The organism is Burkholderia sp. MS455, assembly GCF_016899445.1.
GTDB classification, from domain to species: Bacteria; Pseudomonadota; Gammaproteobacteria; order Burkholderiales; family Burkholderiaceae; genus Burkholderia; species Burkholderia pyrrocinia_C.
The window spans coordinates 1925178-1981040 of record NZ_CP041779.1; the positions used below are offsets into that span (position 1 = coordinate 1925178).

Consider the following 55863-nt stretch of genomic DNA (forward strand, 5'->3'; position numbering starts at 1 on the left):
GCGATTCGCCCAGTTTCGGATTGCTGCCGGAGATGGAGCCAGGTCGGCATCGCCACCGCATCAACCCGAACATTTCATTTCAAATTCAATTTGCAATCCGAATTGAAAGGATCACATTCGAATTCCAATTCATTCTTTTTCAAGGAATCGTTCCGGCCGGCGCGGCCCGGTGTCACGCCGGAAATCCACGCGCCTGCACGGTCAGGCAATTGTCAGCTGTGCTGGCGCGACTTCGTGTTTCGTATGACGATTCACCGTTCGTTACGCGATGATGTCAATGGCGCCGTTCACTTGGGAGCAGAAGATAGCAAGGAAAAAATTTTGCCGTCAAACTTTATTTGATGCCCGAATACAAAGTTTGGAGGATTTATTCAAGTAATATTTTGGTAAGCATAAATCCATCTTTTATTATTGAAACGGTAATTGATTTGTATGGGTATATTCGAAATCGAATGTTGAATCATTTCGACATAAATATCCGCATATTTCTCACGCCGCACCAAAATGGTTCACCCCTGAAGCGACTGCAAGGCTTATCCCTTCATGTCGCCAATGCCGACATCGGTCGTCCAGTGCCGGCGCTCCCCCGCCTCTAGTCGCCGACACCGCTCCCGGGACACATCGAGAGCACGAATGGCCCGCGTCACAATTGATCTGCAATCCGATACAAAAATAAGAAGTACCTTCACCACGTGAAAGCCCTCCAAACCATTTCGGATATCGAATTAACTGTTAAGGATGACACGCGAAGTCCCGGCGCACGAACACGTCGCCCACACTTCGGCACGCACACGTGCGCACCAGCCCCGCGCGTCACCGCACGCGCCGCGCAATCACGACTGCATACCTTGCATCTTGTGCGAAAAATGCGCGCGCTCGGCCGTCTCCATCAGCGCCAGGAACTCGTCCTGGGTCATGTGGATCAGCGCTTCGTGGTCGCCGGCCTCGAAATAAACATCCGGCTGCTGCGCGAGGCGTTCCTCGAGGAACGTTTTCATCCCGTACGCCATGCAGACCGGCGGCAGCGCGCCCATGTCGCAATCCTTGAACAGTTCGCGCAACTCGACCTCCCGGGCGAGCACGAGATGGCGGCCCGTCTTCACCCAGAGATCCGACAGGCGCACGGCGTGCGTCGTCGGCAACACGGCGGCGACGTAGCCCTCGTCGTCCTCGAGGAGCACGGTTTTCGCGAGGCGATCGCCGGGAATATGCGCGGCGGCGGCCGTCTCCATGCTCGTATGGCTATAGGGGTGGTACACGACTTCGTACCGCGATGACTTCTGGCGCAGGCAATCCTGCAGGGTGGCAGATACAGGCATGGCACACCTCGTCTGGGCGAATCGGGCGAACGGAGTTCGCTCCGGATTTGTTCAGCATAGGTCGCATTTAGGCCGATGGAAATCGCCGCTTCGCCCCTTCTTCATTCAGGCTCCCCCTCCGGTTCCAACCCCTTTTCGCGCAGCCATTCGCGGTTGAAAAGCCGCGCGCGATAGATGTCGCCGCGATCGCACAGCAAGGTCACGATCGTGTGTCCCGGGCCCATCCGGCGCGCTAGCCAGACCGCCGCCGCGACGTTGATGCCGCTCGATCCGCCAACGTACAGCCCTTCCTCGCGCAGCAGCCGGTAGACCATCTTCACGCACTGCGTATCGTCGATCCGCACCGCGTCATCGATCGGCGCGCCGGCGAGATTCGCGGTGACGCGCGTCGAGCCGATGCCTTCGGTGATCGAGTTGCCTTCGGCGCCGAGATCGCCCGTTTTTACGTAACCATAGAGCCCGCTGCCGTGGGGATCGGCCAGCACGATCCGGACCTCCGGATTCTGCTCCTTCAGGTAGCGGCTCACGCCCGCCAGCGTGCCGCCCGTGCCGGTCGCGCAGACGAATGCATCGACCGTGCCAGCCGTGTCGCGCCAGATTTCCGGCCCGGTCGTCTCGTAGTGCGCCTGCCGGTTGACCACGTTGTCGAACTGGTTGGCCCATACCGCGTTGTCGAGTTCGTCCGCGAGCCGCCCGGCAATCTTCTGATAGTTGTTCGGGTCGCGGTACGGCGCCGCCGGCACCGGGCGCACGTCGGCGCCGAGCGTGCGCAGGATCGCCATCTTGTCCGGCGATTGCGTGTCGGGAATCACGATCACGCAGCGATAGCCGCGCGCCGCGCAGATATGCGCAAGACCGATGCCCGTGTTGCCCGCCGTGCCCTCGACGACGGTGCCGCCCGGCTTCAGCGCGCCACGCTGCTCGGCGTCGCGGATGATGTAGAGCGCCGCGCGATCCTTCACCGAGCCGCCCGGATTCATGAATTCCGCCTTGCCGAGGATCTCGCAGCCCGTTTCCGCGCTGAGCTTCGCCAGCCGGATCAACGGTGTGCGACCCACACAGTCGACGAAGCCCTGTCGCACGTCCATGTCCCCCTCCTTTGCATTCGCGCTCGCGGCACCATACACAACGAAGGATAGGACGCGCCCGCCGCTTTCGGCGCCGGCCGCCGCGTACTAAGCTTGGAGAGCCCATTGCGGCGCGCGCCGCATCGCCAGACGAGGTCCGCCATGCTGCAATTGCAAACCGTCGCCGTCGACAAGCCCGAGGCCATGAATTTCATCCTCGGCCAGTCGCATTTCATCAAGTCCGTCGAGGACATCCACGAGACGCTGGTCGGCACCGTGCCCGGCATCCGTTTCGGGCTCGCGTTCTGCGAGGCATCGGGCAAGCGGCTCGTGCGCCGTTCCGGCACCGATGCGGAGCTCGTCGAACTCGCGTGCCGCAACGCCAGCGCAATCGGCGCCGGGCACGCTTTCATCGTGTTCCTCGGCGACGGTTTCTATCCGGTCAACGTGCTCAATGCGATCAAGGCCGTGCCGGAGGTCTGCCGGATCTACTGCGCGACCGCGAACCCGACCGACGTGATCGTCGCGGAAACCGCGCAAGGACGCGGGATCGTCGGCGTCGTCGACGGCTTTCCGCCGCTCGGCATCGAGAACGACGACGACGTACGCTGGCGCAAGGATCTGCTGCGCACGATCGGATACAAGGCGTAGACGCGGGCCACCGACGCGGACAGTTCATGATCGCGTCGCCTCTGCCGGGGCCTTTCCTGCAGACTTTGCTGCATCAACGGCGCGTTCCCGCGCGGGATTTCAGGACGCAGGAAAACGGGACCGTTAGTTGCGTTCTAGGGGACGTGGATACGCTTCCGCTTGCGTCGCGCCGCCGCCGCCCGGCTGTCCTATACTGGCCGCAGCAGACCGACCGACGGCCGCGCCGACATACCGGCCACAGCCGCCGCCCCTTCCCGGAGCAACGCATGCATTACCAGCTGATCTACGAACTCGTCGACGATTACCTGTCCCGGCGCGAACCGTTCCGCGCCGAGCATCTCGCGCTCGCGCAGGCCGCGACCGAGCGCGGCGAACTCGTGCTCGCCGGCGCACTGTCGGACCCGGCCGACCAGGCCGTGCTCGTGTTCGAAGGCGATTCGCCGGAAGCGGCCGAGTCGTTCGCGCGCGCCGATCCGTACGTGCAGAATGGCCTCGTGAAATCCTGGCGCGTGCGCCCGTGGCGCGTCGTGGTCGGCAAGCACGCGCCGCGCTAGACGCGCGGGGCTACAGCCACCCTGCCCGCTTGAAGCGCCACCACAGCGCGAGATCGGCCACGACCATCACCGCAATGCAGCCGTAGAAGCCGTATTTCAAGTGCAGCTCCGGCATGTTCGCGAAGTTCATCCCGTAGATGCCGGCGATCATCGTCGGAATCGCGAACAGCGCGGCGAACGAGCCGAGCCGCTTGGTCACCTCGTTCTCGGCGAGCGAGATCATTCCGAGGTTGACCTGGATCGCCGTCACGACCATCTCGCGCCGCCCTTCGATCGTCTTCACGATCCGCTGCAGATGGTCGTACACGTCGCGGAAGTAGTGCTCCATCCCGCTGCATATCTGCGGAATGCGTCCGCCCGTGAGCTTCGCGAGCGGCTCGATCAGCGGTGCCGTGTGCTGGTGCAGCATCACGAGGCGACGCTTCAGCGAATAGAGATCCTCGATGATCGCGCGCGACGACGCGGGCGTGGCCTTCGTGAAGATGCGGTCTTCGAGTTCCTCGAGCTCGGCACCGAGCGTTTCGAGGATCGGAAAATAGCGGTCGACGACCTGGTCCATCAGCGCGTAGAACACGAACGCCGAGCCTTCCTGCAGCAGATGCGGCTCGCGCTCGCAGCGCTTGCGCACGTCGCGGAAGTCCTGCTCGGTGTGGTTGCGGATCGACAGCACATAGTTCGGGCCGACGAACACGTTCAGCTCGCCGACCTTGAGTTCGCCGTCGCCGTCGAGCTCGACCATATGCAGCACCGCGAACAGCGAATCGCCGTACTCCTCGATCTTCGGCCGCTGATGTCCCTTGCGGGCATCCTCGAGCGCGAGCTCGTGCAGCCCGAACTCCTCGCCCATCAGGTCGATTTCGTCGGGCGTCGGATCCTTCAGCGCGACCCACACGAAGCATTCGGGCTTCGACACGTAGTCGCTGATGGCGTCGATATCGATGTCGGCCAGCTTGCGGCCGTCCTGGTATGCAGCACAGTTGATCAGCATGTTGTCCGTGATGTTGCGGTTTGCACATCAGTTTACCGGTTTGCTGCACGGTCGGCCCGGCTTGCGCGGCACACCGATATTGGTCATGATCGTGCTGCGTGCACCGCAGCACGCGCACCAACGCACTTCGGCACGTACGCCGCACGGCCGTGCGGCCTAACCGTCAAGGAGACAGACCCATGTGGTATTTCTCGTGGATACTCGGCATCGGCGTGGCACTCGGCTTCGGCATCATCAACGCGATGTGGCTGGAAGCGGAAGTGTTCTCGCGCGGCGACAAGCGCAGCGACACGTCGAGCCAGGGGGCGGGGAGCAAATATTCGTGACGCACCTGGTGTTCTTCTGCGGTCACGCCGGCACCGGCAAGACCACGCTCGCGAAGCGGCTCATCGGGCCGCTGATGCGCGCGACCGGCGAAGCTTTCTGCCTGCTCGACAAGGACACGCTGTACGGCCGCTACAGCTCGGCCGCGATGGGCGCGCTCACCGACGATCCGAACGACCGCGACAGCCCGCTCTACCTGAAACATCTGCGCGATCCCGAATACCACGGCCTGCTCGACACGGCCCGTGAAAATCTTGCGCTCGGCATCAGCGCGATCGTCGTCGGCCCGCTGTCGCGCGAAGTGCGCGACCGGCGCATCCTCGACCGCGCATGGCTCGGCATCGCGCCCGACGTCACGCTGACGGTCGTCTGGGTCCACACGTCGGAAGACGTCGCGCACGCGCGGATCGTTGCGCGCGGCAACCCGAACGACGCGTACAAGCTCGCGCACTGGGACGAATACCGGCAGCGCCGCTTCGTACCGACCGGCCACGAATGCGACGGCATCGTGATGTTCGACAACACCGCACCGTCCGACGCAGACGTCGACGCATTGCTGTACCGCATCGTGCCGCCCGCGCCCGCCGCGACGATCGTCCCGCCGCTGCCGGCCTGACCGGCACCTACGCCCTTCTCTCCCCCCCAAAAAACAACGCCGGAAGCGCTGCTGCGCTCCCGGCGTCGTACGGCCCTCGTGCCTGAGACTGGCGGGTGGTCAGGCCACCGCGTGCACGCGCTCCATCGTGCCGCCTTCGTACAGCTTGCCGAAGCGGTTCGACAGGAACGCCTTCAGCGACACCTTTTCCTGCGGGATGAAACCGCTCTGCGGCAGCTTCTTCTCGCGGAACAGATCCAGCACCGCGCACATCGCGCCGGCCGTCGTGATCTGGATCGCGCTCATGTGCATCCCGCACACGTCCTTTGCGAAGATCTTGCGCGTGAACACGTCCTGCACGAGCTGGCCGTCCTTCACGCCCGTCACCGTGACGAACACGAGCACGACGTCCTGCTTCGTCGACGGCACCGCGCGGCGCATGATCGACTTCAGCGTGTCGCGGTCGGTCGACAGGCGCAGGTCCTCGAGCAGGAACTGGACGAGCTCGCGGTGGCCCGGGTAGCGCACCGACTTGTAGTCGAGCGTCTCGACCTTGCCCGACAGCGTCTCGCACAGCGTGCCCAGGCCGCCCGACGTGTTGAACGCTTCGTATTCGGTGCCGTCGAGCGAGAAGTGCTCGAGGCCTTCGAGCGGCTGCACCCACTGCTTGCGGCCGTCGCGGATCGCTTCGCACGGCTGGCAGTACTCGTTGATCAGGCCGTCGACGCTCCACGTCAGGTTGTACTTCAACGCGTTGGTCGGATACTCGGGCAGCGCGCCGACGCGCATCTTCACGTCGCGCACTTCGCTGAAGCCGTTCACGAGTTCATGCGCGGCGATGCCGATGAAGCCCGGTGCGAGGCCGCATTGCGGCATGAACGCACGGTCCGAACCGTCGGCCAGTTCGCGGATCGCGTGGGTCGCGCGCACGTCTTCGGTCAGGTCGAAATAATGGACACCGGCAGCCTTCGCGGCGGCGGCGACGTTGACAGCGAGGTAATAAGGCAGCGCGTTGACGAGCGCATCGAAGCCCTTCACTGCTTCGCGAATCGCGTTCGCGTCGGCTGAATCGACCCGTTGCGTCGCGATGCCTTCGCGCGACAGCTTTGCGAGCGCATCCGCATCGCGGTCGAACGCGACGACTTCGTAGTCGCCCGTTTCACGCAGCATGTGAGCAATGGTGTGGCCGATCAGACCTGCGCCGACGATGGCGATTTTCATGCGCTTATCTCCTGATGATGGGTTGGTGTTGTGGACGGCGTTGAGCCATGAACACAGTTTAGGGACGCGCAAAATCAGTTCCAAGACGAAGAATGATGCGAAACGACCGATAATTTAGACGAAATGACGATTCATTTCGTCTAAACGACCAAATCATCTAAAAATCGCGTATAGCTCGTGCCGCAAGCGGACCGTTACGGCCTGCGTTCTCGAAGGCGGAAAAGAAGGAGGAACGACGCGCGCGCTCGTCATGTGCGGAAATGCGCAAGAGAATGCGGCATGGATGCGTCGAACGACGCGTGGAAACGGCCGTCCGCGCCCCTGCGGAACATCGGGCACGGCGGTGTCAACTATGTGGAGGCTCGTGCACTCGGCGCGCACGAATGTGCTCGCGGATCAGGCAGATATCCGTGCGGAATACTCGACTGCGACATCAAATGCGATGTCGCGAGGTGTGCATCAGCCGCCGATCGTCCCGCGATCGATCTTGCGCGAAAGGATGATCGACGTCGTCGTGCGTTCGACGCCTTCGAGCGTGCCGATCTGGTCGAGCAGATCGTTGAGGCGTTCGGGCGAATCGGCGCGCAGCCACGCGACGTAGTCGTACTCGCCGCTCACCGCGCACAGCAACTGCACTTCGGGCATCCGGTCGAGCTTGCGCAACACATCCTTGCCGAACTTCGGCGTGAGGATGATGCCGACATACGCGTAAATGCTCGCGTCGAGCACGTCCTGCCCGAGCCGGACGCTGTAGCCGGCGATCACGTTGGTGCGTTCGAGCCGTGCGATGCGTGCGACGACCGTCGTGCGCGCGACGTCGAGCTGGCGCGCGAGATCCGCGACACTTGCGCGCGCATCGGCTTGCAGCAGCGCGACGAGCTGCCGGTCGAGATCGTCGAGTTGGTCGAGACGGGGTGGACGCATGAGGCCGGGCCGGCGTGCGACGCGCCGGCTAAGTGGAAGGTGACGCGATGATAGCGCCGAACGCCGGTGCGCCCAAACGGCATCGCGCGCCGTCATGCGGTCTCGCTGCCTTGTTCGTGCACAACGACCGCATCCTGATCGCGCTTGCCGCTCACTTGCCGAGCTCGTCGCCGGTACGTACCGGACCATCGCCAGCCCCGCACCGACCCGCTATGTCCCTTTCAATTTCGATTCGTATCGGATGTAAGCAAGTGTCGCTTTCGCTGCCGCGCTGCACGCAACGTGCTACTAATAATGTGCGACGCGAGATGCGTGCTTGCGGCAATTGCCGCCGCGCCCGCTCGCAAGACACCACCCCGGAGAGCCAACCATGAAGAAGATCTCGCTCACCCTCGCTACGCTCGCCGTTGCAGCCAGCGCGTTCGCGCAAACCCCGGCGCAGCCTCAAGCGCCCGCTCCGGCCACGACGGCTGCGGCCGCAGCATCGGCCCCGAGCGCCGAGCAGCGCGCGGCACGCCACGAAGCGCGCGTCGAGCAGCGCATCAAGTATCTGCACGACCAGTTGAAGATCACGTCGGCGCAGGAACCGCAATGGAAGACGTTCGCCGACACGATGCGTGACAACGGCGAAACGATGGGCCGCCTCTATCGCGACCGGATGGCCAAGCACGACGTCTCCGCGCTCGACGACATGAAGCAGTATGCGGAATTGTCGCAGGCGAACGCCGACGGCGCGAAGAAGCTCTCCGACGCATTCGCGCCGCTCTACGCGAGCTTCCCGGCCGAGCAGAAGGCGCTGGCCGACACGACGTTCCGCAGTTGGCTGAACCACGGCGGCGAGCACCGCGGCAAGGGCAAGACGAAGGGCAAGGAAGGCAAGGCGGCAGCCGCGCCGGCCGCAAGCGCACCCGCGCAACCCTGACGTCCTCCCTGCCGGCGCCGCGCTGCCCGTTACGGGCCGAACGGCGCCGCGCGTCCTGCCGGTGATCGGCGCGCGCCACACGGCGCGCCGAATTCGGGATAAGCTCCCGGCTTTTCCCGCACTTCCTCGCCATGCTCGAACTCAAGCACATCGATCTGCGTACCGACCCGCAGGCCCGTCGCGTCGTCAAGGACGAAACCGTCGCCGTTTCATTCGCACACGCCGACGGCGAACTGATGAGCCTCGAAGGCCCGAACCGCTATGTCGCGGGCGACGCGCTGATCACGGGCTCGACCGGCGACCGCTGGGTCGTATCGCGCGCGCGCTTCGAAGCCAAATACCTGCCCGCCGATCCGGCACTCGCGCACGGCGCGCCGGGCGCCTACCGAAACCGGCCGGCCGTCGTGCTCGCACGCAGGATGGACGAGCCGTTTACGATCGCCCGCTCGGAAAACGGCGACACGCTGCGCGGCGTCGCCGGCGACTGGGTCATGCAGTATGCACCCGGCGATTACGGCGTCGTGCAGGCGCAGCGCTTCGCGCAGGTCTACCGCGACGCGTAATCCGCCGCGCCGGCATGAAGCCGGCGTGCATGCTCACGCAAAATCTTCGTCGAGTTCGAGTTCCGCGCTGCGCTCGACGGCCTCGCCGGCCGCGTGGCGCTCCTCGAGCGACCCGAGCATCGCTTCCGTATAGGCATGCAGCACCGCATGGCTACGCGCGCGCTGCATCGGCTTGAGCGCGAGATAACGCGCGAGCGCGGCCGGCACGATGCGGATATCGAGCGTCATCCGCTTCGGCCTCGCGCCGAAACGCATCGCGAGCCAGTGCACGGACAGGAACCGCCCGCGCTCGTCGCTGCTTTCGGCGAAGCGCGTCTGCTCCGGAAAGAGATCGCAGATCACGCGCGCGAGCGCGTCGAATTCGGCGCTCCGGCATTCGATCAGATAGTCGTCCATCCCGTCTCTCCCGTCAGGCAGCCGTACGCGGCGGCCGGCACGTCTTCACCATCACGACGACCAGGATCGCAGCCAGCACGAAATACGCGGCCTCGACCCATGCGGCCGGCAGCACGCGCACCTGGTACAGCAGCGCCGGCGCCGCGGCGAGCGCATGCAGCACGATCGCGAGCGGCAACACGCCCGCACGGCCGGCGCGCACGCCGCGCCAGACCAGCACCGACAGCGCAAGCTGCAGCACGAACGCCGCGCAGCGTTCGAGCAGCAACAGCAGGATCGACTGCACCGACAGCGTCGCGAGCATCACGTGCAGCCGCACGACGGTATCGCCCGGCAGGTCGGAAAGCTGCGTCTCGAGCTGGCCGCGGCTTGCCAGCCACGCGAGATACGACCACTGGCCCCATACGAGCACGCCGACGAACCACGCTTCGGCGCCGCCGTGGCCGATCCCGTAGCCGATCGCGCGACCGTCGCCGGCCGACGTGCCGTAGCGCCGGTTCAGGAAACGCATCCCGAGATAACGGCCGACTTCCTCGAATACGGCGGTCGCGAGCGCGCTGTACGCGACGAACGCGAGCGGCTGCGTCAGCCAGCCATCCGCCGGCGTCCGGCTCAGCACGAGCCCGTGGAACGCGCGTTCGACGATCATCGCGAACAGCGTGAAGACGGCGACGCCGACGATCGTGTCGCGGCGGTTGAGCGCAAGCGGCTTGCGCAGGATACGGAAGAGGACGAGCGGCAGCAGCGCGATGATCAGCGTGGCGGCGATCAGCACCGCCAGCGTGACGGGAGCGACAGTCATGTATTTCCTTGTTCGGGGCAGCGCACCTGACGCGCTGCGTGCCCCGCATGATACTCAGCTTGCGGTCGACGCGCGCGCAATCAGCTCGCCCGGCAGCATCGCGACGCGCACGTCGCCCGCTGCGCCGTCGATCCGCTCATGCACGAATTCGACGGCCTTGTAGCCGATTTCGTAGGTCGGCTGACGGATCGTCGTGATGCCGATCAGCTCGGCCCATTCCGGATCGTCGATCGACAGCAGCGCGGCCTTCTGCTGCCACGCGGCGCCGAAACGCGCGCGCAGGTGGCGCGCGATCGCGAGCGCGACCGGCGCGTTCGCGGCGAACAGCGCCGCGCGCACGCCGCGCCGCGTTGCGTCGTCGATGCGTGTATCGAGGTCGGCGAGTGCCGCCGCGGCCGCGTCGGGCTCGTTCAGGTCGAGCACGACCGTCGACGGCACCGGCAGCCCGCGCGCGCCCAGCGCCGCGCGGAACGCTGCCTCGCGCAGGCGCCGCGAGCTGACGTGCTCGAACGGCTGCACGACGAAATGGATCGCGTCGAAGCCGTGCTCGATCAGGTGCGCGACCGCCGTCTCGATCGCATCGGCGTTGTCGAGGCCGATCAGGTCGGCCTCGAAACCCTCGACGGTCCGGTCGACGAGCACGGCCGGGATGCCGGCGCCGCGCAGCGGGCGCAGCACGTCCTCTTCGGCGCCGAGTGCGTTGACGATCAGCCCTTCGACACGGTAGGTCGTGAGCAGCTGCAGGAAGCGGCGCTCCATCTCGACCTCGTTCGCCGCGTGACAGATGAGCGGCATGTAGCCGAGCGCATGGCACGCAGCCTCGACGCCCTGCAGCACTTCGACGGTATAAGGATTGGTCAGGTCGGCCGCGAGCATGCCGAGCAGCCGGTTGCGGCCGCGCTTGAGCCCGCGCGCCATCTGGTTCGGCCGGTAGTTGAGGCGCGCGATCGCGGCCTCGATGCGCTGACGCAGATCGACGGACAGCACGTGCGTCTCGCCGTTCAGGTAGCGCGAAACGCTGGTCTTGCCCGTGCCGGCCTCGCGCGCGACGTCGCTGATCGTCGCCGGACGCGTCGTGGAAGGTTGCGAATCGGTCACTGTCGTGCCTCACGACGTACGATCCGTGCCGCTTCGTGGGCAGACGGACCTTTGTTGTTGGAAACGTAAGCCACCCGGCAGACTCCTCTGTCGACCAGCGTTAGCGCTTTAGCGCTTACGCTGATCCCATGCTTCGCGGTCGACCAGCGTCAGCCCTTCAGCGCTTACGCTCGTCCCATGCTTCGCGGTCGATCGGCGCCGGCGCATCGGCGCCCGCTCCAGTCACGTGCAAAAGCAGTCGGCCGCACCGGACCTGGCGCGGATGCCCGTCGCCGAACGCCGCCGGCAGCGTTGCCGGGCCGTCGATGCGACAAGCGGGCGATCATAACGCAGCCAGCGCTCCGGCACCAAGACCGTCGACTCTAACGGCGCCGGCGCCCCGCCGGCCGGCTGTCTTCCCGTTACCCGGCGCGGCTCAGGCTCGCGCGAGCGCGTCCGGATTGACGAGATTCGCGCGCAGCGTGCCGGCCAGCGCGCCGACCAGGTTTTCCGCGGCGCAGCGCGCCATCGCGTGGCGCGTCTCGTGCGTCGCCGAGCCGATATGCGGCAGCGCGACGACATTCTTCATCTGCAACAGCGGCGAATCCGCCGGCAGCGGCTCCTTTTCGAACACGTCGAGCCCTGCGCCATGGATCGTGCCCGCGCGCAGCGCGTCGACCAGCGCGGCTTCGTCGACGACGGGCCCGCGTGACGCATTGATCAGGATCGCGCTGCGTTTCATCTTCGCGAATTCGGCCGCGCCGATCAGGTGGTGCGTTTCCGGCGACAGCGGCACCTGCACGCACACGAAATCCGACTGCGCGAGCAGTTCGTCGAGCGTCACGCGCCGCGCGCCGTACTGCGTCTCGGCTTCGGCATGCGCGGACCGGTTCGCGTACAGCACCTGCATCCGGAAGCCGAGCGCAGCGCGGCGTGCAACCGCGCCGCCGATCCGCCCGAGCCCCACAATGCCGAGCGTCTTGCCCTGCACGTCGGTGCCGTACAGGTCCGGGCCGATGCTGCGATGCCAGTGCCCGGCCTTCACCCACTCGGCCAGCTCAACCACGCGCCGTGCGGACGCCAGGATCAGCGAAAACACCGTATCGGCGGTCGACTCGGTCAGCACGTCCGGCGTATGCGCGAGCACGATCCCGCGCCGCGTGAGATCCGCGACGTCGAAGTTGTCGTAGCCGACCGAGATCGTCGACCAGGCCTTCAGCCGCGGCGCGCGGTCGAGCATCTGCGGCGTGACCTTCAGGCTCGCGCCGATCGCGCCGTCCGCGCTGCCGAGCGCATCGGCGAGCGCGTCGGCGCCGTCGGCCTGCACGACGTCCGCATGCTCGCGCAGGTACGCGAGAACGTCATCGGGCAGCGGCTTGTAGGCGACGATACGAGGCTTCATCGGTTTCATTTTCCTTGCAGCGGCGCGGCGAGCGGATGCGCATCGCGCGCCTGGGGTTTGACGGACAGCGTGAGGATCACCGCGGCGACGAGCGCGGCGCTCATGAACGCGTACGACGCGACGGGCGAGCCGGTCGCGCCGTTCAGGTAGCCGACGAAGTACGAGCCGACGAACGAACCGAGCGCGCCCATGCTGTTGATCAGCGCCATCGCGCCGCCGGCCACGTTCTTCGGCAGCAGCTCCGGCACGATCGCGAAGAACGGGCCGTACGGCGCGTACATTGCGGCGCCCGCGACGACCAGCAGCGCATACGAGATCCAGAAATGCGACGAGCCGAGCGCGTACGACGCGGCGAACGCGGCCGCGCCGATCAGCAGGAACGGCCACACGAAGCCGCGGCGCGAGCCGACCTTGTCGGACGCCCACGATGCGGCAAGCATCGCGATCGTCGCCGCGAGATACGGCAGCGCGGACAGCCAGCCGGTCGCGACCATCCCGAGGTCGGAGCCGTTCTTGACGATCGACGGCAGCCACAGCACGAAGCCGTACACGCCGATGCTCCAGCAGAAATACTGCGCGCACAGCTTGATCACGGCCGGCGAGCGGAACGCCTCGCCATAGTTGCGCACGGGTTTGATCGCCGCCTGCTCGGCCACGAGCGCGGCGTCGAGGTCGCGTTTTTCCTGCGCGGTGAGCCACGGCGAATCGGCCGGCTTGTCCTGCACGAGGAACCACCAGCACACGGCCCAGAGGACGGCCGGCACGCCTTCGGCGATGAACATGTGGCGCCAGCCGAATTCGTGCACGAGATAGCCCGACACGATCGACATCCACAGCACGGTGACCGGATTGCCGAGGATCAGGAACGTGTTCGCGCGCGAGCGTTCGTTCTTCGTGAACCAGTTGCTGATGTAGATCAGCATCGCCGGCATCACGGCCGCCTCGACGACGCCGAGCACGAAGCGGATCGCCATCAGCGACGGGATGTTGCTGACCACGCCGGTGAGCGCCGCGCAGCCGCCCCACAGCACGAGGCTGACGAACACGAGCTTCTTCACGCTGCGGCGCTCCGCATAGATCGCACCGGGGATCTGGAAGAAGAAGTAGCCGAGGAAGAACAGCGCGCCGATCAGCGACGACAGGCCCTTGCTGATGCCGAGGTCCTGGTTGATGCCGGCCGCCGCCGCGAACCCGTAGTTCGCGCGGTCGAGGTAGGCGAGGCTGTACGTGATGAACACGATCGGCATGATCGTCCACCAGCGTCGGGCTGCGAGATTGGTTGCCATCAGATTGTCTCCTTTGTTGACCGGGCTGACGCTTCAGCGCTTCGCGGCCGGAACCGGTGCGTCAGCACCGCTCCGGTCGCCTGCTTTGCCGTCCGGTCTCACGCAAAGCGGTGCTTGACGCACGAAATGGATCCGCGGATTGTGCCGTGTTCGGCCTCTCATTGCGCGGTGACGGTTTCCTCTAAGCGATCGGCGCGATTGCTGACATTTTCGAGCCGGTCGAGTGCTTCGCGCGTCGGCAAGCCTTCCGAATCGCCGATCATCTGGATCGCGAGCGCGCCGATCCGGTTGCCGCGCGCGACGGCCTGTTCGACGCTGCGGCCTTCCAGCAGCGCGCTGACCACACCGACCGCGAAGCCGTCGCCGGCGCCTACCGTGTCAACGACGCGTTCGACGGGCTCGCCCGCGACCGTGCCTTCGCGGCCGTCGGCCGTCCGGAAGTACGCGCCTTGCTCGCCGAGCTTGATCACGACACCGCGCGCGCCCTGCGCGAGATAGAAGCCCGCAATGTCGGCCGGCGTGTCGTGCCCGGTGAGCTGCCGCCCTTCGGCGAGGCCCGGCAGCACCCAGTCGGCGAGCGTCGCGAGCGCGTTCAGCGTCTTCGCCATCACGTCCGCGGACGGCCACAGCGTCGGGCGCAGGTTCGGGTCGAACGAGATCGTCTTGCCAGCCGCGCGCATCTCGCGCGCGAGCCGGAACGCGAGCTCGCACGACGTCGCGGAGATCGCCGGCGCGACACCCGTCAGATGCAGGTGGCGCGCACCGAGCACATAGTCGGCCACGTAGTCGTCGCACGACAGGTGGCTTGCGGCCGAGCCCTTGCGGAAATATTCGACGGTCGGGTCGCTGCCGTCGTCGTTGCGCGACTTCAGCTGGAAACCGGTCGGGTAACGCGGATCGACGGTCACGCATGATGCGTCGATGCCTTCGCGTGCGAGTGTGTCGAGCACGTAGCCGCCGAACGAATCGCGGCCGATGCGGCTCATCCAGCCGACCCGGAAGCCGAGCCGCGACAGGCCGATCGCGACGTTCAGGTCGGCGCCCGCGATCCGCTTCGTGAATTGCGTCGCATGCGCGAGATGGCCGGGCTCGGTCGCGACGAACATCGCCATCGCCTCACCGTAGGTCACGACATCGAGTGCTGCTTTCATGAGTGAACTCCTCAGGATTCTTCTGCCGTCACGCCGTTGCAAGCCACGCGACGCGCCGGCGTGCATCGCCCGCCAGGTCGGCCGCGTCGAACGGAAACTCGATGCCGCGCGGCGCATGTTGCGGCAGCGCCGCGAGCACGCCGGTCACGAGCGGGTCGTTCGGCGCCGGCGCGGCCGCGAAACGGCGCGCGCCCTCGCCGGCGACCGCCTTGCAATGAATGTATTCCACATGCGGCGCGAGCATCTGCGCGCAGTCGAGCGGCGCTTCGCCCGGCCACTGCCAGTTGCCGATGTCGAACGTCATCCCGAGCGCATCGGGCATGCCCGCCGCGGCCAGCGCATCGAACAGCCCGCGGAACTGCACGAGCGCGCCGCCGACCGGAAGCTGGCCGTTCTCGACCACCACACGGGCACGCGCGCCGCGCGACAGCGCGACGATGTCGGCCGCATGCGCATCGCCGGCGAAGCCGCCGAGCTGGAATTTCACGAAACGCGCGCCGAGCGCGTCGGCTTCCGCGAGCGCGTCGCGCAATGCGTCGGCGTCGAGCGCGCCCGTTTCCGTGTACAGCGTGGCCGGCGTCGAATAGACCGACCACAGCCCGTGGCCGGCCAGTTGCGCGCCGAGCGCGGCCAGCGCGCCGGGCGTCGCGTCGTCGTCCGACGCGAACAGCTCGCGCCTCACCTCGAAGCCGGTCGCACCGGATGCCGCCGCGGTCGCGACGAATGCGCCGTGGCCCTCCTGGCGCACACGGTCCATCCCGAATGCGCTCGCCACGATCACGATGTCTGCCATTTTGCCCTTTTTACCGGAATGGAACCGGTTCCATTTGCTTGAGACGGATGGTGCGCTTCGCTTCGGACGCACGCCATAGAGGAAATCCCTAAGGCCGGATGCCACGCTAATGCGCGCCCGACGGCGTGCATCGTGTGTCCCCGGATCGGCTTCGGCCGCCTATGCGAGATCCTGCGCGAGACTCATTTCGAGGAACTGCGCGGCGACCCGCGACGGCGCGCCGCCATGCGGCACGAGGATGGAGAAATGACGCGTGAGCGGCGCGGGTGCGAGCGAGCGCAACACGAGCGCCGCATCCTGGTGACGCAGCGACATCGCGGACACGAACCCGACGCCCATCCCGGCACGCACGGCCTCCTTCACCGCCTCGACGCCCGCGATCTCGAACGCCACGCGCATCGGCGCGCCGCCATGCGCGAACGCACGCTCGACGAGCTGCCGCACGCCGGAGCCCTCCTCGCGCAGCACGAGCGGATGCGCGGCGAGCGCGTCAAGCGTCACGCCCGCATCGTAGCCGGGCTCGGCCAGCGGATGGCCGGCCGGCACGATCGCGACGATCTCGTCCTCGTGCCACGCATGCACGGCCGTGCCGGGCGGCAGCGCCTCGCCGGGCGGCCCTTCGATCATCGCGATGTCGAGCGACGGCAGCGCCGCGACCACGTCGGCCGTATTGCCGCTCATCGTCTGGATCGTCACGCGCGGCGCACGCGGCTGGAACGCCGCGATCAGGTACGGCAGCAGATAGCTCGCCGGCGTCGTGCTCGCGCCGATCCGCAGCGTGCCGGCCTCGAGGCCGCGCACCGCGTCGCGAAACGCGCGCGCCTGCGCGAACGTGTCGCGCTGCGCCTTCGCGTATTGCGCGAGCTGTTCGCCGACCGGCGTCAGCCGGATGCCGCGGCCGTCGCGCTGATACAGCGGCTCGCCGAATTCGTCCTGCAGCAGCCGCAACTGGCCCGACACGGCCGGCTGCGACAGATGCAGCGCCACGGCGGCACGGCTGATGTTCAGGTGCTCGGCGACGGCCGCGAACGTTATCAGTTGATCCGGGGTCATGGGGATGAATTATCGGCTTTCCGGATAGTTTACGTCACAAATCACAATTTTTCATATCGATATAACAAAATTAGGATTACAGCATCGCAACACGCTCAATTACGGTGCTCCATGTCCACTGCCCCGACTCCCCATCTCAGCCACGCCGCGCCGTCGATGCGCGGCCAGTTGAACGGCGTGCTGTTCGTCGCGCTGTTCGCCGCCGCCGTCACGAGCCTGTCCGAGCTCCCCGCGATCGCGGGGCTCGGCCTGTCACCGCTGATCGTCGGCATCGTCGCCGGCGCGCTGTACGGCAATGCGCTGCGCGACGGCATGCCGGCCAGCTGGGCAGCCGGCGTCAATTTCTCCGCGCGCAAGCTGCTGCGCATCGCGGTCGCGTTCTTCGGGTTGCGCGTGAGCCTGCAGGAAATCGCGCAGGTCGGCCTGCCGGGCCTGACGGTCTCGGTGCTGGTCGTCGTCAGCACGCTCGTGATCGGCACCTGGGCCGGCATGAAGCTGATGAAGCTCGACCGCGACGCGGCGCTGCTGACCGCCGCCGGCAGTGCGATCTGCGGCGCGGCCGCCGTGCTCGCGTTCGAGTCGACGCTGCAGTCGAAGCCGCACCAGAGCGCGATGGCCGTGGGCAGCGTCGTGCTGTTCGGCACGCTGTCGATGTTCCTGTACCCGATCGCGTATCACGCCGGGCTGCTGAACCTCGATCCGGCCGGCCTCGGCCTGTTCTTCGGCGGCACGATCCATGAGGTCGCGCAGGTGGTTGGCGCAGCCAGCGACATCAGCCCGCAGGTCGCGCACGTCGCCACGATCGTCAAGATGACGCGCGTGATGCTGCTGGTCCCGGTGCTGCTCGTGCTCGGCTGGTGGCTCGCCCGCTCGGCCCGCGCGACGGCCGGCGGTGCGCAAGGCAAGCGCAAGGTGGCCGTGCCCTGGTTCGCGCTCGGCTTCCTCGGCTTCGTGATCGTCAATTCGCTGAACGTGCTGCCCACCGACGTCACGCATACGCTGAACGTGCTCGACACCTTCGCGCTGACGATGGCGATGACCGCGCTCGGCATCGAGACGCGCGTGTCGCAGATCCGCGCAGCCGGTCCCCGTGCACTGATAACCGGCCTGATCCTGTACGTGTGGCTGATCGCCGGCGGCTACGGGATCACCTGGGCCGTGCAGCACTGGCTTGGCTGAGCCGCCCGTCCGCAACACTTCGCGCGCCGCGCCCGACGGGATGGTCCCGCGGGCGCGGCGCGGTGCTATGCTTCGCGTCGTTTTCCATCGCCCCCTTTCAGCCGTGCTCTCGTTCCTGCTGAAGCTGCGCACTCGCGCCGAAACGCTGTTCCGCCTGTCGGACGCCCATACGATGCTGATCTGGTCGGCCATCGTCGGCGTCGGCGGCGCCTTCGCCACCATGGCGTTCCGCGAAGGCATCGACCTGATGCAGCGCCTGATCTCCGGGCACAGCGGCAGCTTCGTCCAGATGGCGAAGAGCCTGCCGTGGTACGTGCGGTTCTGGATGCCGGCCGCGGGCGGCTTCCTGGCCGGCTGCGTGCTGCTGCTCGCGACGCGCGGCGACAAGCCGTCCGGCAAGACCGACTATATGGAATCCGTCGCGCTCGGCAACGGCATCGTGCCCGTGCGGCAGAGCCTGTGGCGCAGCGTGTCGTCGCTGTTGACGATCGGCAGCGGCGGCTCGATCGGCCGCGAAGGCCCGATGGTGCAGCTCGCGGCGCTTGCCGCGTCGCTCGTCGGCCGCTTCGTGCACTTCGACCCGCCGCGCCTGCGCCTGCTGGTCGCGTGCGGGGCAGCGGCCGGCATCACGTCCGCGTACAACGCGCCGATCGCAGGCGCGTTCTTCGTGTCGGAGATCGTGCTCGGCACGATCGCGATGGAGAGCTTCGGGCCGATGGTCGTCGCGTCGGTCGTCGCGAACATCGTGATGCGCGAATTCGCCGGCTATCGGCCGCCGTACGAAATGCCGGTGTTTCCGGCCGTCACGGGCGCCGAGGTGCTGCTGTTCGTCGTGCTCGGCGCGCTGTGCGGCGTGCTCGCGCCGCAGTTCCTGCACCTGCTCGACGCGTCGAAGAACCAGTTCAAGCGGCTGCCCGTGCCGCTGCCCCTGCGGCTCGCGCTCGGCGGCCTCGTCGTCGGCGTGATCTCGGTGTGGATTCCGGACGTATGGGGCAACGGCTACAGCGTCGTGAACCACATCCTTCATTCGCCGTGGACCTGGCAGGCGCTCGTCGCGGTACTCGTGTTCAAGGTGATCGCGACCGCCGCGACCGCCGGCTCGGGCGCGATCGGCGGCGTCTTCACGCCGACGCTGTTCGTCGGCGCGGTGTTCGGCTCGCTGTTCGGGCTCGCGATGCAAGCGCTGTGGCCCGGCCATACGTCGGCGTATTTCGCGTATGCGATCGTCGGGATGGGCGCGTTCATGGCGGGCGCCACGCAGGCGCCGCTGATGGCGATCCTGATGATCTTCGAGATGACGCTGAGCTATCAGGTCGTGCTGCCGCTGCTGGTGTCGTGCGTGTTCGCGTATTTCGTCGCACGCGCGACGGGCACGACGTCGATGTATGAGATCACGCTGCACCACTACCAGGACGCGCAGGAACGGCTGCGGCTGCGCACCACGCAGATGCGCGAGCTGATCCAGCCCGCGCAGACGGTCGTGCCGCTCACCGCGAGCGTCGCCGACATGACGCGCGTGTTTCTCGAATATCCGGTGAAGTATCTGTACGTGACCGACGACGCCGGGCGCTTCCGCGGCGCGGTCGCGCTGAAGGACATCACGTCCGACCTGCTCGACAAGCGCGACACGTCCGACAAGACGGCCGCGCATTACGCGCATACGCCGTTTCCGCTCCTCACGCCCGACATGCCGCTCGCGACGGCGCTCGAACGCTTCATGGCGTTCCAGGGCGAACGGCTGCCGGTGATCGAGAGCGAAGCCGAGCCGACGCTCGCGGGCGTCGTCTACAAGACGTCGCTGCTCGACGCGTACCGGCGGATGACCGGCGAGCGCTGACGCGCACGATGCGGCTCGGGCCTCACCGCGCAGCACCGCTTCATCACATCCGGCCTGCCGCGGACGAACACGGCGCCCGCGAACCCGCTTCCTCGGTCAGTCCGGCGCGCGCCCCAGCACGACCCGCGCGAAGAACCCCGCGAGCACCGATTCGGCCACGTCGGTCGGCACGTGCTGCGGATCGGCCGTGTAGTACGACTGCACGCCGTCGCACAGGCACATCAGCCCGAACGCGAGCGTCTCGGCCGGCAGCAGCAGCGGCGTGCCCGAGCGCTCGGCGAAGCGCTGGATGAATTCGGCCATCTGCAGCCGCTTGCCATGCAGGAACTGGTTGAAGCGCACGCGGAATTTCGCGTCGCGCGCGGCCTGCAGCTTCGCCTCGCCCCACAGCAGCGAGAATTCGTCGTCGCGGAACAGCGTCCGGTAATGCGCGAGCGTCATCGACTCCATCTGTTCGCGCGTCCCGCCCTCGTCGAAGATCGCCTCGAAATCGGCCCGCACCGCCTCATGGTTGCGCTCCAGCAACTCCAGCAGCAGGTCCGACTTGCTGCGGAAATTCGAGTAGAACGCGCCGCGCGTATAGCCGGCCGCGGCCGCGATGTCCTCGACGCTCGCAGCCACATAGCCTTTCTTCAGAAAAATGCGATGCGCGGCTTTCAGCAGACGTTCGCGCGTCTGGTCCCTGCTCTGCTCGCGAGTTAAGCGCTGTGGTTTCATGGCGCGCAGTCTAGCACCATTCCCCTTTCGGATTCATCTTTGCACTCAGATACAGGTGTGTATTAGAATCCGCCACAGTTTCTGAAATTGTTGTCCGCGCGCCGCTGCCGGCGCCGCTTGGGGCAAGCGCCCGTCGCGCTTGCCGGCTTCGTTCCGCTCCATCTCCCCTGGGGGTTTCGTGAATCGCTCCGGTTCCCGCGCCGCGCTGCTGATCGGCGTCGCGCTCTTCGTCGCCGCCTGTCATCCGAAAGAATCCGCGCCGCCCGCGCCGCGCCCCGTCGTCGCGCTGCCCGCGCATGCCGATGCCGCCGCGGTCGCGCGCACGCTGCCCGGCGAAATCCAGCCGCGCTACGCGACGCCGCTGTCGTTCCGCATCGCCGGCAAGATCGTCGAGCGCAAGGTGCGGCTCGGCGATACGGTCAAGGTCGGCCAGGTCGTCGCGCTGCTCGATCCGTCCGACGTCGAGAAAAACGCCGCAAGCGCGCAGGCGCAGCTCGATGCCGCGACGCACACCCTCGCGTTCGCGAAGCAGCAGCTCGACCGCGACCGCGCGCAGGCGCACGAAAACCTGATCGCGACCGCGCAGCTCGAGCAGACCCAGAACAGCTACACGTCGGCGCTCGCGCAGCGCGACCAGGCACAGCAGCAGCTCGCGCTCGCGAAGAACCAGCTCCGCTACGCGACGCTCGTCGCCGATCATGCCGGCTACATCACCGCCGAACAGGCCGACACCGGCCAGAACGTGTCGGCCGGCCAGGCCGTCTACCAGCTCGCGTGGTCCGGCGACGTGGACGTCGTCAGCGACGTGCCCGAAGCCGCGCTCGCGTCGCTCGCACCCGGCCATGCGGCGACCGTCATGCTGCCGTCGCTGCCGGGCCGCCAGTTCGCGGCGAAGGTGCGCGAAGTCGCGCCGGCCGCCGATCCGCAAAGCCGCACGTATCGCGTGAAGCTCACGCTCGCCGCGCCCGATCCGGCGATCCGTCTCGGGATGACCGCGAACGTCGCATTCGCCGGCACGCCGGCCGCCGGCGACGCGCAGCCGATCACGCTGCCCGCAACCGCGCTGTTCCACGACGGCGCGCAGCCGGCCGTGTGGGTCGTGCGCACGAAGGACGACACGCTCGAATTGCGCCGCGTCGACGTCGCGCGCTTCAACGAGCGCACCGTCACCGTGTCGCATGGGCTGCAGCCGGGCGAGCGCGTCGTGCTGCAGGGCGTGCATACGGTCAGCGCGGGCGAGAAGGTGCGCCCGATCGCGCCGCTGCATCCGGAGGACTTCGCATCGTGAGCGCCCCCCGCGAAGAAGGCCGGTTCAACCTGTCGGCGTGGGCACTGCGCCACCAGGCGCTCGTCGTCTACCTGATCGCGCTCGCGACGCTCGCGGGCATCCTCGCGTACACGCGGCTCGCGCAGTCCGAAGACCCGCCGTTCACGTTCCGCGTGATGGTGATCCGCACGTTCTGGCCCGGCGCGAGCGCGCGGCAGGTGCAGGAACAGGTGACCGACCGGATCGGCCGCAAGCTGCAGGAAACGCCGGCCATCGATTTCCTGCGCAGCTATTCGCGCCCCGGCGAATCGCTGATCTTCTTCACGATGAAGGATTCGGCGCCCGTGAAGGACGTGCCCGAGACCTGGTACCAGATCCGCAAGAAGGTCGGCGACATCGGCTATACGCTGCCGCCCGGCGTGCAGGGCCCGTTCTTCAACGACGAATTCGGCGACGTCTACACCAACATCTGGACGCTCGAAGGCGACGGCTTCTCGCCCGCGCAGCTGCACGACTACGCGGACCAGCTGCGCACCGTGCTGCTGCGCGTGCCGGGTGTCGGCAAGGTCGACTATTTCGGCGACCCCGACCAGCGGATCTTCATCGAGGTGAACAACGCGCAGCTCACGCGCCTCGGCATCTCGCCGCAGCAGCTCGGGCAGGCGATCAACGCGCAGAACGACATCTCGTCGGCCGGCGTGCTGACGACCGCCGACGATCGCGTGTTCGTGCGGCCGAGCGGCCAGTTCGACAATGTCGACGCGATCGCCGATACGCTGATCCGCATCAACGGCCGCACGTTCCGGCTCGGCGATCTCGCGACGGTCAAGCGCGGCTACGACGATCCGGTCGTCACCCAGATGCGCGCGGGCGGAAAAGCCGTGCTCGGCATCGGCGTGACGATGCAGCCGGGCGGCGACGTGATCCGGCTAGGCAAGGCGCTCGACGTCGAATCGAAGGACCTGCAGGCGCGCTTGCCGGCCGGCCTCAAGCTGGTCGAGGTGTCGAGCATGCCGCACGCGGTCGCGCATTCGGTCGACGACTTCCTCGAGGCGGTCGCCGAAGCCGTCGCGATCGTGCTGGTCGTGAGCCTCGTGTCGCTCGGCCTGCGCACCGGGATGGTCGTCGTGATCTCGATTCCGGTCGTGCTCGCGGTCACGGCCCTGTTCATGTACCTGTTCGACATCGGGCTGCACAAGGTGTCGCTCGGCACGCTCGTGCTCGCGCTCGGGCTGCTCGTCGACGACGCGATCATCGCGGTCGAGATGATGGCCGTGAAGCTCGAACAGGGCTACAGCCGCGCGCGCGCCGCCGCGTTCGCGTACACCAGCACCGCGTTCCCGATGCTGACGGGCACGCTCGTCACGGTGTCGGGCTTCCTGCCGATCGCGCTCGCGAAATCGAGCACCGGCGAATACACGCGCTCGATCTTCGAGGTGTCGGCGATCGCGCTGATCGCGTCGTGGTTCGCGGCCGTCGTGCTGATCCCGCTGCTCGGCTACCACATGCTGCCCGAGCGCAAGCGGCAGGCGCACGAGGCGCACCTGCCCGACGACCACGAGCACGACATCTACGACACGCGCTTCTATCGGCGGCTGCGCGGCTGGGTCGACTGGTGCATCGAGCGGCGCTTCGTCGTGCTGCTGATCACGGGCGCCCTGTTCGTCGTGTCGCTGATGGGTTTCTCGCTGGTGCCGCAGCAGTTCTTCCCGAGTTCCGACCGGCCCGAGCTGCTGGTCGACCTGCGGCTGCCCGAGGGCGCGTCGTTCGCGGCGACGCTGCGCGAAACCGAACGCCTCGAGAAGGCGATCGACAAGCGCCCCGAGATCGATCATTCGGTGAACTTCGTCGGCAGCGGCGCGCCGCGCTTCTACCTGCCGCTCGACCAGCAGTTGCAACTGCCGAACTTCGCGCAGTTCGTGATCACCGCGAAATCGGTCGAGGATCGCGAGAAGCTCGCGACCTGGCTCGAAACCACGCTGCGCGACCGGTTCCCGGCCGTGCGCTGGCGGCTGTCGCGGCTCGAGAACGGGCCGCCGGTCGGCTATCCGGTGCAGTTCCGCGTGAGCGGCGACAGCATCGCGACGGTCCGCTCGATCGCCGAGAAGGTCGCGGCGACGATGCGCGGCGATGCGCGCACGGTCAACGTGCAGTTCGACTGGGACGAGCCGGCCGAGCGCTCGGTGCGCTTCGAGATCGACCAGAAGAAGGCGCGCGAGCTGAACGTGACGTCGCAGGACGTGTCGAGCTTCCTCGCGATGACGCTGTCCGGCACGACCGTCACGCAGTACCGCGAGCGCGACAAGCTGATCGCGGTCGACCTGCGCGCACCGCAGGCCGACCGCGTCGATCCGGCCAAGCTCGCGGGCCTGGCGCTGCCGACGCCGAACGGCCCGGTGCCGCTCGGCTCGCTCGGCCGCTTCGAGCCGACGCTCGAATACAGCGTCGTGTGGGAACGCGACCGCCAGCCGACCATCACCGTGCAGTCGGACGTGCGCGCCGGCGCACAGGGCATCGACGTCACACACGCGGTCGACGCGAAGCTGAACGCGCTGCGCGCGCAGTTGCCGGTCGGCTATCAGATCAACATCGGCGGCTCGGTCGAGGAAAGCGCGAAGGCGCAGAACTCGATCAACGCGCAGATGCCGCTGATGGCGATCGCCGTGTTCACGCTGCTGATGATCCAGTTGCAGAGCTTCTCGCGCGTGCTGATGGTCGTGCTGACCGCGCCGCTCGGGCTGATCGGCGTGGTCGCCACGCTGCTGCTGTTCGGCAAGCCGTTCGGCTTCGTCGCGATGCTCGGCGTGATCGCGATGTTCGGGATCATCATGCGCAACTCGGTGATCCTGGTCGACCAGATCGAGCAGGACATCGCGGTCGGCCACGGCCGCGTCGACGCGATCATCGGCGCGACGGTGCGGCGCTTCCGCCCGATCACGCTGACGGCCGCGGCCGCCGTGCTCGCGCTGATCCCGCTGCTGCGCTCGAACTTCTTCGGGCCGATGGCGACCGCGCTGATGGGCGGCATCACGAGCGCAACCGTGCTGACGCTGTTCTACCTGCCTGCGCTGTACGCGACGTGGTTCCGCGTGAAGCGCGACGAACGCGACCCGCAGGACGGCCCGCCGCATGACGGCAGCACGCCGTCCGCGCCGTCGGGAGCCTGACCATGGATGTGTCGATGAACCTGAAAACCCAAGCCGTGCGCGCACTCGCGGCCGCGAGCCTCGTCGGGCCCCTGGCCGGCTGCGCGTGGTTCGCGCCGAGCGGCGAGCCGCCCGCGATGCCGTCGCCCGCGCATTACGGCGCCGCGCCGCAAGTCGAGCAGACCGTGTCCGCGCAAGGCGTCGCGCAGCAGTTCGAAGTCGGCGCACAGCCGGTGCCCGACTGGTGGAAGCAGTACCGTTCCGATGCGCTGAACGCGCTCGTCGACGAAGGGCTGCGCAACAGCCCGACGCTCAGTGCGGCGTCGCACTCGCTGGATGCCGCGCGCGAGCAGTTGCGCGGGCAGATCGGCAGCTCGATGCTGCCGTCGATCGACGCGGTCGGCCAGGCCACGCGCCAGCGTGCGCTCGGCGTGCCGATTCCGGCGCTCGGCGCACCGACGCTGCTGTACGACACATTCGTCGGGCAACTTCAGGCGAGCTACACGGTCGACCTGTTCGGTGTCTCGCGCTTCGCGAACCGCGCGCTCGCGAAACGCGTCGACGTCAGTGCGTTCCAGCTCGAATCCGCGCGGCGCGCGCTGGCCGCGAACATCGTCACCGCGTCGATCACGGTATCGGTGCTCAACGCGCAGATCGACACGACCGAGCGGCTCGTCGCGCTCGCGAACGACCAGGCGCACGACGCCGAACGCCGCTACGCGCTCGGCTCGGCGTCGCGCAGCGACGCGCTGAACGCGCGGCAAAGCGCCGATACGTTCGCGGCAAGCCTTCCCGCGCTGCGCCAGCAGCGCGACTCGGCGCGCCATGCGCTCGCGGTGCTGGTCGGCCGCACGCCCGACCGGCCGCCGGCCGATCTCACGCTCGCCGATCTGCACCTGCCCGAACAGGTGCCCGTCGTCGTCCCGTCGGACCTGCTGCAAAGCCGCCCGGACATCCAGGCGGCCGACGCGGGGCTGAAGGCGGCCGCTGCCGAAGTGGGCGTCGCGACCGCACAGTTGTTCCCGCAACTTTCGCTGTCGGCGGCGATGGGCAAAGGCGGCTTCAGCTGGCCGGCCATGCTGTCGGGCGCCGGCGCAATCTGGAACGTCGGCGCGTCGCTGAGCCAGCCGATCTTCCACGGCGGCGCGCTGCTCGCGCAGCGCCGCGCGGCGAAGGCCACCTACGAAGCCGCGGTCGACCAGTACAAGCAGGCCGTGCTCGGCGCGTTCCAGAACGTCGCCGATTCGCTCGCGGCGCTCGAACACGATGCGGAGGCGCTCGACGCGTCGTCTCGCGCCGCGCTGTCCGCACGCGGCGTGTACGACGACGCAGCCGCCCGCGTGCGGCTCGGCGCGCTGCCGCCGTCGGCCGCGCGCGCCAGCGAACTCCAGTACCGCAACGCGCGGCTCGACGAGATCCGCGCGACCGGCGCGCGGTTCGCGGATACCGCGCGGCTCTATCAGGCGATGGGCACGCCGCCGGCCGACAAGGCCGGCAAGGCGGCCGGCGACAACTCAACCGGCAAGGAAGCGCGCACCGCCGAGCCCGACACCGCGCCTTCGCCGCAATAAGCCGGCCCTTCGATCGGGCGCGCGCGGTCAACCCGTCGCGCGCCCGATTCCCGATCTTCCGCTTGACCCTCACGTAGCGTAACGTTCGAGACTCCAGTGTGCGTACCGAACGGAGGAACGAATGCAGCTGAAAGTGGGAGAACTGGCGAAACGCAGCGGGCTGACCGTCCGCACGCTTCATCACTATCACGCGATCGGCCTGCTGACGCCTTCGGCACGTGCCGACAACGGCTACCGGCTGTACGACCGCCACGACATCGCCCGGCTCCACCAGATCCAGGCGCTGCGTCGCTTCGGACTGTCGCTCACCGAAATCGGCGACTACCTGAACCAGCCCGGCACCCCGCTCGTCGATCTCGTCGCGAAGCAGATCGCGCTGCTCGACCGTCAGCTCGCGCAAACCGCGCAGCTGCGCGAGCGGCTCGTGAGCCTGCACGCGCAGCTCGCCGCCGGCACGGAGCCGGAGCTGGCCGATTGGCTCACCACACTGGAGTTGATGACCGTGTACGACAAATATTTTTCCGAGGAAGAACTCGCGCGCATGCCGATGTACCGAAAGAGCCAGGCGGGCGACGCGGAATGGATCGCGCTCGTCGGCGAGGTCCGCGCGCTGCACGACGCGGGCGTGCCGCCCGAGGACGAGCGCGCCCGTGCGCTCGCCGGCCGCTGGATGGCGCTGCTCGTGCGCGACACGAACAACGACCCTCGGCTGCTGGCGAAGTTGAACCTGATGCACGAGCGCGAACCGGCGATGCAGTCGAAGATCGGCATTTCGACCGCGCTGCGCGACTATGTGCTGCGCGCGACAGCCGAAACGAAGATGCGGATCTTCGAGAAGTATCTCGCGCCGGACGAGATCCGCTTCATGCGGGCGCACTACGGCGAACGCGCGATGGAATGGCCGCAACTGATGGCCGACGTGCGCGACGCGATCGACGCGGGCGCGACGCCCGATTCGCCGGAAGGTCGCGCGCTCGCGCAGCGCTGGCTCGACCTGTTCTGCAGCTATGCGGGCCACGATCCGGCCACGCACGCGAAATTCCGTCACGCGATGATGAACGAGCCGGCGCTGACGAAGGACTCGTGGGTCGACGACACGCTGCTCGGCTTCATCCGCGAGGCGATGGCGCAGTTGGTGCCGGCGCGCTGATCGAATCGGACGCGGGCGGTCCGTGTGCGGGCAGCATGCCGCCCGCCACGGACCGCGCAGGCGCCTCCTTCCCGCAAGACGCCGAGCCGCCGTCGCGACACGTCACTCCGGTACACCCATCCCGTCATCGCTGAACGCGGGCAGGTCGCCGGGCTGGCAATCGAGATAGCGGCAGATCGCCTCGACGCAACGCGGATGCCCTTGACCTTCCCCTGCTTGAGCAGCGCATGTTCGTCATCGATACGTAGGAACACCCGCTCACCCGCCGCGCGTGCCCAGCCCGAGCGCCTTCAACCGCCGGTACAACGTGCGCTCGCTCATCCCCGTGCGCTCGGCGAGCGCCTTGCGCGTGCCAGTGAATTCGCCGGCGATCCGCACCAGTTCGGCATCCGTCAGCGCGCCCGCCGCGCCCGCGCCATCCTGCTGCGCCGCCGATGCCGCCACGAGCTCGGCCGGCAGATGCTCGACCCGGATCGTCCCGTCGTCCGCGAACAGGCATGCGCGTTCGAGCACGTTGCGCAGTTCGCGGATGTTGCCCGGCCACGCATACGCGTCGAGGCACGCACGCGCGCGCTCGGTCAGCACGAAGGGCCGGGCCGCGAACGGCCGCGCGCCCGCATCGCCCGCGTTCGCGCGCGCGTTTGCGATCCGCCGCAGGATCGATTCGGCGAGCAGCGCGACGTCGCCCTGCCGTTCGCGCAGTGCCGGCAGCGGAATCGGAAACGCGCTGATCCGGTAGTAGAGGTCCTGCCGGAACCGGCCGTCGTCGATCATCTCGCGCAGCGGCTTGTGCGTGGCCGCGACGAGCCGGAAATCCGCGCGCAGCGCCTCGACGCCGCCGACGCGCCGGAACGTGCCCGACTCGATCAGCCGCAGCAGCTTCACCTGCATCGGCAGCGGCACGTCGCCGATCTCGTCGAGAAACAGCGTGCCGCCCTGCGCGGTCTCGACGAGGCCCGGCTTGCGCTGGTTCGCGCCCGTGAACGCGCCCTTCTCATAGCCGAACAGTTCGCTCTCGAACAGCGTCTCGGCGATCCCCGAGCAATCGACGACGACGAACGGCCCCATCGCGCGATCGCTCGCCTCGTGCAGCGCGCGGGCGAACAGCTCCTTGCCGGTGCCCGACTCGCCGAGCAACAGTACCGGCAACAGCGACGGCGCGACGCGCTGCAGTGCGCCGAGCGCCGCGTTGAACGCGTCGGCGCCGCCGACGAGCCCTTCCGCGCTCGGCTGCGCGGACGCGCTGCGTACCGTCGTCAGCCGCTCGACATACGCGATCACGTTGCCGTCCGCATCGAAGATCGGCCGCAGCTCGACGTCGACATGCTCGGGGCCGCGCGGCGTGTGGTGGATGTGCAGCACGCGGTTCAGCCCGCGCGATTCGAGCGCCTGCTTCATCGGGCAATGCTCCCCGGCCTGGTCGCACGGCACGTCGTAGTGATGCGAGACCTGGAAGCAGTGGCGGCCCACGTGCTCGACGCCCGCCACGCCGAACTGGCGCCGGTACGCATCGTTCGCCGCGAGGATGCGGTAGTCGGGATCGACGACGATCATCGGCTGCGGGTCCTGCTCCAGATAGGCGACGAGCGCGCGGACGTCGGGCGTGACATCGCGGCGCGGCGCGGGAACGATCGGGATGGTGTCGTGCGGATTCATGCGGACGCTCGGTGACGGTTCTGCCGGACGGACTGCCAGGCTGACTGCCAATTCTGCCACGACACTGCCAGATATGGCAGTCAACATGTTCGACCGGCTGGCGCCCACGTCCGCGCAGCGCCATGGCCGCGCCGAAAACCCGAGCCGAATCAAGTCTCTGGCCCATCGGCCGACGCCGCGGTACCGGTTGGCACGGTTCTTGAGTTAGAGATCCCGATTGCAAATGCAGAACCCGATCGAGGACACCCCGTGAGCAACGCCACCACGCTGTCGGTCGAAGGCTTTTTCGACCCGGCGACCCACACCGTCAGCTATCTCCTGCTCGATACGGCGAGCCGCGCGTGCGCGCTGATCGACAGCGTGCTCGACTACGACCCGAAATCCGGCCGCACGCACACCGCGAGCGCCGACCAGCTGATCGCGCGCGTCGCCGAACTCGGCGCGACCGTGCACTGGCTGCTGGAGACGCACGTGCATGCCGACCACCTGTCGGCCGCGCCGTACCTGAAGGCACGGGTCGGCGGCCGGATCGCGATCGGTTCGCACGTGCGCCGCGTGCAGCACGTCTTCGGCACGCTGTTCAACGCGGGCCCCGGCTTCGCCGAGGACGGCCGCCAGTTCGACCGGCTCGTCGACGACGGCGACACGCTCGCGCTCGGCACGCTGACGATCCGCGCGCTGCACACGCCGGGCCACACGCCCGCATGCATGACCTACTGCGTCGACGACGCGACGCAGCGCGCGGCGTTCGTCGGCGACACGCTGTTCATGCCCGACTACGGCACGGCCCGCTGCGACTTCCCCGGCGGCGACGCGCGCACGCTGTACCGCTCGATCTCCCGCGTGCTCGCGCTGCCGCCCGACACGCGCCTGTACCTGTGCCACGACTACCAGCCGGGCGGCCGCGACGTGCAGTTCGTGACGACCGTCGCCGAGCAGCGCCGCGCGAACGTGCACGTGAAAGACGGCGTGACCGAGGACGATTTCGTCGCGATGCGCACCGCGCGCGATGCGACGCTCGACATGCCGGTGCTGATGCTGCCGTCCGTGCAGGTCAACATGCGCGCCGGCCATCTGCCGGAGCCCGAAAACAATGGCGTGCGCTACCTGAAGATCCCGCTCGACGCGATCTGAGCGCCGCCGCCCCCAACCGAGAACCCCGACATGACCACCATCCGCAAGCTGACCGACGCGCTGTCGGTCTCGCCGCAGATCGCGGCGGCCGACCTGCCCGCGCTGCACGCGGCGGGCATCCGCGCGATCGTCTGCAACCGGCCCGACGGCGAAGGCCCCGACCAGCCGACCGTCACCGAGATCCGCGCGGCCGCCGCGCCGCTCGGCATCGACGTGCATTACCTGCCGGTCGATACGGGCAAGGTGACCGACGACCAGGCCGCGCAGTTCGGCGCGCTCGTCGCGTCGCTCGACGGCCCGGTGCTCGCATACTGCCGCAGCGGCACGCGCTCGGCCACGCTGTGGGCGCTGTCGCAAGCGGGCCTGCGCCCGCTGAACGACATCGTCGCGACGGCCGATGCGGCCGGTTACGACCTGCGCGCGCTCGCGTCGCGCGTCGCGCAAGGCGGCAGGCAGGCGGCGCCGGCCGTCGACGCGCGGCACGACATCGTGATCGTCGGCGCGGGCGCGGCCGGTATCGCGGTCGCATCGAGCCTGCTCGCGCGCGACGCGTCGCTCGACATCGCGGTGATCGATCCGGCCGACGTCCATTACTACCAGCCGGGCTGGACGATGGTCGGCGCGGGTGTGTTCCGGCCCGAGACCACCGCGCGCCGGATGACCGACTTGCTGCCGCGCGGCGTGCACCGGATCCAGGCTGCCGTCGCCGGCTTCGAGCCCGACGCGCACACGGTCGTGCTCGACGGCTGCCGGCGCATCGGCTACCGCAAGCTCGTCGTGTGTCCGGGCCTCAAGCTCGACTGGCACGCGATCGAAGGCCTCGCCGACACGCTCGGCCGCAACGGCGTCACGTCGAACTACCGCTACGATCTCGCGCCGTACACGTGGGAGCTCGTTCGTACGTTCCGCGGCGGCAACGCACTCTTCACGCAGCCGCCGATGCCGATCAAGTGCGCGGGCGCGCCGCAGAAGGCGATGTACCTGTCGTGCGACCACTGGCGGCGCGCGGGGCGCCTCGAGGCCGCGAACGTCGAGTTCCTGAATGCAGGCGGCGCGCTGTTCGGCGTCGCCGACTACGTGCCCGCGCTGATGGAGTACGTGAAAAGCTATGACATCGCGCTGTCGTTCGGCCACAACCTCGTCGCGATCGACGGGCCCGCGCGCCGCGCGACGTTCGTGCGTGCGCTGCCGGACGGCGGCAAGGAAACCGTCGTGCGTTCGTTCGACATGATCCACGTCGTGCCGCCGCAGAAGGCGCCCGACTTCGTGCGTTCGAGCCCGCTCGCCGACGCGGCCGGCTGGATCGACGTCGATCCGGCGACACTGCGGCACAAGCACTTTCCGGACATCTACGCGCTCGGCGACGCCACCAACACGACCAATGCGAAGACGGCCGCGGCCGCCCGCAAGCAGGCGCCCGTCGTCGCGCACAACCTGCTCGCATCGCTCGGCCGCGCGCACGGCGACGCCGCGTACGACGGCTATGGCTCGTGCCCGCTCACCGTCGAGCGCGGCAAGATCGTGCTCGTCGAATTCCTGTACGGCGGCAAGGTCGCGCCGACCTTCCCCGCATGGCTGATCGACGGCCGCCACCCGTCGCGGCTCGCGTGGCTGCTCAAGGAACGCGTGCTGCCGCCGCTCTACTGGAAGGCGATGCTCAAGGGCCGCGAATGGCTCGCGAAGCCCGCGATCGCACGTTGAGCGGAGCCCGATGACGTCATGCTGATTTCCCTCGTACTGGGCGGCTTCGTCGGCGCCGTGCTCGGCCTGACCGGCGCCGGCGGCGGCATTCTCGCGGTGCCCGCACTCGTTGTCGGCATGAGCTGGCCGATGCAGCAGGCCACGCCCGTCGCGCTTGTCGCGGTGGCCGGCAGTGCCGCGCTCGGCGCGCTCGAAGGCTTCCGCCGCGGGCTCGTGCGCTATCGTGCTGCGCTGCTGATGGCCGTGGCCGGCGTGCCGCTGACCACGCTCGGCGTGCGGCTCGCGCACGTGCTGCCGCAGCGCCTGCTGCTCGCGCTGTTCGCGCTGACGATGCTGATCGTCGCCGGCCGCCTGCTGCGGCAGGCGCTGCGACACGCGAGCGTCGACACGGACGCGTCGCCGCTGTGCGTCGGTCGCGTGAATCCCGATACGGGCCGTCTCGTGTGGTCCTGGCCGGTCGGCTTCGCGCTCGCGTCGACCGGCGCGATGACCGGCCTGATGACGGGGCTGCTCGGCGTCGGCGGCGGCTTCGTGATCGTGCCGATGCTGCGCAAGTTCACGAACGTGTCGATGCACGGCATCGTCGCGACGTCGCTGATGGTGATCGCGCTGGTCGGCACCGGCGGCGTGCTCGCGACGCTCGTGTCGGGCACGCGCGCGCCGCTCGACGTGACGCTGTGGTTCACCGTCGCGACCGCGCTCGGCATGGCCGCCGGACGCGGTGCGTCGCGGCACCTTGCCGCGCGACACGTGCAGGCCGGCTTCGCGGCCGTGCTCGTGTGCGTCGCGCTCGGAATGCTGGCGAAGGCGGCGTTCGGCGCGTGAACCTCCGGCGGCTGCAGGTCAGCGCCGCCAAACAAAACGCCCGGCCCGACTCGTCGTCGGCACCGGGCGTTTTTCGTTGCGGCCGCAACGGGCGCGTCAGGTCGCGAATCCCGCCATCCGCTTGCGCTCTTGCCGCAGCATCACGAAGTTCGCGATCACGACGCCGGCCGTCACCGCGACGATGAACAGCGTCGCGAGCGCGTTCATCTCCGGGTTCAGCCCGAGCCGCACGCGCGAGAACACGACGAGCGGCAGCGTCGTCGAACCGGGGCCCGACAGGAACGCCGACAGCACGAGGTCGTCGATCGACAGCGTGAACGACAGCAGCCAGCCCGCGATCAGCGCCTGCGAAATCAGCGGCAGCGTGATCGTGAAGAACACCTTCAGCGGCGTCGCACCGAGATCGAGCGCGGCTTCTTCCAGCGACGGATTCAGCTCGCGCACGCGCGACTGCACGATGATCGCGACATACGAGATGCACAGCATCACGTGGCCGAGCCAGATCGTGAAGATGCCGCGCTCGGCCGGCCAGCCGATCCACTTCGCGAGCTCGATGAACAGCAGCAGCAGCGAGATCCCCTGGATCACCTCGGGAATCACGAGCGGCGCGTTGATCATCCCGCTGAACAGCGCGAAGCCGCGAAAGCGCCCCATCCGCGCGAGCACGAAGCCGGCCCACGTGCCGATGAACACCGATGCGAACGCGGTCAGCACGCCGATCTTCAGCGACAGCCACGCGGCCGTCAGCAGCTCGTCGTCCTCGACGAGCGCCGAGTACCAGCGGAACGAAAAACCCGACCACACGGTGACGAGCTTCGACTCGTTGAACGAATAGACGATCAGGCTGAGGATCGGGATGTACAGGAACGCGAAGCCGGCAAACAGCACCGCGAACTGCAGGTAACGATTCGGCTTCATCGACGGGCCTCCTGCTCCTTCGCCTGGAAGTGCTGGAACATCGCCATCGGCACGAGCAGCAGCAGCACCATCGCGCAGGTCACGGCCGACGCCATCGGCCAGTCCGCGTTGTTGAAGAACTCGTTCCACATCACGCGGCCGATCATCAGCGTGTTCGCGCCGCCGAGCAGTTCCGGAATCACGTACTCGCCGACCGCCGGAATGAACACCAGCAGGCAACCCGCGATGATCCCGTTCTTCGACAGCGGCAGCGTGATCTGCACGAACGCCTTCCACGGTTTCGCGCCGAGGTCGTATGCGGCTTCGAGCAGGCGCAGGTCCATCTTCACGAGGTGCGCGTAGAGCGGCATCACGAGGAACGGCAGGTACGAATACACCATCCCGATGTACACCGCGTAGTTCGTGCGGTACAGCTCGATCGGCGTATGGGTCAGGCCGATCCACATCAGGAAGTTGTTCAGCAACCCGTTGTTCTTCAGGATGCCGATCCATGCATACACGCGGATCAGGAACGACGTCCAGAACGGCAGCATCACGCCCATCATCAGCAGGTTGCGGGTCGCCGGGTTCGAGCGCGCGATGTAGTACGCCATCGGATAGCCGATCAGCAGGCACAACAGCGTCGTGACCGCGGCCACCCACACCGAGTTCACGTAGGTCGCGAAATACAGGCTGTCCGTGAACAGGAACGCGTAGTGCGACAGGTTCAGCGCGACGTGCACGACGCCGTCCGCATACGACGCGAGCTCCGTGTACGGCGGGATGCCGAGCTGCAGCTCCGCGAAGCTGATCTTGACGACCAGCACGAACGGCACGAGGAAGAACAGCACGAGCCACGTGAACGGCCCGGCGACGACAGCCGTGGCGCCCGTCAGGTTGAAGCGCCGCACCGGCCACTCGAGCAGGGACTTGAACGCGCTCATGACGTCAGCACCACGCCTGCGGTCGCGCTCCAGCGCACGTAGATCTCGTCGCCGAGCGACGGCGTGTCGAGCTCCGAAATCGCGAGGCTCGATACGTTCGCGATCACCGTCTTGCCCGCGTCGAGCTTAACGTGATACAGCGAATAACCGCCCATGTACGCGACATTGCCGATCCTGCCGCGCGCCCAGTTGAACGCGCCTTCGGGCGGCTTGCGCGTGAGCGCGATCCGCTCGGGGCGCACCGACACCGTGACCGGCATCCCGAGCGGGCCCGAGATCCCGTGGCTCACGTACAGCCGGCTCGGCAGCTCCGGCGATTCGATGTACACGTGGTCGGGTTCGTCCTCGACGGTCACGCCGTCGAACAGATTCGTCGAGCCGATGAACTCGGCCGAGAAGCGGCTGTTCGGATATTCGTAGACCTCGTTCGGCGAACCGATCTGCACGATCTGCCCTTCGCTCATCACCGCGAGGCGGTTCGCCATCGTCATCGCTTCTTCCTGGTCGTGCGTGACCATGATGCAGGTGACACCGACCTTGTTCAGGATGTTGACGAGCTCGATCTGCGTGCGCTGGCGGATCTGCTTGTCGAGCGCGGACATCGGCTCGTCGAGCAGCAGCAGCTTCGGGCGCTTGACCAGCGAACGCGCGAGCGCGACGCGCTGCTGCTGGCCGCCGGAGAGCTGATGCGGCTTGCGCTTCGCGTACTTGCTCATCTGCACGAGTTCGAGCGCCGCATGCACGCGCTCCTTCAGCTCGGCCTTCGGCACGCCTTCCTGCTTCAGGCCGAACGCGACGTTCGACTCGACCGACATGTGCGGGAACAGCGCATACGACTGGAACATCATGTTCACGGGCCGCTTGTACGGCGGCATCTGCGCGAGGTCCTCGCCGTCGATCAGGATCTTGCCCGACGTGACCGTCTCGAGGCCCGCGAGCATCCGCAACAACGTCGACTTGCCGCAGCCCGAGCTGCCGAGCAGCGCGAACAGCTCGCCCCGGCGCACGGTCAGGTTGACGCTGCGTACGGCCTCGGTGTCGCCGAATTTCTTCACGACGTCGACGATCTGGACAAAGTTCTCGGCGCGCGCATCGGCGCCGGAGGAGGAAACGGAGGACGGTGCGCCCGCGACCGGCGCACCCGACTGGCTATTCATGATGTGCTGCTTCTCTCCTGCGTTTAACGAACAAAGCCCCCGGGGGCACCAGGGGCTTCATGACTGCTGGGGGAACGCCGGCTCGCGTCAGCGGCCCGACTTCAGCTCGGTCCACAGACGCGTCTGCAGGCGCTGGATTTCAGGCGGCAGCGGCTTGAGCAGGAACAGCGTCTTCACGACGTCGGCCGGCGGGTAGACGGCCGGATCGTTCGCGACGTCGGGCCGCACGTACTTGCGTGCCTCGGCGTTGGCGCTCGGGTAGTACACCGCGTTCGTGATCGCCGCGTGCACCTTCGGATCCTCGATGTAGTTGATCCACTGCAGCGCGGCATCCTTGTTCTTCGCGTCCTTCGGGATCGCCATCACGTCGAACCACACCGGCGCGCCGCCCTTCGGAATGTAGTACTCGATCTTGTACGGCTTCTTCGCCTCGATCGCGCGATGCTTCGCGATCACGACGTCGCCCGACCAGCCGAACGCGAAGCAGATGTCGCCGCCGACCAGGTCGTTGATGTAGCCCGACGAGTTGAATTGCGTGATGTACGGGCGGATCTTCTTCAGCACTTCCATCGCGGCCTTGTAGTCGGCCGGGTTCGTGCTCATCGGATCCTTGCCGATGTAGTGCAGCGTCGCCGCGAACATCTGGTCGGGCGCGTCGAGCACCGACACGCCGCAGGTCTTCAGCTTCGAGATGTTTTCCGGCTTGAACAGGATGTCCCAGTTGTCGAGCGGGGCCTTGCCGAGCGCCTGCTGCGCCTTGGTCATGTTGTATGCGAGACCCGTCGTGCCGTACGCCCAGGGCACCGAGTACTTGTTGCCCGGGTCCGCGCCCGCGACGAGCGCCATCAGTTGCGGATCGAGGTACTTGAGGTTCGGCAGCTTCGACTTGTCGAGCGGCGCGAAGATGCCGGCGGCGATCTGCTTGCCCGCGTAGTTGCTGGTCGGCACGACGATGTCATAGCCCGAGCTGCCCGTCAGCAGCTTCGCCTGCAGCGTGTCGTCGCTGTCGTAGTTGTCGTAGCGGACCTTGACGCCCACCTGCTTCTCGAAGTTCGGGATCGTATCCTTCGCAATGTAGTCCGACCAGTTATAGACATTGAGCTGCGTATCCTTCGCCGCTGCCGCCGATGCACCCACGCACAGCGCGAGCGCTGCGAACCGGCCCACTACCTTTGCTTTCATCCCGTTCTCCCTCCGGCCGGACCGTTTGTCCGGCTGCCGTCTGCCTCGTCACGGCGGTGCATTCTGGTGCTCCGCCCCTCGAAAACCCCGAAAACTACCACCATTCGCGCTCCGTCACAAAAAAATCATGCCGGTGTCGCGCAAACGGAACAGATTACCGCCGCCGGCCAGTCAGGCCGCTCGTGCGGTCGGGCATTCCGAGGGGAATTCTATCGGGTAATCGACGGCTGTCCACCGGGAAAAACGGGCAGCGGCGCAACCGCGTTCGCCGGCTGCTCGGGTCGCGCGCCCAACGGCTTGTGCGCGCCGCCGTTTCACCGGTGAAAATCTCGGCGCGCTGCGGCCCCGGCGCCTGGCGGGCGGCCTTGTCGGCCAGCCGTTGCCGTGCTTCCGCGCCGGACCGACCGGCAGCACTGTCGTGACGATGCGCCGGCACGGCATGCCGGCCGCACCCGCCGGGCCGACCGGCCGCGATGCATTAAAATGGCGGCTGACGACTCAACCGCGCGAACCCTCCCGATGGCATCCAATCTCCACGACCTGCCCGACAGCCCCTGCATCGGCGTGTGCTCGACCCTCTTCGACGAAGTCTGCAAGGGCTGCGGCCGCACGGCCGCCGAAGTGTCGAACTGGGTCTTCCTGAGCGACGACGAGAAGCGCGCGGTTTGGGAGCGCATCACGCGCGAAGGCACCGCGATGCGCTTCCAGTACGACAAGCTGTAAATCCGCCGCGCATAAAAAAAGCGGCATGCCGACTGACATGCCGCCAACCCCAACTCTGTTCTTTTCCCGCCGCGTCTAGAACTTCATCCCGACGCCCACGCCGACGATCAACGGATCGATGTGCAGCGTGCCGATGCCCTTGTCGCCGAGCGTCGCATCGGTGCTCATCCAGATCTTCTTCACGTCGACGTTCATGAATACCTTCTTCGTCAACTGCACGTCGACGCCGAACTGCAGTGCGGGGCCGAAGCTGCTCTTGTTGATCGACACGCCCTCCCCGCCGACGTTGAGCCCGTTGTTGTAGAAGTACGTGTAGTTCAACCCGGCGCCGACGTACGGACGCACCTTGCCGGCATGGTTGAAGTGGTACTGCAGCAGCAGCGTCGGCGGCAGCACGCCCACGCCGCCGAGGTTGCCGAGGCTCGACGTCACCTGGTGCCGCGACGTGCCGAGGATCAGCTCGACGCCGAGGTAGTCGCGGATCATGTACGTGAAGTCGAGCTCGGGCACGATCGCGTTGTTCACGCCGACGTTGAGCGCGCCGAGCGTGTCGCTCGCGCGCTCGTTCGGCTGGATGCTGATCGCGCGCAGCCGGACCAGTACGTCACCCTGGTTGATGCCGTCGCCCGGCGACGCCGCGTGCGACACCGACGGCATCGCGACGAAGCTTGCCGCGACGGCGGCAGCGGTGACAAAAGTTCGAATCGTTTTATGCATGGTACGGACCCCCAAAGAATGGTTTCCATTCTCCTCGTAGGGTCTTTTCCTTATCTTGATATTCGTCAAGCCAGCGTAAACGTGGGACGGTTTGCCGCAGGCTCGGTCGCACGGCCCGTCAGCAGCAGGTCGAGCAAATCGCGCACGCTGCGGATCGCGCGGCCGAACGGCAGCGCTTCGCGGCCGCGGAAGAACAGCCCGTTCGCGACGTCGCCGCGCAGCGCGGCCGCCAGCCGCGTGTCGATGCAGAAATGGCCGAACTTCTCGATGCCGTCGCGCAAGCCGCATACGCTCAGGCATTCGAGCGCGGTCGGACAGCGCTGCTTGAATGCGCCGAGCTTGTTGCGGATGCGCGTCTCGTTGCGCAGGTAACGATCGAGCCACGGCGTCTTCATCGCGCGCGCGGGCAGCCCCGTCACGCTGACGAATTCGACGATGTCGTCGGGTGCCGCATCGGCGAGCACGCGCTTGAAATCCGGATGCGCGTCGCCCTCTTCCGTCACCGCGAACGGCGTCCCGACCTGCACGCCGTTCGCACCGGCCGCGAGCGCCGCACGCACCATCTCGTGACTGTTGATCCCGCCCGCAACGATCAGCGGGATCGTGTCGCGCGCGAGGCCCAGCGACGCCATCACCTGCGCGGTCTCGTCGAGCACACGCGCGAAATCGAAGCGCGCGTCATGCATGTCGTCGATCTGCGTGACGCCGAGGTGGCCGCCCGCGTGCGCCGGATGCTCGATCACGATCGCATCGGGCAGGCGCCCCTTCTTCATCCACTTCTTCAGCACGAGCGCGATTCCACGGCTGTCCGACAGGATCGGGATCAGCGCGACGTCGTGTCCTTGTGTGAGATCGGGCAGATCGAGCGGCAGGCCCGCGCCCATCACGATCGCATCGGCGCCTTCGTCGCACGCGACTCGCACGTAGTCCGCATGCGCGCTCACCGCCTTCATCACGTTGACCGCGATCATCCCGCGCCCTTCGCCGTAGGTCTTCGCGAGACGGATCTCGCGCGCCAATGCGTCGAGGTTCGCGGCCTCGAGCGTCGCGCGATCGGGCTGCGCACGACAACGCGCGAGCAGGTCCGCATGATGGTGGCGCAGGTCGATGCTCGCGATCGTGCCGACCGCGCCTTCGCGGGCGACGCTGCCCGCCAGCCGGTGCGCGGAGATGCCGACGCCCATGCCACCCTGCACGACAGGCAGCAAGGTGCGGCCGCGTATCGTCAGCGGCGGAAAGGAAGTGCGTACGGTCATCGGATACCTCGTCGGAACATCGGAACCGCGATGATCGACGATTCACTGCAGCGCACCTTGACGGCCGTCAATAAAAAACGGCACGCGAGCGTGCCGTTTCCGGTTCATGCGGTGCGAAACGCTCAGGCCGGCTTCGCTGGCTTCAACTGCATCGACTTGTACTCGAGATACTCTTCGAGCCCATACACGCCGTTCTCGCGGCCGTGCCCCGACTGCTTGTAGCCGCCGAACGGCGCGGCGCCGTTCCACGCGCCGCCGTTGATGTCGACCTGCCCCGTGCGGATGCGCCGCGCGATGCCCATCGCACGTTCGTCGCTGCCGGCCCATACCGCGCCGCCGAGCCCGTACGGCGAATCGTTCGCGATCCGCACGGCTTCGTCTTCGTCGCGATACGTGATGATCGACAGCACCGGCCCGAAGATCTCCTCCTGCGCGATCGTCGATTTCGGATCGACGCGGCCGAACACGGTCGGCTTCACGAAGAAACCTTTCGCGAGCCCCTCCGGCAGGCCCGTGCCGCCCGTCACGAGTTCCGCGCCTTCATCGATCCCGCGCTGGATGTACGCCTGCACGCGCTGCTGCTGCACGGCCGACGCGAGCGCGCCGAGGCGCGTCGCGTCCTGCCGCGGGTCGCCCGCGACATACGTTTCGGCCGCGGCCTTCGCGATCTCGCGCGCCTCTTCGTAGCGCGCTTCCGGCACCAGCATCCGCGTGTGCGCCGAGCAGGTCTGCCCCGCGTTCAGGTAGCACGCGTTGACCGTGCCCTTCACCGCCGTCGCGAAATCGGCATCGTCGAGGATCACCGACGCCGACTTGCCGCCCAGTTCGAGCGCGACGCGCTTGACGCCCGCGGCCGCCAGCTCGGCCACGCGCTTGCCGGCGCGCGTCGAGCCCGTGAACGACACCATGTCGACGTCCGGGTCGGTAGCCAGCACTTCGCCGACGACCGGACCGTAGCCGCACACGAGGTTGAACACGCCGGCCGGCAGGCCGGCTTCGTGAATCGCTTCGGCGAGCATGAATGCGTTGAGCGGCGCGACTTCGGACGGCTTCAGGACGACCGTGCAGCCGGCCGCGAGCGCCGGCGCGACCTTCAGCGTGACCTGGTTGAGCGGGTAGTTCCACGGCGTGATCGCCGCGACCACGCCGACCGGCTCGCGCACCACGAGCGAGTTGCCGACCCGTGCCTCGAATTCGAACGACTCGGCGAGCTTCGCATACGCCTTCCAGTTGTAGATCGGGCCGCCGACCTGGATCGCGCGCGACAGCTTGATCGGCATCCCGACTTCGCCGGTGATCGACTGCGCGAGTTCCTCGCTGCGCGCCTGCAGACGCTCGACGATCTTGCGCAGATAGCCCGCGCGCGTCGCGGCCGGCGTGGCCGCCCACGCGTCGAAGGCCGCGCGCGCCGCGCGGATCGCGTCCTGCGCGTCGGAGGCGATGCCCTCCGGAATCCGGCCGATCACGGCCTCGGTGCCCGAGTCGATCACGTCGATCGTGCCCGTTCCGGCAGGTTTGCGCCAAGCGCCGTCGATATAGAACTGGTCGTAGATTTTCATCGTGTTCCGTCTCCTGTCGGGCAGAGTTGGCGCTTTAGCGCTTATGGCGGCGGGAGCAGGTACTCCAGCCCCATGCTTCGCGGGGAAGCCGACATTCTAGCGAGCGTTGCGGTCGACTGGTGTGACGATTGACAGCCATTCGAAAGGACTCCGGCCTCTGCCGCACCCTCGCTGCGCCGTCGGCGTGAACGCCGGCCCGGTGTCCGCCATGCCGCCGTCGTGCCAGCATCCGCCCGGGTACGCGGCCGGGCCCGCATCGTGCTATGTTTTTATTATCGGCACCGGCCCATTGCGGCCGGCGCCGCCCGGAATCGACGCATTTCGTGAGCGCTGCCATGTCCGACGCATCCCATACCCTCGGCTCGCAAGACCGCCTGGAGCTGCTTTGCTGGCTCACCTGCGGCAATCTCGGCGCGTTTTACCTCAACGAATCGTGGCCGGACGCCACGTTCCAGGTCCAGGCCGCGCACCGCTGGCTCGACCGCCATCACCGTCAGGCCGACTGGCTCGCGATCGCCAAGCTCGCGGCGCTCGCGCAGGACATCGCGAAGCGGCACGCCGGGTTCGTCGACGCGCCGTGGGCGCGCGACGCGGTCGAGGAAATCGTCGATACCGACGATCTCGACTATCGGGCGAAACTCGTGCAATGGGTGTACGACGACTGCTGCAAGGCGCTCGCGGACAAGCGGCTGGCCGATTGAGTCGCGCGGCGGGCGGTACACGAACGGCGGCGATACCCGGCAGACCGCGCGAACGCCGATCCGTGTCACGGGCACACGCGTAGCGTCACGGGTCGTCGCCGGCCGTTCCGGCCATCCGGCCGATCTCGCGTCGAATCGATTGGCTGGCCGCCGCCAGCCCGCGGAACTTGCGCTATCGTTTCTTCTGTCCTGTCCACCTCAAACGGCGCGTCCATCCGCGATGTCCATTCACCTCAGTTTCGACGACGGCCCGGGCCCGTCGACACCGCCCTTGCTCGACGTCCTGCGCGCCGCGTCGTGCAACGCGACCTTCTTCCTGCTCGGCAAGAACCTCGCAGGCGCGCTCGACATCGCGGCGAGAATGGCGCGTGAAGGCCATCGGCTCGGCAACCACACCCATTCCCACGCGAAGCCGGGCGCGCTGGCGGACGACGTGCTGATCGCCGAAATCGATGCGACCGACTCGCTGATTCGCGACGCGTATCGCCGGGCCGGTATGCCCGCGCCGGATACGATCCCGCTGCGCCTGCCTTATGGGCTGGTACCGCAGGACAATCGCGCCGGCGTACTTGCACGCCTTCAACGCGAACACACAGGCTGGACCGCAATCCTCGACGATTGGCAGCGCCCGGCGCCGTCGCCCGAGGCGCTGTTCGACGCAATGCGCGCGCATGTCGCCGACAGCGCGGCACGGCATCGCGACGTGCTGTTCTGCATGCACGACGGATCGCGGCATGGCGAAGCGCGGCCCAACACGGTCGAAGCCGTGCGCCTGTTCCTGAATCGACAAACCTGACGCGGCGGCCGGCTTCAGGGCGCCGCGCCGTCCAGCAACTGCCGCCAGCCGCCGAGAAACCCGATGCCGGGCCCCGGCATCCACAGGCCGCGCTGCGCGGCTTCCAGATGGATCAGCGTCTGGTCCACGCAGAACAGGGATATCAACGCAGCGCGGTTCGCGCGCATCCAGTCCGGCGCAGCATCGGGCCGCGTCGCCGTATAGGCTTGCAGGCCGGCCTCCCATCGCTGCGCATCGAAGACGAAGCGATCGTCCCTGCCCGCATCGCGCGACAGCGCGAACAGCGCAAAGGCCGCCTCGAGCCACTGTGCGCCCTGCCCGACGTCGTCGAAATCGAGCACGCCATTCACCGTATGCCCCACATACAACAGGTTGCCCGCATGATAGTCGCCGTGCAGCCAATGCACCGGCCCCGTCAGCCAGCGTGCAGCGACTTCGAGATGCGCGCCGATGCGCCGGATCATCGTCTCGTAGTGGCGGCTCAAGTCGGCCGACAAGGACGGCATCTTACGTGCCGATACGCGCGCATGGCGCGCCGACAGCCACGCCAGCGGCGCCGATGCGCTCGCGGGTATCGATGCCAGCGCCGCATGCAGATGCGCGAGCGCGCGCATCGCATCGATCGCGCCCGCTTGCGTATCGTCGGGCAGGCCGGGGCTGCCGTCGATATGCTCGAACACATGCAGCCAGCTTCCATCGGGAGCCTGCACTCCGGACTGCGCGTCCACGGTCGGCCGCAGTCGCGGCAGCGCGGGCAGCATCGGCGCCGTGCGCGAACGGCCGAGATCGCCGAGTATCGACGCCTCGCGATGCACCTGCTCGACCGGCTTGCCGGACCACGACACGCGCAGCACCACGCGCTCCGAATCGCACTCGACGAGGTACGTTTTGTTAGTATGGCCCGACGACAGCGCCTGCAGGCGCGCCGGCCCGAGGTTCCAGTGCCGGTGAAGCCAGGGTTCCAGCGTTTTCACGTCACTCCTACTCGTTGCATTGACCATGTCAGAGCGTCCTTCGGCCCGCATGCGGGACATCAACATCGAATGGCTGACGCGCGCTGCCGAATTCGACCATCTGTTCCAGACGCGCTGGCTCGGCGAGCGCTTCTTCCATCTGCCCGGCGACATGCTCGCGCTCCAGGAACTGATCTGGCGCGAGCGCCCCGACTGCATCGTGCAGACCGGCATCGCGGCGGGCGGCGGCGTCGTGTTCTCCGCATCGATGCTGGAACTGACGGGCGATTGCGGCCGCGTCGTCGCGATCGAACCGCGCCTGCGCGACGAGGTCAGGCAGCGCCTGCAATCGCACCGGCTCGCCCATCGCATGGTGCTGATCGAAGGCGAATCGTGCGCGGCCGACACGCTCGCGTCGGTGCGCGCGCAGATCGGCGACGGCGCGCGCGTGATGGCGATCCTCGATCTCACGCATACGCACGCGCACGTGCTGCGCGAACTCGAATGCTATGCATCCCTCGTAACGCCCGGCAGCTACGCGATCGTGATGGACACCATCATGGAGTATCTGCCGGCATCGATGTTCGACGGCAAGCCGTACGGCAAGGGCAACAACCCCGCCACGGCCGTACGTGAATTTCTCGCCTGCGACGGCCGGTTCGAGGTAGACGAGGACATCGAGGACCGCGTGCTCATGACGCTGTCGCCAGGCGGCTTCCTGAAGCGAGTTCGCTGATCAGGCGGGCGGCCTGCGCCGAGCCATCGCGCGCGTAGCTCGCACGGATGCGCGCCGCGTGCTCGCGCAGCGGGCCGGGACGCAACAGGCGTTCGAGCGCATCGGTAATGTCCGCGACACCGGCCTGCTGCAGATCCAGCACGCACCCGGCGCCGGCCCGCTCGACGAAGTGCGCCGAATGGAACTGGTCGTTGCAGAACGGCGACAGCAGCATCGGCACGCCGCACGCGAGCGACTCCATCACCGAATTCGCGCCGCCGTGGCTGACGAACGCGTGCGTGCGCCGCAGCAGCGCCAGTTGCGGCACATAACGCACCGCGACGACGCGCTCGTCGCCGGCCGGCAGCAGATCCGAATCGACCAGTTCGCCCACCGACAGCACCAGTTGCGCCGACGTCGCGCGCATCGCTTCGATGACCTTCGCGAACACGTCCGGGTGGTAATAAAGCTGGCTGCCGAGCGACATGTAGACGAGCGGGCGATCCGCGTCGAGGCGTTCCCACGGGAACGGCGTCTCGTCGCCGCGCGGGCCGGACGGCAGCGCGGGCCCGACCAGTTCGACACCCGGCGGCGGCGCGCCGACCAGTGCGTCGGTCGTGAACGCGAGCGTCAGATGCGGCGACAGGATGTCGCAACCGCGAAAGCGCGCGTCGAGACCGTAGCGCGCGAACAGGCGCGTGCGCTCCGGCGCGAGCCAGCGCACCGTGCGCAACAGTTCCGAATCGAGATCGTCCGGCAGCACCGGATTCAGCGAATTGGACATCGAGACCCACGGCAGCCCTTCCAGCTCCGCGGCGATCGCCGCCGCATAGAGCAGCGGATCGATCACGACCACGTCGGGTTGCCATTCGCGCAGCACCGCGCGGATGCCGTCCACCTGCGCGGGTGCAAGGTCGATCAGCAGCGTGCGGATCCAGTGCCGCAGCCAGTCGGAATCGCGAATGTTCGCGGCGAAGCTCGCGCCGCGCGACAGGTCGTGGCGTTCGGGCGTCTCTCGCGGCCCGACGAACGTGAAGTCGCCTGCGCCGGCGAGCTGCGCGCTGATGTCGGCCGGCGCGTAGAACGCGACGTCGCAGCCGGCGGCGCGCAGATGCTGGGCCGGGCCGATGCACGGATTGACGTGCCCTTTTTCGGGTACCACGCAGAACAGGATGCGTTTCATGAGCGGCTCAGGTTGGGCGATGCGCGGCATCGAAGTGGAAGTGGTCGAGATGATCGAGGATCAGCGTCAGCGTCGCCCACAGCACGCGTTCGGTATCCGCCTGCAATGTGGGCGCGGTAAGACCGAGCGTATCGGCGAGCGCGCGCGTGCGGTCGCGATCGAGCCATTTCGTGAGGTCCATCGCCGGTGCGAGCCGCCCGCGCTTGGGGCCGTGCACGAGACGGTCCGGCAGGTTCAGGCGAGCACCGAGATCGCGCAGGCACTGCTTGTCCGGATCGGGCGCGATGCTCGTCAGATGCGCGACGACGGCGGCGTCGACAAACGGCGGATGCAGGTCGACCGACGCCGCATCGAACAACGCATGACACAGCGGCAGATAGTTGGCCGACCGGTCGCGGCGCAGCACCTGGTCCGCACCGTCGCCGGTGATGGCCACCTCGATGCCGTCCGCGGCCATCGCCTCGGCCAGCAGCAGCTTCGCGACCGGATGCAGGTTGAACATCGGCTCCTCGACCGCATGGGTCGTTCTCGGCAGCGCGGCCACGAAATCGGCCTCGTTCGCGCGCACGATCTTCACGGTCGCCTGCATCTGCGCGGCCAGTTCGAGTGCGGCATCCCGTTCGCAATAGTCCGGCATGTCGGTCGCGAGGATGTAGGACGTCACGTGCCGCTGCGCGCCGAGTTCGCGCAGCAACGCGAGCAGCAGCGCCGAATCGAGCCCGCCGCTCAGCGCCAGCGCGACGCGCTTGCCGCTGTCGAGCGCGCGTTGCAGCGATGCGCGCAGCACGGTTTCCAGATCGCCGCGCTGCGGCCGCTCGGGCGCCGGCTGCACCGCCAGCCCTTGCGGCGAACGGATCAGCGCATGGCCGGGCGGCACCGCCAGCACGTCGCGCAGCACGGTGCGACTGATGGGACGCTCGCCGCTCAGGTAGCCCGCGATGGCGGCCGTGTCCGGCGCGCCGGCCGGTTGCCCCGAAGCATGCAGGACGGCCCGGATGCCGGACGCCGATACGCCGCTGCGCGGATGGTAGTGCAGACGATCGAAACCGAACAGGTCGCGCGTGCCGACGATCATGGATAACGAGCCTTCAGGGTGTCCACTTCAATACGTTTGAGGATGCGATGCGGCGCCACCGGCGCGCTGCCGCCCTGGCAATGCAGGCACGCTTCGAGCGGCACCTCGCGTTGCAGATAGGCGAGCATCGCGTCGAGCATGCCTGCATCGTCGCGCAACGGCAGGCCGTCGGATTGAAAATCCTTCTCGCCCTTGTACAGCGTATGGAAATGCGCGGGACGCGTGCACGTGTAGAACATGCCGTCGCGAATCATATGGCACCGCTCGCGAATCCAGCAATCGCGATAGAGGCGCTGCGCGTCGTCGCGATCCGTGCCGGGCTGTGCGCGATTCATCGTCGTGAACACGTCCTGCACCTTCCAGTTCAGACGTACGTCGAAGCGTGCGGCCTGATGCTCGACATACGCAATCAGGTCGGGCGACAACGACGGCTTCGGGTAGCGCGAGATCGTCAGCGCATCCACCGACTGCCAGAACGCGTCCGGCATCTCGCCGAGCTTCAGGCCGTTCGTCGTGACCGAGATCACGGGCGCGATGCCCGTGGCACGCACGCGTTCGATCAGCTCGACGAGCGCCGGATGCAGCAGCGGTTCGCCGCCGACCAGCTTGAACATGCGCGGGCTCAAGACCTTCGCGGCCATGCGCAGATCGGCCTCGAGCGAATCGGGGTTCGCATGCCACTCGGGCAGGAGCGGCGACAGCGAGCAGCATTCCGCGCAGGTCAGGTTGCAGTGATCGACGATATGCGCTTCCAGCGAGCGCGTCCGGACGCGCCCGTCTTCGACGCGGTAATCGCGATCCAGCGGCGGCGGGAAGACATGTTGCCGTTCGCCGGACGGCAGCGGGTTCGTGGCCCGGTTCGGATTCGCATTCACTTCAGCTTCCTGCTTCCATGCAACGGGAAAAGAAATCGACGAGACGGCCGCGCGCGTCCACCATCGCGGACGCCATCGTCACCGCCCCGTTCAGGTGCGCGGCGAAGCGCACGGGATCGTCGAGCCAGCCTTGCACGACCCACAGCTTGAGCGCGTGCTGCAGACACGCGGCATCGACGGCCCATGCGATGCGCGCGGGATCCACCGGCCGGACCCGCCGGTACGCGCGCACGAAGGCTTCCGCCAGGTGCGGCGCCTCCAGCGGCAGATGATTCAGGCAACGCACCAGCTCGTATTCGCGCGGCGCGCCGATCGACGCTTCCCAGTCGAGGATGAGCGGCGGCGTGCCCGCGTCCGTGAACAGGTAGTTGAACTGGTTGTAATCGTTGTGGATCGGGTGCTGCGGATCGTCGGCGGGAAACGCTTCGACGCTGCCCGGATGGTAGCGGTCGATCATGCGCAGCGCGAGTTCGACATAGCGGTGCAGGTTCGCGGCGCCGTCGTTCGAGCGCGCGCGATCCAGCGCGTCCAGCAGGCTGCGGCGCACCGCGTCCGCGTCGATCGCAGTCAGCCGCGCGCGGATCGTGTCGAGCGACGGCAGATGAAGCCGTTCGAGGCTCAAATGCAACGCCGCCAGACTCGCGCCGAGCGCATCCCATTCGGCAGGCGAAAACGTATCGTAGGTTCTGAACTGCCCCGCTACCCAGTGCGTCAGCATCGCGCGCGCGCCGGTGCCCGTCCACAGCGGTTCGCCGGCCGTCGTGCGTTTCAGCGTCTGGACACGGAAGCGGACATCGCCATGCGTCTCGAAATGCGCGAGGACGGCGGCTTCCTTGGCCGCGCGCGCATGATGCTCCGGCGCATAGAGCTTGACCGCCACGCCGCCGTCGTCGATCGGCAGGTGCCATACGCGTTCGCCGACCTGCCGCGGCGGCCCGCTTTGGCCGAGCGCATAGGCGTCGCGGATTTCGTCGAAGGTGACGGCAGGCTGGTCCATTCAGATGTGCTCGGCCGGCCCGTGCCGATATGGATGGCCGCTCAGGAACGTGTTGTGCCCGACGTAGCGCAGCTTGTACATCGCCGGGCGGAACAGCACCGATGGAGCGTTGTTCGCGATGCCGAGCAGCGGGTACAGGTCCTGCCGCACGAAGAATGCGTTGTTGCCCATGTCGTCGCAGCAGACGAGCTCATAGCCCTTCTGCCTGCCGAGATGAACGAGCGATTCGAGGCTCGCGCCGTAATAGGTCGATCCATCCCATTCGTGGTCCGGATTGAAGCACATGACCCAGCGTTCGGGCGGCGTGTAGTACGGGTTGTATTCGATCACCACGATGCGCGGCTGAAACGCTTGCAGGCCGCGCCACACCCAGTAGTCGTTGCCGTCGATATCGATCGACAGCAGGTCGAAGTCGGCGGGCACGTTCGCATCGGCGAGCAACAGGTCGACCGTGTCGGGCTGGACGCGGTCGTGGTGCAAACGCACGCGCTCCGCGCCCGCGTATTGGGCGGCAAGCTTGCCGAACCGGTACGCGCTGCCTTCCACCAGCACGCCAGCCCAGTCCTGTTCGCGCAGCAGCCGCGCGGTGTTGCTGTTGCGCAGGCCGTCGCTCGCGCCGATATCGACGCAGAAGCGATTCGTAGGCGCGATCCGCTCCATCAGCCGCGCGAGGATGCTTTCCTCGGTGCCCTGCGCGTACAGGCTTGGCGCAAGGCCGGACAGGTCGAGCGGCAGAGGATGGTCCTGCATCGAGGGGCGGCTCCGGGTCGGGGGTGGGGGGGTGGGGAATGGGGATTGGCGTTCGGAGTGTAATTTACCCGAAGTCGATTGATCGGAGGAAACTGGAATGCACGATGCTGTCCGGCTTTGCCGGCGGCGGAAATGAAAAAGCCCGCATCGACAATGCTGTCGATACGGGCCTGATGCGTTTTTGGCGGTTTCCCTCCATGCGCCGCGCTTCCTGCTGTCTAACCACGGCACATGAACGGAAGCGTCAGGACAATTACTCCTGCCCCTGACTCGTCAGGAACTCCTCGTAATTCCCACCGAAGTCGAACAGCGTACCGTCCGTGCGCACTTCGATGATCCGGTTCGCCAGCCCGCTCACGAATTCGCGGTCGTGCGACACGAAGATCAGCGTGCCTTCGAACTGCTCGAGCGCGATCTGCAGCGACTCGATCGATTCCATGTCCATGTGGTTGGTCGGCTCGTCCATCAGCAGCACGTTGTGGCGGCCGAGCATCAGCTTGCCCCAGATCATGCGGCCCTTCTCGCCGCCCGACAGCACCTTCACCGACTTCTTGATGTCGTCCGACGAGAACAGCAGGCGGCCGAGCGTGCCGCGCACCATCGTTTCGTCGTCGCCGTCCTTGCGGTACTGGTCGATCCAGTCCATCAGCGTGATGTCGTTCGGGAACTCCTCGTACGTGTCCTGCGGCATGTAGCCGACATTCGCGTTCTCGGACCACTTCACCGTACCGTGATCGAGCTCGAGCGCGCCGAGCAGCGAACGCAGCAGCGTCGTCTTGCCCGCGCCGTTCTCGCCGATGATCGCGATCCGCTCGCCCGGCTGCACCGACAGGTTGAAGTTCTGGAAGATCGTGCGCTCGTACTTCTTCGTGATGTCTTCGGCAACCACCGCGACGTTGTGCAGCTTCTTCTCGAACTCGAAGCGGATGAACGGGTTCTGGCGCGACGACGGCTTGAATTCCTCGATCTTGATCTTGTCGATCTGCTTCGCGCGGCTCGTTGCCTGGCGGGCCTTCGACTTGTTCGCCGAGAAGCGGCGCACGAAGTCCTGCAGTTCGGCCACGCGCTCCTTCGCGCGCGCGTTCGCCGCGGCCTGACGCTCGCGCGCCTGTGCCGATGCCAGCATGTAGTCGTCGTAGTTGCCCGGCCAGACCTTCAGCGTGCCGTAGTCCATGTCGGCCATGTGCGTGCACACCGAGTTCAGGAAGTGACGATCGTGCGAGATGATGATCATCGTCGAGTTGTACTCGTTGAGCGTGTGCTCGAGCCAACGGATCGAGTTGATGTCGAGGTTGTTGGTCGGCTCGTCGAGCAGCAGCACGTCGGGCTTCGAGAACAGCGCCTGCGCGAGCAGCACGCGCAGCTTCCAGCCCGGCGCGACGTCGCTCATCGTGCCGTTGTGGAACTTCTCCTCGATGCCGATGCCGAGCAGCAGCGCGCCCGCGCGCGCCTCGGCGTCGTAGCCGCCGTATTCGGCGAACTTGCCCTCGAGCTCGGCCGCGTGCATGTAGTCGTCGTCGGTGGCTTCCGGGTTCGCGTAGATCGCGTCACGCTCGGTCATCGCGGCCCACATCTCGGTGTGGCCCATCATCACGACGTCGAGCACGCGCACGTCTTCGTACGCGAACTGGTCCTGGCGCAGCTTGCCGAGACGCACGTTCGGCTCCAGCGCGACGTTGCCGGCGCTCGGCTCGAGGTCGCTGCCGAGGATCTTCATGAAGGTCGACTTGCCACAGCCGTTCGCGCCGATCAGACCATAGCGGTTGCCCTCGCCGAATTTGACCGAGATATTCTCGAACAAGGGCTTCGGCCCGAATTGCATCGTGATGTTGGCAGTAGAAAGCACGGCAGGTCCCGTAAGAGAGAAATCGACGGAAAACCGTGTATTTTAGCAGGTGTCGGAGAAACTGCCGACCGCACTGTTCCGGCCCCGCCAGCCGGGCCGCCACGTGCGGCGCCGGCGCCCGCGTCCGCATCAGGCCAATGTCACTTGCCGGCCTTCGCCGCCTCCTTCTGCGCTGCCTTCTCCTTCATCTGCCCGAACAGCTGCGAGCACGGCACGTCCTTGTTGTTGCTCGGCGCGATCAACGGAATCAGCGCCGCGAACGGGTTGATCAGGCCGAGCCCGATCATCGCGCCGGCACGCAGCGCGAGCGCACCCGCATCGACGCCGACGTCCGGGTTCTTGAACGTGCCCTTCGCGTACAGCGGCGAGCGCAGCGAGAAGATACGGAAACCCTTCGTGTGCGGATGGATCTTCAAGTCGAGCGTTTCGTCGCGCAGGCTGATCGGGCCGTCGACGTTGATCAGCGCGTCGTCGGTATCGAGCGCGAACACCTTCGGGTCGAGGATCCCGTTGGTCGCGACGAAGTCGATCGCCGCGCAATTGATGTTCACGTCGCGATTGCCGAACAGCTTCTCGTAGACGACGTTCGCGACGTTCAGCCCCGCGGCTTCCATCAGCAGGCGGCTGATACGGCCGTCGGTGATGAGCGCCTTCACTTCGCCGGTCGACGTCGCAGCCAGTGCGGCCGGCGAGTTGCCGGTCGCCGACAGCGACGCGTCACCGTTGATCTCGCCGAGCGCCGACTGCATCACCTTCTGCGTCGGGAACAACTGCTTGAGCTTCAGGTGCCGCGCGGCCACCGTGAAGCGGCCCTTCAGCGGCGCGCCGCTGCCGTCGAGATGCGCGGTCGTCGCGAGCGTGCCGCCCGCGACGCCGAACTGCAGCGGTTCGAGCGACAGCACGCCGTCCTGCATCACGATGTGCGTGTACAGGTTGGTGATCGGCAGGTTCGCGCTCTTGATCAGCTTGCGGCCGGTGAACTTCACGTCCGCGTCAAGCGCGCGCCAGCGGTCGGTACGGAACGTCTCGACCGGCAGCACGCGGCCCGGCGGCTGGCGCGTCGTGTCGCCGCGTTTCGCCTTGCTCGCGGCCGTGTCCGCGCCGATCACCGGCGCGAGATCGGAGAACTGCAGCAGGTTCGACACGAGTTCGCCCGACAGCTTCGGTCGCGGCTCGCGCTGCTCGTACAACAGCGTGCCGCCGAGATCGCTGCCGCCGACGCGGCCGTTGAAGTTCTCGTAGCGGAACGTGCTCGCGCGCCGCTTGAAGTTGCCGATCAGCCGCCCCTCGGTCGCATAAGGCGGCGTGTCGGGCAGCGTGATGCCGGTGAGCTGATAGAGGTGCGACATCGACGTACCCTGCAGCCACAGGCGCAGGTCGAGCGCCGCGAGATTCCGCGGGTCGGTCAGCGTGCCGACGATCGCGAGCCGCGTGTCGCCGGCCTTCACGTCGGCCTGCAGCGGGAACGGCCGCGACGTGTCCTCGACCGCGAGCACGCCGCCGAGCTTGCCGGTGCCGCTGATCGGCACGTTCTTGTAGCGGCCGTCGACCTTCAGCCCGAACGCATAGGTCGGGCCGGACGGCTTCGCGGGTGCCGCGGTGCCGCTTGCACCGGATGCGGCGGACGCACCGGACGCGGGAGCTGCCGACGACGCAGGCGCAGGCGCAACCGCAGACGCTGCCGCAACCGCCATGGACGACGACGCCCCCGCAGCCTGCGCCGCCGACGCGCTCGACGCGGCTTCCGCGTTCGCCTTCGCGCTCAGTTGCGCGGCGCCGTGCTTGCCGACACGCTGCGCGGACGCCGCGCGCGACGTCTGCTCCTGTTCCTTCAGCACGTCGCCGAGCGGAATCGGCTGCCCGAGCGTATCGATCGCGACGCTCAGGTCGGCCTTCGTGATCGCGTCGCGATACGTGACGGTGCCCTTCGCGAAGCCAAAGCTGTCGAGCCGTACCTTCCACGGCGACGGCTGCGCCGATTGCTTGAACTGTAAGGTCCACGTGTTGCGGCCGTCGGCGAGCCGCTCGAGGTCGACGGCGGGATTCACGACGTCGATCGACGGAATGACGATTTCATGCGCGAGCAACGGCAGGATCGCGAGATCGAAGTGCGCGGCATCGAGCGTGACGAATTTGGGCGCCTTCGCCCAGTCTGGGTTGCCGATCTCGAGCTGCGTGGCCGAAAAGCTCGGCCAGGGCACCCAGGCGCGCCAGCCGGTCTCGCCGTCGGGGCGACGCCAGCCGACCTTCAGGTCGCCGTTGATCGCGAACGAGCGGCCGAGCGCGGCACTCACCTGTTCGTTGACCCACGGTTTCGCGCGGTTCCAGTCGAATGTGAAGAGAAAGACGCCGGCCGCCGCGATGAGCACCGCGACGATACCGACGATCCATGCAGCCGATTTGCCGATGGCTCGGGTTAGCGTCATGGCGGTTCCGTTGTTGTTCTGACATGTTGCCGCACCATGCCGGGCCGCTTGCGTGGACGAACGGCGCACGACACTCGCGGCTTTTCAATCGGTATTATGACGCACGGCACGGCGACCTTTCGGCGCCATTAACGCTTTTTTTCATTTGTGACATGACAGCCCCCACCGGCCTCATCGAGGCGCAGCGCATCACGCGGCGCGACGCCAGCAGCGGCAAGACCCTGCTCGCCCCGACCGATTTCAGCCTCGCAGCGGGATCGCGAATTGCTGTCACGGGACCGTCCGGGTCGGGCAAGAGCGTGCTGCTGCGCGCGCTCGCGCTGCTCGATCCGCTCGACGGCGGCCACATCCTGTGGCGCGGCCGCCGGATCCGGCGCAGCGCGATCCCGCGCTACCGGCGCAGCGTCGCATATGTGCGCCAGCGCCCCGCGCAGATGGACGGCACCGTCGAATCGCAATTGCGCTATCCGTATTCGCTGGCGATCTATCGCGACGTCGCGTTCGATCGCACGCGCGCCGAAACGCTCGCCGCACGTGCCGGCCGCGGCCCCGACTTTCTCGACAAGCGCGCGAGCGACCTGTCGGGCGGCGAAGCGCAGATCGCCGCGCTGCTGCGCGTACTGCAGCTCGCCCCCGACGTGCTGCTGCTCGACGAGCCGACCTCCGCGCTCGATCCCGAATCGGCGCGCGCGATCGAAGCGCTCGTCGGTGCGTGGTTCGACGCGGCGCCCGACGCTCGCGCGTATATGTGGATCTCGCACGATCCGGCCCAGGCCGAACGGATCGGCACGACGCGGCTCGTGATGCAGGCCGGCGTGCTGCACGCTGCAAACCAGATGGAGGCTGCGCGATGAGCCCGGCACTGCAGGACCTGAGCCTCGTCGACGTCGGCATCGCCGCCGCGCTCGTCGCAATCAACGGCGCGATCTCGGCGGCGCTGTCGCTCGGCCTCGGCCGCAAGCTCGCGCTCGCGGCCGTGCGCACCGTCGTGCAGTTGCTCGCGATCGGCTATGTGCTCGGCTGGGTGTTCGGCCATCCGCACTGGTATGTCGTGCTGCCGCTCACCGCGCTGATGACGCTGATCGCCGGTTTCGCCGGCGCGGGACGCGGCAAGCGCACGTACCGCGGCCAGCGCATCGACAGCATCGCGTCGATCTGGTTCAGCAGCTGGTTCGTCGCGGCGGTCGGCCTGTTCGTCGTGATCCGCATCCATCCGTGGTACGCGCCGCAATACGCGATTCCGATCCTCGGGATGATTCTCGGCAATACGCTGACGGGCGTGTCGCTCGGCGTCGAGCGGATGATGGAAGAGCTCACCGCACGCCGCGACCGCGTCGAGACCGCGCTCGCGCTCGGCGCGACGCGCTGGGAAGCCGCGCAGGACGCCGCGCGCCAGGCCGTGCGCGCGGGCATGCTGCCGACGCTGAACCAGATGGCCGTCGTCGGCGTCGTGAGCCTGCCGGGGATGATGACGGGCCAGGTGCTGGCCGGCCAGTCGCCGCTGCAGGCCGTGCGCTACCAGATCGTGATCATGTTCCTGATCGCCGCGGCGTCCGCGCTCGGCACCGTCGGCGCGGTGCTGATGACCTATCGCCGGCTGTTCTCGGCCGATCACCGCTTTCTCGCAGCGCGGCTCGAAGAGCGTGCGCACTGACACGCGGCGGCGCCGCGCGATGCGTACGCGCGCTGCGCGACCAGCGCGTCAGCGCGCGACGCGGCGCTTGCCGATCGCCTGCCGCAACGCGGCCGCGATGTCCGCGTCGGGCGCGAGCCCGTCGACCGACGCGACGAGCCGTACCGCACGCGGTGTCGTCACATAGGCCTGCGCACCGACATAACC

The 55863-nt window shown here is 67.4% G+C and carries 53 protein-coding genes and 1 pseudogene (1 of these 54 cut by a window edge); 22 read left to right on the plus strand and 32 right to left on the minus strand.

The window, feature by feature from the left end; all coding sequences use genetic code 11:
- Positions 1-833: 833 nt before the first annotated feature.
- Positions 834-1319 carry a YbaK/EbsC family protein gene (locus FPJ27_RS27945; protein WP_072441209.1) on the minus strand — a complete coding sequence of 162 codons (486 nt, stop codon included), beginning with the start codon at positions 1317-1319 and terminating at the stop codon, positions 834-836.
- 101 nt (positions 1320-1420) lie between these two features.
- Positions 1421-2407, minus strand: coding sequence for a cysteine synthase A (locus FPJ27_RS27950; RefSeq protein ID WP_072441212.1), 987 nt, complete (start codon positions 2405-2407; stop codon positions 1421-1423).
- A 141-nt stretch (positions 2408-2548) separates the two neighbouring features.
- Between FPJ27_RS27950 and FPJ27_RS27955 the strand changes: the two genes are divergently transcribed.
- Together FPJ27_RS27955 and FPJ27_RS27960 are read left to right on the plus strand one after the other, a co-directional pair.
- On the plus strand, positions 2549-3037 hold the full coding sequence (locus FPJ27_RS27955; RefSeq protein ID WP_175961351.1) for an adenosine-specific kinase: 489 nt from the start codon (positions 2549-2551) through the stop codon (positions 3035-3037).
- A gap of 266 nt (positions 3038-3303) precedes the next feature.
- A complete protein-coding gene (locus tag FPJ27_RS27960) occupies positions 3304-3591 on the plus strand; it encodes a YciI-like protein (protein WP_072441215.1) in 288 nt (95 codons plus the stop codon).
- 10 nt (positions 3592-3601) lie between these two features.
- Here the strand turns inward: FPJ27_RS27960 and corA are convergent, their stop codons facing one another.
- Positions 3602-4579: a magnesium/cobalt transporter CorA gene (corA, locus tag FPJ27_RS27965; protein ID WP_072441218.1), complete on the minus strand. Its 978-nt coding sequence runs from the start codon at positions 4577-4579 to the stop codon at positions 3602-3604.
- 179 nt (positions 4580-4758) lie between these two features.
- On the opposite strand from corA, the gene cydX reads away from it, so the two are divergent.
- Positions 4759-4905, plus strand: coding sequence for a cytochrome bd-I oxidase subunit CydX (cydX, locus tag FPJ27_RS27970; protein WP_204423409.1), 147 nt, complete (start codon positions 4759-4761; stop codon positions 4903-4905).
- Complete coding sequence (locus FPJ27_RS27975; protein ID WP_034181372.1) at positions 4902-5519, plus strand: ATP-binding protein; 618 nt, start codon at positions 4902-4904, stop codon at positions 5517-5519. Before cydX ends, FPJ27_RS27975 begins: the two co-directional genes overlap by 4 nt.
- 99 nt (positions 5520-5618) lie before the next feature.
- Here FPJ27_RS27975 and FPJ27_RS27980 read toward each other — a convergent pair whose 3' ends face one another.
- Both FPJ27_RS27980 and FPJ27_RS27985 read right to left on the minus strand, forming a co-directional pair.
- Positions 5619-6719 (minus strand): saccharopine dehydrogenase C-terminal domain-containing protein, encoded by a 1101-nt coding sequence (locus tag FPJ27_RS27980; protein WP_034181371.1) that lies wholly within the window; start codon positions 6717-6719, stop codon positions 5619-5621.
- A 459-nt stretch (positions 6720-7178) separates the two neighbouring features.
- Positions 7179-7643 carry an Lrp/AsnC family transcriptional regulator gene (locus FPJ27_RS27985; protein WP_006481526.1) on the minus strand — a complete coding sequence of 155 codons (465 nt, stop codon included), beginning with the start codon at positions 7641-7643 and terminating at the stop codon, positions 7179-7181.
- A 370-nt stretch (positions 7644-8013) separates the two neighbouring features.
- Here FPJ27_RS27985 and FPJ27_RS27990 point away from each other — a divergent pair, with 370 nt between their 5' ends.
- Positions 8014-8565 (plus strand): Spy/CpxP family protein refolding chaperone, encoded by a 552-nt coding sequence (locus tag FPJ27_RS27990; RefSeq protein WP_072441223.1) that lies wholly within the window; start codon positions 8014-8016, stop codon positions 8563-8565.
- 131 nt (positions 8566-8696) lie between these two features.
- On the plus strand, positions 8697-9128 hold the full coding sequence (locus FPJ27_RS27995) for a PGDYG domain-containing protein (RefSeq protein ID WP_204423411.1): 432 nt from the start codon (positions 8697-8699) through the stop codon (positions 9126-9128).
- Between the two features lie 33 nt (positions 9129-9161).
- On the opposite strand, the gene FPJ27_RS28000 is transcribed toward FPJ27_RS27995, so the two are convergent.
- The 8 genes from FPJ27_RS28000 to FPJ27_RS28035 form a co-directional block, all read right to left on the minus strand.
- Complete coding sequence (locus tag FPJ27_RS28000) at positions 9162-9524, minus strand: DUF3022 domain-containing protein (protein WP_204423413.1); 363 nt, start codon at positions 9522-9524, stop codon at positions 9162-9164.
- 13 nt (positions 9525-9537) lie between these two features.
- The gene (locus FPJ27_RS28005; RefSeq protein ID WP_204423415.1) at positions 9538-10326 is read right to left on the minus strand and encodes a YhfC family intramembrane metalloprotease; all 789 of its coding nucleotides are present in this window, start codon (positions 10324-10326) and stop codon (positions 9538-9540) included.
- A 54-nt stretch (positions 10327-10380) separates the two neighbouring features.
- A complete protein-coding gene (locus FPJ27_RS28010) occupies positions 10381-11424 on the minus strand; it encodes a LacI family DNA-binding transcriptional regulator (RefSeq protein ID WP_204423417.1) in 1044 nt (347 codons plus the stop codon).
- 415 nt (positions 11425-11839) lie between these two features.
- A complete protein-coding gene (locus tag FPJ27_RS28015; RefSeq protein ID WP_204423420.1) occupies positions 11840-12805 on the minus strand; it encodes an NAD(P)-dependent oxidoreductase in 966 nt (321 codons plus the stop codon).
- A gap of 5 nt (positions 12806-12810) precedes the next feature.
- Positions 12811-14091: an MFS transporter gene (locus tag FPJ27_RS28020; RefSeq protein WP_204423422.1), complete on the minus strand. Its 1281-nt coding sequence runs from the start codon at positions 14089-14091 to the stop codon at positions 12811-12813.
- 158 nt (positions 14092-14249) lie between these two features.
- On the minus strand, positions 14250-15242 hold the full coding sequence (locus FPJ27_RS28025) for a sugar kinase (protein ID WP_204423424.1): 993 nt from the start codon (positions 15240-15242) through the stop codon (positions 14250-14252).
- A gap of 28 nt (positions 15243-15270) precedes the next feature.
- Positions 15271-16035, minus strand: a complete 765-nt coding sequence (locus FPJ27_RS28030; protein ID WP_204423425.1) for a sugar phosphate isomerase/epimerase — start codon at positions 16033-16035, stop codon at positions 15271-15273.
- Between the two features lie 159 nt (positions 16036-16194).
- Positions 16195-17088 (minus strand): LysR family transcriptional regulator, encoded by an 894-nt coding sequence (locus tag FPJ27_RS28035; protein ID WP_204423426.1) that lies wholly within the window; start codon positions 17086-17088, stop codon positions 16195-16197.
- A 111-nt stretch (positions 17089-17199) separates the two neighbouring features.
- Here FPJ27_RS28035 and FPJ27_RS28040 point away from each other — a divergent pair, with 111 nt between their 5' ends.
- Both FPJ27_RS28040 and FPJ27_RS28045 read left to right on the plus strand, forming a co-directional pair.
- Complete coding sequence (locus FPJ27_RS28040) at positions 17200-18267, plus strand: YeiH family protein (RefSeq protein WP_204423427.1); 1068 nt, start codon at positions 17200-17202, stop codon at positions 18265-18267.
- A 103-nt stretch (positions 18268-18370) separates the two neighbouring features.
- Entirely contained in the window at positions 18371-20104 is a 1734-nt protein-coding gene (locus tag FPJ27_RS28045; protein ID WP_204426370.1) for a ClcB-like voltage-gated chloride channel protein, read from the plus strand.
- A gap of 96 nt (positions 20105-20200) precedes the next feature.
- Here FPJ27_RS28045 and FPJ27_RS28050 read toward each other — a convergent pair whose 3' ends face one another.
- Complete coding sequence (locus tag FPJ27_RS28050) at positions 20201-20821, minus strand: TetR/AcrR family transcriptional regulator (protein WP_204423428.1); 621 nt, start codon at positions 20819-20821, stop codon at positions 20201-20203.
- 178 nt (positions 20822-20999) lie between these two features.
- On the opposite strand from FPJ27_RS28050, the gene FPJ27_RS28055 reads away from it, so the two are divergent.
- From FPJ27_RS28055 to FPJ27_RS28070, 4 genes are all read left to right on the plus strand, one after another.
- On the plus strand, positions 21000-22109 hold the full coding sequence (locus FPJ27_RS28055; RefSeq protein ID WP_204423429.1) for an efflux RND transporter periplasmic adaptor subunit: 1110 nt from the start codon (positions 21000-21002) through the stop codon (positions 22107-22109).
- Positions 22106-25255, plus strand: a complete 3150-nt coding sequence (locus FPJ27_RS28060; RefSeq protein ID WP_204423432.1) for an efflux RND transporter permease subunit — start codon at positions 22106-22108, stop codon at positions 25253-25255. The genes FPJ27_RS28055 and FPJ27_RS28060 overlap by 4 nt, the downstream gene beginning before the upstream one ends.
- A 2-nt stretch (positions 25256-25257) precedes the next feature.
- The gene (locus tag FPJ27_RS28065; RefSeq protein ID WP_204423434.1) at positions 25258-26805 is read left to right on the plus strand and encodes an efflux transporter outer membrane subunit; all 1548 of its coding nucleotides are present in this window, start codon (positions 25258-25260) and stop codon (positions 26803-26805) included.
- A gap of 121 nt (positions 26806-26926) precedes the next feature.
- A complete protein-coding gene (locus FPJ27_RS28070) occupies positions 26927-27955 on the plus strand; it encodes a MerR family transcriptional regulator (RefSeq protein WP_204423436.1) in 1029 nt (342 codons plus the stop codon).
- 102 nt (positions 27956-28057) lie between these two features.
- Here FPJ27_RS28070 and FPJ27_RS28075 read toward each other — a convergent pair.
- Positions 28058-28182: pseudogene (locus tag FPJ27_RS28075) on the minus strand (helix-turn-helix domain-containing protein); the annotation flags it as partial.
- Between the two features lie 31 nt (positions 28183-28213).
- A complete protein-coding gene (locus tag FPJ27_RS28080; RefSeq protein WP_072441263.1) occupies positions 28214-29611 on the minus strand; it encodes a sigma 54-interacting transcriptional regulator in 1398 nt (465 codons plus the stop codon).
- A gap of 249 nt (positions 29612-29860) precedes the next feature.
- Between FPJ27_RS28080 and FPJ27_RS28085 the strand changes: the two genes are divergently transcribed.
- From FPJ27_RS28085 to FPJ27_RS28095, 3 genes are read left to right on the plus strand one after another with little or no spacing between them, the layout of a single operon-like run.
- Positions 29861-30745: an MBL fold metallo-hydrolase gene (locus tag FPJ27_RS28085; RefSeq protein ID WP_204423439.1), complete on the plus strand. Its 885-nt coding sequence runs from the start codon at positions 29861-29863 to the stop codon at positions 30743-30745.
- 30 nt (positions 30746-30775) lie between these two features.
- A complete protein-coding gene (locus FPJ27_RS28090; RefSeq protein WP_204423445.1) occupies positions 30776-32446 on the plus strand; it encodes a bifunctional protein tyrosine phosphatase family protein/NAD(P)/FAD-dependent oxidoreductase in 1671 nt (556 codons plus the stop codon).
- A gap of 18 nt (positions 32447-32464) precedes the next feature.
- Positions 32465-33271, plus strand: coding sequence for a sulfite exporter TauE/SafE family protein (locus tag FPJ27_RS28095; protein ID WP_204423446.1), 807 nt, complete (start codon positions 32465-32467; stop codon positions 33269-33271).
- A 96-nt stretch (positions 33272-33367) separates the two neighbouring features.
- On the opposite strand, the gene FPJ27_RS28100 is transcribed toward FPJ27_RS28095, so the two are convergent.
- The 4 genes from FPJ27_RS28100 to FPJ27_RS28115 all read right to left on the minus strand — a co-directional run bounded on the left by FPJ27_RS28100 (position 33368) and on the right by FPJ27_RS28115 (position 37451).
- The gene (locus FPJ27_RS28100; protein ID WP_175961325.1) at positions 33368-34189 is read right to left on the minus strand and encodes an ABC transporter permease subunit; all 822 of its coding nucleotides are present in this window, start codon (positions 34187-34189) and stop codon (positions 33368-33370) included.
- Positions 34186-35112: an ABC transporter permease subunit gene (locus tag FPJ27_RS28105; protein ID WP_072441279.1), complete on the minus strand. Its 927-nt coding sequence runs from the start codon at positions 35110-35112 to the stop codon at positions 34186-34188. Before FPJ27_RS28105 ends, FPJ27_RS28100 begins: the two co-directional genes overlap by 4 nt.
- The gene (potA, locus tag FPJ27_RS28110) at positions 35109-36269 is read right to left on the minus strand and encodes a polyamine ABC transporter ATP-binding protein (protein WP_204423448.1); all 1161 of its coding nucleotides are present in this window, start codon (positions 36267-36269) and stop codon (positions 35109-35111) included. Before potA ends, FPJ27_RS28105 begins: the two co-directional genes overlap by 4 nt.
- Positions 36270-36356: 87 nt before the next feature.
- On the minus strand, positions 36357-37451 hold the full coding sequence (locus FPJ27_RS28115; RefSeq protein ID WP_204423450.1) for a polyamine ABC transporter substrate-binding protein: 1095 nt from the start codon (positions 37449-37451) through the stop codon (positions 36357-36359).
- Positions 37452-37970: 519 nt separating this feature from the next.
- Between FPJ27_RS28115 and FPJ27_RS28120 the strand changes: the two genes are divergently transcribed.
- Positions 37971-38174: a DUF1289 domain-containing protein gene (locus FPJ27_RS28120; RefSeq protein ID WP_006493160.1), complete on the plus strand. Its 204-nt coding sequence runs from the start codon at positions 37971-37973 to the stop codon at positions 38172-38174.
- 75 nt (positions 38175-38249) lie between these two features.
- Here the strand turns inward: FPJ27_RS28120 and FPJ27_RS28125 are convergent, their stop codons facing one another.
- The 3 genes from FPJ27_RS28125 to FPJ27_RS28135 form a co-directional block, all read right to left on the minus strand.
- The gene (locus tag FPJ27_RS28125; protein ID WP_034181342.1) at positions 38250-38891 is read right to left on the minus strand and encodes an OmpW family outer membrane protein; all 642 of its coding nucleotides are present in this window, start codon (positions 38889-38891) and stop codon (positions 38250-38252) included.
- A gap of 65 nt (positions 38892-38956) precedes the next feature.
- Complete coding sequence (locus FPJ27_RS28130) at positions 38957-40147, minus strand: nitronate monooxygenase family protein (RefSeq protein ID WP_204423451.1); 1191 nt, start codon at positions 40145-40147, stop codon at positions 38957-38959.
- Positions 40148-40269: 122 nt separating this feature from the next.
- Positions 40270-41706, minus strand: a complete 1437-nt coding sequence (locus FPJ27_RS28135) for an aldehyde dehydrogenase family protein (protein WP_204423452.1) — start codon at positions 41704-41706, stop codon at positions 40270-40272.
- 335 nt (positions 41707-42041) lie between these two features.
- On the opposite strand from FPJ27_RS28135, the gene FPJ27_RS28140 reads away from it, so the two are divergent.
- Together FPJ27_RS28140 and FPJ27_RS28145 are read left to right on the plus strand one after the other, a co-directional pair.
- Positions 42042-42407 carry a hypothetical protein gene (locus FPJ27_RS28140; protein WP_034181339.1) on the plus strand — a complete coding sequence of 122 codons (366 nt, stop codon included), beginning with the start codon at positions 42042-42044 and terminating at the stop codon, positions 42405-42407.
- Between the two features lie 220 nt (positions 42408-42627).
- Positions 42628-43203, plus strand: a complete 576-nt coding sequence (locus FPJ27_RS28145; RefSeq protein ID WP_204423453.1) for a polysaccharide deacetylase family protein — start codon at positions 42628-42630, stop codon at positions 43201-43203.
- Positions 43204-43217: 14 nt separating this feature from the next.
- On the opposite strand, the gene FPJ27_RS28150 is transcribed toward FPJ27_RS28145, so the two are convergent.
- Positions 43218-44177, minus strand: a complete 960-nt coding sequence (locus FPJ27_RS28150) for a phosphotransferase (protein WP_239483327.1) — start codon at positions 44175-44177, stop codon at positions 43218-43220.
- A 25-nt stretch (positions 44178-44202) separates the two neighbouring features.
- Here FPJ27_RS28150 and FPJ27_RS28155 point away from each other — a divergent pair, with 25 nt between their 5' ends.
- Entirely contained in the window at positions 44203-44892 is a 690-nt protein-coding gene (locus FPJ27_RS28155) for a CmcI family methyltransferase (RefSeq protein ID WP_204423456.1), read from the plus strand.
- Here FPJ27_RS28155 and FPJ27_RS28160 read toward each other — a convergent pair.
- Genes FPJ27_RS28160 through FPJ27_RS28180 form a run of 5 tightly spaced genes read right to left on the minus strand, consistent with a single transcriptional unit; the run spans position 44849 to position 49751 of the window.
- Complete coding sequence (locus FPJ27_RS28160; RefSeq protein ID WP_204423458.1) at positions 44849-46054, minus strand: glycosyltransferase; 1206 nt, start codon at positions 46052-46054, stop codon at positions 44849-44851. The two genes, FPJ27_RS28155 and FPJ27_RS28160, sit on opposite strands and share 44 nt — an antisense overlap.
- A gap of 7 nt (positions 46055-46061) precedes the next feature.
- Entirely contained in the window at positions 46062-47129 is a 1068-nt protein-coding gene (locus FPJ27_RS28165; protein WP_204423460.1) for an asparagine synthase-related protein, read from the minus strand.
- Positions 47126-48004: a 4Fe-4S cluster-binding domain-containing protein gene (locus FPJ27_RS28170; RefSeq protein ID WP_204423462.1), complete on the minus strand. Its 879-nt coding sequence runs from the start codon at positions 48002-48004 to the stop codon at positions 47126-47128. The genes FPJ27_RS28165 and FPJ27_RS28170 overlap by 4 nt, the downstream gene beginning before the upstream one ends.
- Position 48005: 1 nt before the next feature.
- A complete protein-coding gene (locus tag FPJ27_RS28175; RefSeq protein WP_204423463.1) occupies positions 48006-49001 on the minus strand; it encodes a phosphotransferase in 996 nt (331 codons plus the stop codon).
- Entirely contained in the window at positions 49002-49751 is a 750-nt protein-coding gene (locus tag FPJ27_RS28180; protein ID WP_072441316.1) for an FkbM family methyltransferase, read from the minus strand. It abuts the gene before it with no gap.
- Positions 49752-49855: 104 nt separating this feature from the next.
- Between FPJ27_RS28180 and FPJ27_RS28185 the strand changes: the two genes are divergently transcribed.
- Positions 49856-50020, plus strand: coding sequence for a hypothetical protein (locus FPJ27_RS28185; RefSeq protein WP_204423464.1), 165 nt, complete (start codon positions 49856-49858; stop codon positions 50018-50020).
- On the opposite strand, the gene FPJ27_RS28190 is transcribed toward FPJ27_RS28185, so the two are convergent.
- Together FPJ27_RS28190 and FPJ27_RS28195 are read right to left on the minus strand one after the other, a co-directional pair.
- A complete protein-coding gene (locus FPJ27_RS28190) occupies positions 50005-51597 on the minus strand; it encodes an ABC-F family ATPase (protein ID WP_072441319.1) in 1593 nt (530 codons plus the stop codon). The two genes, FPJ27_RS28185 and FPJ27_RS28190, sit on opposite strands and share 16 nt — an antisense overlap.
- Before the next feature lie 140 nt (positions 51598-51737).
- Complete coding sequence (locus FPJ27_RS28195; RefSeq protein WP_204423465.1) at positions 51738-54023, minus strand: AsmA family protein; 2286 nt, start codon at positions 54021-54023, stop codon at positions 51738-51740.
- Positions 54024-54175: 152 nt separating this feature from the next.
- Between FPJ27_RS28195 and FPJ27_RS28200 the strand changes: the two genes are divergently transcribed.
- Both FPJ27_RS28200 and fetB read left to right on the plus strand, forming a co-directional pair.
- A complete protein-coding gene (locus FPJ27_RS28200; RefSeq protein ID WP_204423467.1) occupies positions 54176-54877 on the plus strand; it encodes an ATP-binding cassette domain-containing protein in 702 nt (233 codons plus the stop codon).
- On the plus strand, positions 54874-55677 hold the full coding sequence (gene fetB, locus FPJ27_RS28205; RefSeq protein WP_034181315.1) for an iron export ABC transporter permease subunit FetB: 804 nt from the start codon (positions 54874-54876) through the stop codon (positions 55675-55677). The genes FPJ27_RS28200 and fetB overlap by 4 nt, the downstream gene beginning before the upstream one ends.
- Positions 55678-55725: 48 nt before the next feature.
- Here the strand turns inward: fetB and FPJ27_RS28210 are convergent, their stop codons facing one another.
- Positions 55726-55863: the 3' portion of a PliI family lysozyme inhibitor of I-type lysozyme gene (locus FPJ27_RS28210; protein ID WP_204423468.1), read on the minus strand. 336 nt of this gene lie beyond the right edge of the window; only the last 138 of its 474 coding nucleotides appear in the window; its start codon lies beyond the right edge, outside the window; it ends in the stop codon at positions 55726-55728.

Bases quoted from the DNA above. Each gene is read 5' to 3' on its own strand.
- FPJ27_RS28195 (WP_204423465.1), bottom strand. From the start codon at position 54,023: ATGACGCTAACCCGAGCCATCGGCAAATCGGCTGCATGGATCGTCGGT.
- FPJ27_RS28135 (WP_204423452.1), bottom strand. From the start codon at position 41,706: ATGAAAATCTACGACCAGTTCTATATCGACGGCGCTTGGCGCAAACCT.
- FPJ27_RS28145 (WP_204423453.1), top strand. From the start codon at position 42,628: ATGTCCATTCACCTCAGTTTCGACGACGGCCCGGGCCCGTCGACACCG.
- FPJ27_RS28070 (WP_204423436.1), top strand. From the start codon at position 26,927: ATGCAGCTGAAAGTGGGAGAACTGGCGAAACGCAGCGGGCTGACCGTC.
- FPJ27_RS27950 (WP_072441212.1), bottom strand. From the start codon at position 2,407: ATGGACGTGCGACAGGGCTTCGTCGACTGTGTGGGTCGCACACCGTTG.
- FPJ27_RS28105 (WP_072441279.1), bottom strand. From the start codon at position 35,112: ATGAGCGCGTTCAAGTCCCTGCTCGAGTGGCCGGTGCGGCGCTTCAAC.
- FPJ27_RS28180 (WP_072441316.1), bottom strand. From the start codon at position 49,751: ATGCAGGACCATCCTCTGCCGCTCGACCTGTCCGGCCTTGCGCCAAGC.
- FPJ27_RS28160 (WP_204423458.1), bottom strand. From the start codon at position 46,054: ATGAAACGCATCCTGTTCTGCGTGGTACCCGAAAAAGGGCACGTCAAT.
- FPJ27_RS28065 (WP_204423434.1), top strand. From the start codon at position 25,258: ATGGATGTGTCGATGAACCTGAAAACCCAAGCCGTGCGCGCACTCGCG.
- FPJ27_RS28115 (WP_204423450.1), bottom strand. From the start codon at position 37,451: ATGAAAGCAAAGGTAGTGGGCCGGTTCGCAGCGCTCGCGCTGTGCGTG.
- FPJ27_RS28185 (WP_204423464.1), top strand. From the start codon at position 49,856: ATGCTGTCCGGCTTTGCCGGCGGCGGAAATGAAAAAGCCCGCATCGAC.
- FPJ27_RS28165 (WP_204423460.1), bottom strand. From the start codon at position 47,129: ATGATCGTCGGCACGCGCGACCTGTTCGGTTTCGATCGTCTGCACTAC.
- FPJ27_RS28090 (WP_204423445.1), top strand. From the start codon at position 30,776: ATGACCACCATCCGCAAGCTGACCGACGCGCTGTCGGTCTCGCCGCAG.
- FPJ27_RS28125 (WP_034181342.1), bottom strand. From the start codon at position 38,891: ATGCATAAAACGATTCGAACTTTTGTCACCGCTGCCGCCGTCGCGGCA.
- FPJ27_RS28000 (WP_204423413.1), bottom strand. From the start codon at position 9,524: ATGGACGACTATCTGATCGAATGCCGGAGCGCCGAATTCGACGCGCTC.
- FPJ27_RS28005 (WP_204423415.1), bottom strand. From the start codon at position 10,326: ATGACTGTCGCTCCCGTCACGCTGGCGGTGCTGATCGCCGCCACGCTG.
- cydX (WP_204423409.1), top strand. From the start codon at position 4,759: ATGTGGTATTTCTCGTGGATACTCGGCATCGGCGTGGCACTCGGCTTC.
- FPJ27_RS27955 (WP_175961351.1), top strand. From the start codon at position 2,549: ATGCTGCAATTGCAAACCGTCGCCGTCGACAAGCCCGAGGCCATGAAT.
- FPJ27_RS27985 (WP_006481526.1), bottom strand. From the start codon at position 7,643: ATGCGTCCACCCCGTCTCGACCAACTCGACGATCTCGACCGGCAGCTC.
- FPJ27_RS28130 (WP_204423451.1), bottom strand. From the start codon at position 40,147: ATGACCGTACGCACTTCCTTTCCGCCGCTGACGATACGCGGCCGCACC.
- FPJ27_RS28100 (WP_175961325.1), bottom strand. From the start codon at position 34,189: ATGAAGCCGAATCGTTACCTGCAGTTCGCGGTGCTGTTTGCCGGCTTC.
- FPJ27_RS28035 (WP_204423426.1), bottom strand. From the start codon at position 17,088: ATGACCCCGGATCAACTGATAACGTTCGCGGCCGTCGCCGAGCACCTG.
- FPJ27_RS28015 (WP_204423420.1), bottom strand. From the start codon at position 12,805: ATGAAGCCTCGTATCGTCGCCTACAAGCCGCTGCCCGATGACGTTCTC.
- FPJ27_RS28020 (WP_204423422.1), bottom strand. From the start codon at position 14,091: ATGGCAACCAATCTCGCAGCCCGACGCTGGTGGACGATCATGCCGATC.
- FPJ27_RS28080 (WP_072441263.1), bottom strand. From the start codon at position 29,611: ATGAATCCGCACGACACCATCCCGATCGTTCCCGCGCCGCGCCGCGAT.
- FPJ27_RS28120 (WP_006493160.1), top strand. From the start codon at position 37,971: ATGGCATCCAATCTCCACGACCTGCCCGACAGCCCCTGCATCGGCGTG.
- FPJ27_RS27960 (WP_072441215.1), top strand. From the start codon at position 3,304: ATGCATTACCAGCTGATCTACGAACTCGTCGACGATTACCTGTCCCGG.
- FPJ27_RS28095 (WP_204423446.1), top strand. From the start codon at position 32,465: ATGCTGATTTCCCTCGTACTGGGCGGCTTCGTCGGCGCCGTGCTCGGC.
- FPJ27_RS27980 (WP_034181371.1), bottom strand. From the start codon at position 6,719: ATGAAAATCGCCATCGTCGGCGCAGGTCTGATCGGCCACACCATTGCT.
- FPJ27_RS28025 (WP_204423424.1), bottom strand. From the start codon at position 15,242: ATGAAAGCAGCACTCGATGTCGTGACCTACGGTGAGGCGATGGCGATG.
- fetB (WP_034181315.1), top strand. From the start codon at position 54,874: ATGAGCCCGGCACTGCAGGACCTGAGCCTCGTCGACGTCGGCATCGCC.
- corA (WP_072441218.1), bottom strand. From the start codon at position 4,579: ATGCTGATCAACTGTGCTGCATACCAGGACGGCCGCAAGCTGGCCGAC.
- FPJ27_RS28175 (WP_204423463.1), bottom strand. From the start codon at position 49,001: ATGGACCAGCCTGCCGTCACCTTCGACGAAATCCGCGACGCCTATGCG.
- FPJ27_RS28155 (WP_204423456.1), top strand. From the start codon at position 44,203: ATGTCAGAGCGTCCTTCGGCCCGCATGCGGGACATCAACATCGAATGG.
- FPJ27_RS27990 (WP_072441223.1), top strand. From the start codon at position 8,014: ATGAAGAAGATCTCGCTCACCCTCGCTACGCTCGCCGTTGCAGCCAGC.
- potA (WP_204423448.1), bottom strand. From the start codon at position 36,269: ATGAATAGCCAGTCGGGTGCGCCGGTCGCGGGCGCACCGTCCTCCGTT.
- FPJ27_RS27945 (WP_072441209.1), bottom strand. From the start codon at position 1,319: ATGCCTGTATCTGCCACCCTGCAGGATTGCCTGCGCCAGAAGTCATCG.
- FPJ27_RS28140 (WP_034181339.1), top strand. From the start codon at position 42,042: ATGTCCGACGCATCCCATACCCTCGGCTCGCAAGACCGCCTGGAGCTG.
- FPJ27_RS28030 (WP_204423425.1), bottom strand. From the start codon at position 16,035: ATGGCAGACATCGTGATCGTGGCGAGCGCATTCGGGATGGACCGTGTG.
- FPJ27_RS28050 (WP_204423428.1), bottom strand. From the start codon at position 20,821: ATGAAACCACAGCGCTTAACTCGCGAGCAGAGCAGGGACCAGACGCGC.
- FPJ27_RS27995 (WP_204423411.1), top strand. From the start codon at position 8,697: ATGCTCGAACTCAAGCACATCGATCTGCGTACCGACCCGCAGGCCCGT.
- FPJ27_RS28040 (WP_204423427.1), top strand. From the start codon at position 17,200: ATGTCCACTGCCCCGACTCCCCATCTCAGCCACGCCGCGCCGTCGATG.
- FPJ27_RS28200 (WP_204423467.1), top strand. From the start codon at position 54,176: ATGACAGCCCCCACCGGCCTCATCGAGGCGCAGCGCATCACGCGGCGC.